This is a genomic window from Phenylobacterium sp. GW821-FHT12F10, assembly GCF_058806695.1.
In genome coordinates, this window is the sequence record NZ_JBXAPY010000004.1 from 1 (window position 1) to 56,181 (window position 56,181).

The 56,181-nt window shown below is 70.5% G+C and carries 50 protein-coding genes and 1 pseudogene (1 of these 51 only partly in view); 27 read left to right on the forward strand and 24 right to left on the reverse strand.

From position 1 onward, the window contains the following. The 7 genes from infB to pnp all read left to right on the forward strand — a co-directional run. Window positions 1-2,494, forward strand: a 2,494-nt coding sequence (gene infB, locus AC1RN5_RS19260; protein ID WP_493043015.1) for a translation initiation factor IF-2, incomplete at its 5' end; no start/stop codon positions are given. A 156-nt stretch (window positions 2,495-2,650) separates the two neighbouring features. Next, complete coding sequence (locus tag AC1RN5_RS19265) at window positions 2,651-3,157, forward strand: DUF2939 domain-containing protein (RefSeq protein WP_493043016.1); 507 nt, start codon at window positions 2,651-2,653, stop codon at window positions 3,155-3,157. Between the two features lie 34 nt (window positions 3,158-3,191). Beyond that, window positions 3,192-3,986, forward strand: coding sequence for a dienelactone hydrolase family protein (locus AC1RN5_RS19270; protein ID WP_493043018.1), 795 nt, complete (start codon window positions 3,192-3,194; stop codon window positions 3,984-3,986). Window positions 3,987-4,078: 92 nt separating this feature from the next. Further along, a complete protein-coding gene (rbfA, locus tag AC1RN5_RS19275; RefSeq protein WP_493043020.1) occupies window positions 4,079-4,495 on the forward strand; it encodes a 30S ribosome-binding factor RbfA in 417 nt (138 codons plus the stop codon). 8 nt (window positions 4,496-4,503) lie between these two features. Beyond that, on the forward strand, window positions 4,504-5,448 hold the full coding sequence (gene truB, locus AC1RN5_RS19280; protein WP_493043023.1) for a tRNA pseudouridine(55) synthase TruB: 945 nt from the start codon (window positions 4,504-4,506) through the stop codon (window positions 5,446-5,448). Window positions 5,449-5,451: 3 nt separating this feature from the next. Further along, window positions 5,452-5,721 (forward strand): 30S ribosomal protein S15, encoded by a 270-nt coding sequence (rpsO, locus tag AC1RN5_RS19285; RefSeq protein WP_421933577.1) that lies wholly within the window; start codon window positions 5,452-5,454, stop codon window positions 5,719-5,721. 248 nt (window positions 5,722-5,969) lie between these two features. Beyond that, a complete protein-coding gene (pnp, locus tag AC1RN5_RS19290) occupies window positions 5,970-8,102 on the forward strand; it encodes a polyribonucleotide nucleotidyltransferase (protein WP_493043026.1) in 2,133 nt (710 codons plus the stop codon). 292 nt (window positions 8,103-8,394) lie between these two features. Here pnp and dnaA read toward each other — a convergent pair whose 3' ends face one another. From dnaA to mutM, 6 genes are all read right to left on the reverse strand, one after another. Then, window positions 8,395-9,846 (reverse strand): chromosomal replication initiator protein DnaA, encoded by a 1,452-nt coding sequence (gene dnaA, locus AC1RN5_RS19295; RefSeq protein ID WP_493043028.1) that lies wholly within the window; start codon window positions 9,844-9,846, stop codon window positions 8,395-8,397. Window positions 9,847-10,256: 410 nt separating this feature from the next. Then, window positions 10,257-10,526: a 30S ribosomal protein S20 gene (gene rpsT, locus AC1RN5_RS19300; protein WP_293497186.1), complete on the reverse strand. Its 270-nt coding sequence runs from the start codon at window positions 10,524-10,526 to the stop codon at window positions 10,257-10,259. A gap of 104 nt (window positions 10,527-10,630) precedes the next feature. Further along, the gene (locus tag AC1RN5_RS19305; RefSeq protein ID WP_493043031.1) at window positions 10,631-11,215 is read right to left on the reverse strand and encodes a GDSL-type esterase/lipase family protein; all 585 of its coding nucleotides are present in this window, start codon (window positions 11,213-11,215) and stop codon (window positions 10,631-10,633) included. A gap of 148 nt (window positions 11,216-11,363) precedes the next feature. Then, a complete protein-coding gene (locus AC1RN5_RS19310; protein WP_493043032.1) occupies window positions 11,364-12,140 on the reverse strand; it encodes an enoyl-CoA hydratase in 777 nt (258 codons plus the stop codon). 31 nt (window positions 12,141-12,171) lie between these two features. Beyond that, window positions 12,172-13,032: a TraB/GumN family protein gene (locus AC1RN5_RS19315; RefSeq protein WP_493043034.1), complete on the reverse strand. Its 861-nt coding sequence runs from the start codon at window positions 13,030-13,032 to the stop codon at window positions 12,172-12,174. A 194-nt stretch (window positions 13,033-13,226) separates the two neighbouring features. Continuing rightward, window positions 13,227-14,090, reverse strand: a complete 864-nt coding sequence (mutM, locus tag AC1RN5_RS19320) for a bifunctional DNA-formamidopyrimidine glycosylase/DNA-(apurinic or apyrimidinic site) lyase (RefSeq protein ID WP_493043634.1) — start codon at window positions 14,088-14,090, stop codon at window positions 13,227-13,229. Window positions 14,091-14,172: 82 nt separating this feature from the next. On the opposite strand from mutM, the gene AC1RN5_RS19325 reads away from it, so the two are divergent. Both AC1RN5_RS19325 and ubiB read left to right on the forward strand, forming a co-directional pair. After that, window positions 14,173-14,931, forward strand: a complete 759-nt coding sequence (locus AC1RN5_RS19325) for a class I SAM-dependent methyltransferase (protein ID WP_421933570.1) — start codon at window positions 14,173-14,175, stop codon at window positions 14,929-14,931. 3 nt (window positions 14,932-14,934) lie between these two features. Beyond that, window positions 14,935-16,443, forward strand: coding sequence for a 2-polyprenylphenol 6-hydroxylase (gene ubiB, locus AC1RN5_RS19330; protein ID WP_493043036.1), 1,509 nt, complete (start codon window positions 14,935-14,937; stop codon window positions 16,441-16,443). Here ubiB and AC1RN5_RS19335 read toward each other — a convergent pair. Continuing rightward, window positions 16,436-16,939 carry a cupin domain-containing protein gene (locus AC1RN5_RS19335; RefSeq protein ID WP_493043038.1) on the reverse strand — a complete coding sequence of 168 codons (504 nt, stop codon included), beginning with the start codon at window positions 16,937-16,939 and terminating at the stop codon, window positions 16,436-16,438. The two genes, ubiB and AC1RN5_RS19335, sit on opposite strands and share 8 nt — an antisense overlap. After that, window positions 16,932-17,477, reverse strand: coding sequence for a hypothetical protein (locus AC1RN5_RS19340; protein WP_493043040.1), 546 nt, complete (start codon window positions 17,475-17,477; stop codon window positions 16,932-16,934). Before AC1RN5_RS19340 ends, AC1RN5_RS19335 begins: the two co-directional genes overlap by 8 nt. A 120-nt stretch (window positions 17,478-17,597) precedes the next feature. On the opposite strand from AC1RN5_RS19340, the gene coaBC reads away from it, so the two are divergent. Together coaBC and dut are read left to right on the forward strand one after the other, a co-directional pair. Then, complete coding sequence (gene coaBC / locus AC1RN5_RS19345; RefSeq protein ID WP_493043042.1) at window positions 17,598-18,791, forward strand: bifunctional phosphopantothenoylcysteine decarboxylase/phosphopantothenate--cysteine ligase CoaBC; 1,194 nt, start codon at window positions 17,598-17,600, stop codon at window positions 18,789-18,791. Next, the gene (gene dut, locus AC1RN5_RS19350; RefSeq protein ID WP_493043044.1) at window positions 18,788-19,237 is read left to right on the forward strand and encodes a dUTP diphosphatase; all 450 of its coding nucleotides are present in this window, start codon (window positions 18,788-18,790) and stop codon (window positions 19,235-19,237) included. The genes coaBC and dut overlap by 4 nt, the downstream gene beginning before the upstream one ends. A gap of 223 nt (window positions 19,238-19,460) precedes the next feature. Here dut and AC1RN5_RS19355 read toward each other — a convergent pair whose 3' ends face one another. From AC1RN5_RS19355 to AC1RN5_RS19365, 3 genes are all read right to left on the reverse strand, one after another. After that, window positions 19,461-20,906 (reverse strand): amidase family protein, encoded by a 1,446-nt coding sequence (locus AC1RN5_RS19355; RefSeq protein WP_493043046.1) that lies wholly within the window; start codon window positions 20,904-20,906, stop codon window positions 19,461-19,463. A gap of 56 nt (window positions 20,907-20,962) precedes the next feature. Next, window positions 20,963-21,736: a 4-hydroxy-tetrahydrodipicolinate reductase gene (gene dapB, locus AC1RN5_RS19360; protein WP_493043636.1), complete on the reverse strand. Its 774-nt coding sequence runs from the start codon at window positions 21,734-21,736 to the stop codon at window positions 20,963-20,965. Window positions 21,737-21,927: 191 nt separating this feature from the next. Continuing rightward, a complete protein-coding gene (locus AC1RN5_RS19365) occupies window positions 21,928-22,548 on the reverse strand; it encodes a glutathione binding-like protein (RefSeq protein ID WP_493043048.1) in 621 nt (206 codons plus the stop codon). A 197-nt stretch (window positions 22,549-22,745) separates the two neighbouring features. On the opposite strand from AC1RN5_RS19365, the gene AC1RN5_RS19370 reads away from it, so the two are divergent. The 4 genes from AC1RN5_RS19370 (at window position 22,746) to AC1RN5_RS19385 (ending at window position 28,016) form a co-directional block, all read left to right on the forward strand. After that, the gene (locus tag AC1RN5_RS19370) at window positions 22,746-23,369 is read left to right on the forward strand and encodes a TetR/AcrR family transcriptional regulator (RefSeq protein ID WP_493043050.1); all 624 of its coding nucleotides are present in this window, start codon (window positions 22,746-22,748) and stop codon (window positions 23,367-23,369) included. A gap of 194 nt (window positions 23,370-23,563) precedes the next feature. Beyond that, window positions 23,564-24,208, forward strand: coding sequence for a glutathione S-transferase family protein (locus tag AC1RN5_RS19375; RefSeq protein ID WP_493043052.1), 645 nt, complete (start codon window positions 23,564-23,566; stop codon window positions 24,206-24,208). Between the two features lie 119 nt (window positions 24,209-24,327). Next, on the forward strand, window positions 24,328-26,613 hold the full coding sequence (locus AC1RN5_RS19380) for an NADP-dependent malic enzyme (protein ID WP_421933560.1): 2,286 nt from the start codon (window positions 24,328-24,330) through the stop codon (window positions 26,611-26,613). Between the two features lie 95 nt (window positions 26,614-26,708). After that, a complete protein-coding gene (locus AC1RN5_RS19385) occupies window positions 26,709-28,016 on the forward strand; it encodes an Hsp70 family protein (protein ID WP_493043055.1) in 1,308 nt (435 codons plus the stop codon). Here AC1RN5_RS19385 and AC1RN5_RS19390 read toward each other — a convergent pair. Together AC1RN5_RS19390 and AC1RN5_RS19395 are read right to left on the reverse strand one after the other, a co-directional pair. Further along, window positions 28,013-32,863, reverse strand: a complete 4,851-nt coding sequence (locus tag AC1RN5_RS19390) for an NAD-glutamate dehydrogenase (RefSeq protein ID WP_493043057.1) — start codon at window positions 32,861-32,863, stop codon at window positions 28,013-28,015. The two genes, AC1RN5_RS19385 and AC1RN5_RS19390, sit on opposite strands and share 4 nt — an antisense overlap. A 203-nt stretch (window positions 32,864-33,066) precedes the next feature. Then, window positions 33,067-34,188, reverse strand: coding sequence for an AI-2E family transporter (locus tag AC1RN5_RS19395; RefSeq protein WP_493043058.1), 1,122 nt, complete (start codon window positions 34,186-34,188; stop codon window positions 33,067-33,069). Window positions 34,189-34,419: 231 nt separating this feature from the next. Between AC1RN5_RS19395 and AC1RN5_RS19400 the strand changes: the two genes are divergently transcribed. Then, a complete protein-coding gene (locus AC1RN5_RS19400) occupies window positions 34,420-35,913 on the forward strand; it encodes a helicase HerA-like domain-containing protein (protein WP_493043060.1) in 1,494 nt (497 codons plus the stop codon). Continuing rightward, window positions 35,910-37,103, forward strand: coding sequence for an alanine racemase (locus tag AC1RN5_RS19405; RefSeq protein ID WP_493043062.1), 1,194 nt, complete (start codon window positions 35,910-35,912; stop codon window positions 37,101-37,103). Before AC1RN5_RS19400 ends, AC1RN5_RS19405 begins: the two co-directional genes overlap by 4 nt. 3 nt (window positions 37,104-37,106) lie before the next feature. On the opposite strand, the gene AC1RN5_RS19410 is transcribed toward AC1RN5_RS19405, so the two are convergent. The 3 genes from AC1RN5_RS19410 to AC1RN5_RS19420 all read right to left on the reverse strand — a co-directional run bounded on the left by AC1RN5_RS19410 (window position 37,107) and on the right by AC1RN5_RS19420 (window position 41,554). Continuing rightward, complete coding sequence (locus tag AC1RN5_RS19410) at window positions 37,107-37,874, reverse strand: SDR family NAD(P)-dependent oxidoreductase (RefSeq protein ID WP_493043064.1); 768 nt, start codon at window positions 37,872-37,874, stop codon at window positions 37,107-37,109. A 61-nt stretch (window positions 37,875-37,935) separates the two neighbouring features. Further along, entirely contained in the window at window positions 37,936-40,620 is a 2,685-nt protein-coding gene (locus AC1RN5_RS19415; RefSeq protein ID WP_493043065.1) for a hybrid sensor histidine kinase/response regulator, read from the reverse strand. A gap of 151 nt (window positions 40,621-40,771) precedes the next feature. Then, complete coding sequence (locus AC1RN5_RS19420) at window positions 40,772-41,554, reverse strand: SDR family NAD(P)-dependent oxidoreductase (RefSeq protein ID WP_493043067.1); 783 nt, start codon at window positions 41,552-41,554, stop codon at window positions 40,772-40,774. Between the two features lie 60 nt (window positions 41,555-41,614). Here AC1RN5_RS19420 and AC1RN5_RS19425 point away from each other — a divergent pair, with 60 nt between their 5' ends. Next, window positions 41,615-42,034, forward strand: a complete 420-nt coding sequence (locus AC1RN5_RS19425; protein WP_421933550.1) for a YkvA family protein — start codon at window positions 41,615-41,617, stop codon at window positions 42,032-42,034. 90 nt (window positions 42,035-42,124) lie between these two features. After that, complete coding sequence (locus AC1RN5_RS19430; RefSeq protein WP_493043071.1) at window positions 42,125-42,319, forward strand: hypothetical protein; 195 nt, start codon at window positions 42,125-42,127, stop codon at window positions 42,317-42,319. Here AC1RN5_RS19430 and AC1RN5_RS19435 read toward each other — a convergent pair. From AC1RN5_RS19435 to AC1RN5_RS19450, 4 genes are all read right to left on the reverse strand, one after another. Next, window positions 42,316-43,182: a DMT family transporter gene (locus AC1RN5_RS19435; protein ID WP_493043638.1), complete on the reverse strand. Its 867-nt coding sequence runs from the start codon at window positions 43,180-43,182 to the stop codon at window positions 42,316-42,318. The genes AC1RN5_RS19430 and AC1RN5_RS19435 overlap by 4 nt on opposite strands. Window positions 43,183-43,231: 49 nt before the next feature. Then, entirely contained in the window at window positions 43,232-43,966 is a 735-nt protein-coding gene (locus AC1RN5_RS19440) for a 2OG-Fe(II) oxygenase (RefSeq protein ID WP_493043073.1), read from the reverse strand. Window positions 43,967-43,968: 2 nt separating this feature from the next. Then, window positions 43,969-44,829 (reverse strand): SDR family NAD(P)-dependent oxidoreductase, encoded by an 861-nt coding sequence (locus AC1RN5_RS19445; protein WP_493043075.1) that lies wholly within the window; start codon window positions 44,827-44,829, stop codon window positions 43,969-43,971. Between the two features lie 180 nt (window positions 44,830-45,009). Continuing rightward, the gene (locus AC1RN5_RS19450; RefSeq protein ID WP_493043076.1) at window positions 45,010-46,011 is read right to left on the reverse strand and encodes an NADPH:quinone oxidoreductase family protein; all 1,002 of its coding nucleotides are present in this window, start codon (window positions 46,009-46,011) and stop codon (window positions 45,010-45,012) included. Window positions 46,012-46,203: 192 nt separating this feature from the next. On the opposite strand from AC1RN5_RS19450, the gene AC1RN5_RS19455 reads away from it, so the two are divergent. The 4 genes from AC1RN5_RS19455 (at window position 46,204) to AC1RN5_RS19470 (ending at window position 49,337) form a co-directional block, all read left to right on the forward strand. After that, window positions 46,204-46,704 carry an Hsp20/alpha crystallin family protein gene (locus AC1RN5_RS19455; RefSeq protein ID WP_493043078.1) on the forward strand — a complete coding sequence of 167 codons (501 nt, stop codon included), beginning with the start codon at window positions 46,204-46,206 and terminating at the stop codon, window positions 46,702-46,704. A gap of 121 nt (window positions 46,705-46,825) precedes the next feature. Further along, entirely contained in the window at window positions 46,826-47,998 is a 1,173-nt protein-coding gene (gene rlmN, locus AC1RN5_RS19460) for a dual-specificity RNA methyltransferase RlmN (RefSeq protein ID WP_493043080.1), read from the forward strand. A gap of 69 nt (window positions 47,999-48,067) precedes the next feature. Beyond that, window positions 48,068-48,496, forward strand: a complete 429-nt coding sequence (locus AC1RN5_RS19465) for a DUF350 domain-containing protein (RefSeq protein ID WP_493043081.1) — start codon at window positions 48,068-48,070, stop codon at window positions 48,494-48,496. 7 nt (window positions 48,497-48,503) lie between these two features. Further along, window positions 48,504-49,337, forward strand: a complete 834-nt coding sequence (locus AC1RN5_RS19470) for a S1 family peptidase (RefSeq protein WP_421933542.1) — start codon at window positions 48,504-48,506, stop codon at window positions 49,335-49,337. Here AC1RN5_RS19470 and AC1RN5_RS19475 read toward each other — a convergent pair. The 3 genes from AC1RN5_RS19475 to AC1RN5_RS19485 are packed head-to-tail and all read right to left on the reverse strand — an operon-like array spanning window position 49,334 to window position 53,011. Then, window positions 49,334-51,046, reverse strand: a complete 1,713-nt coding sequence (locus AC1RN5_RS19475) for an AmpG family muropeptide MFS transporter (RefSeq protein WP_493043083.1) — start codon at window positions 51,044-51,046, stop codon at window positions 49,334-49,336. The genes AC1RN5_RS19470 and AC1RN5_RS19475 overlap by 4 nt on opposite strands. A gap of 40 nt (window positions 51,047-51,086) precedes the next feature. Then, the gene (locus AC1RN5_RS19480) at window positions 51,087-52,586 is read right to left on the reverse strand and encodes a response regulator (protein ID WP_493043086.1); all 1,500 of its coding nucleotides are present in this window, start codon (window positions 52,584-52,586) and stop codon (window positions 51,087-51,089) included. A gap of 35 nt (window positions 52,587-52,621) precedes the next feature. Continuing rightward, the gene (locus tag AC1RN5_RS19485) at window positions 52,622-53,011 is read right to left on the reverse strand and encodes a helix-turn-helix domain-containing protein (RefSeq protein WP_493043088.1); all 390 of its coding nucleotides are present in this window, start codon (window positions 53,009-53,011) and stop codon (window positions 52,622-52,624) included. Between the two features lie 114 nt (window positions 53,012-53,125). Here AC1RN5_RS19485 and AC1RN5_RS19490 point away from each other — a divergent pair. The 4 genes and pseudogenes from AC1RN5_RS19490 to AC1RN5_RS19505 form a co-directional block, all read left to right on the forward strand. Further along, window positions 53,126-53,296: pseudogene (locus tag AC1RN5_RS19490) on the forward strand (response regulator transcription factor); the annotation flags it as partial. A gap of 124 nt (window positions 53,297-53,420) precedes the next feature. Beyond that, entirely contained in the window at window positions 53,421-53,798 is a 378-nt protein-coding gene (locus tag AC1RN5_RS19495) for a hypothetical protein (RefSeq protein ID WP_493043090.1), read from the forward strand. A 172-nt stretch (window positions 53,799-53,970) separates the two neighbouring features. Further along, window positions 53,971-54,333: a hypothetical protein gene (locus AC1RN5_RS19500; RefSeq protein WP_493043091.1), complete on the forward strand. Its 363-nt coding sequence runs from the start codon at window positions 53,971-53,973 to the stop codon at window positions 54,331-54,333. A gap of 73 nt (window positions 54,334-54,406) precedes the next feature. Continuing rightward, the gene (locus tag AC1RN5_RS19505; protein WP_493043093.1) at window positions 54,407-54,841 is read left to right on the forward strand and encodes a hypothetical protein; all 435 of its coding nucleotides are present in this window, start codon (window positions 54,407-54,409) and stop codon (window positions 54,839-54,841) included. Here AC1RN5_RS19505 and AC1RN5_RS19510 read toward each other — a convergent pair. Beyond that, window positions 54,824-56,181, reverse strand: the 3' portion of a protein-coding gene (locus AC1RN5_RS19510; RefSeq protein ID WP_493043094.1) for a YifB family Mg chelatase-like AAA ATPase. Its footprint extends 178 nt past the window's final position; only the last 1,358 of its 1,536 coding nucleotides appear in the window; the start codon falls outside the window, past its right edge; its stop codon occupies window positions 54,824-54,826. The two genes, AC1RN5_RS19505 and AC1RN5_RS19510, sit on opposite strands and share 18 nt — an antisense overlap.

The window sequence follows — 56,181 nt, forward strand, 5'->3', positions numbered from 1 at the left end:
GCCGACGCCCGCCCCGGCCGCTCCGGCCCAGGCGCCCGTGGCCTCGGCCCCGGCGCCCGCCGCGCCGCGTCCCCCGGCCGCCGTTCAGCCGGGTCAGACCCGCACCTATGAGCCGTCCCGCGAACGCCGCGACGACCGGCCGTCCACCACCACCTATCGCCCCGAGCGGGCGCCGGGCCGGTTCGAGAACACCAATTTCGGCCAGCGCGCCCCGCGCCCCGGCCAGGATCGTCCCCAGGGCGACCGCCCCGCGGCGGCCGCCCGTCCCGGCGGCGACCGTCCCCAGGCCGATCGTGGCGCCCGTCCCGCGGCTCCGGCCGCCGGCGGCGACACCGTCCGGTATTCGGCGCTCGCGCCGCGTCCGGCCGCGCCCCGTGATGGCGCCCGCCCCGGCGGCGCCCGTCCCGGCGCCGGTCGTCCGACTCCGAACGCGCCGCCCGCCACGCCTGAGATCCAGCGCGCCACCCGTCAGGCCCCGCGGCCCGGCGGCGACGTCGTCGCCCGTCGCGACGACGACGAGGATACGCGCCGCAAGGCCGGGGCCGCTCCGACCAAGGCCATCTCCCGCGTCAAGGGCGCCCAGCAGCGCCGCGAGGGCCGCCTCACCATCCAGGCCGTGGCCGGGGATGACGAGAGCGCCGTCGAACGCATGCGTTCGCTGGCCTCGGTTCGCCGGGCCCGCGAGCGTGAACGCGAGAAGCGCAAGGGCGGCGGCCAGGAAGCCGCCCGCGCCGCGCGCGAAGTCATCATTCCCGACGTCATCACCGTGGCCGAGCTGGCCAACCGGATGGCGACCCGCGGCGTGGAGATCATCAAGTTCCTGATGCGTCAGGGCGTGATGCTGAAGATCAACGACGTCATCGACAACGACACCGCCGAGCTGGTGGCCACCGAATTCGGCCACACCGTCCGCCGCGTGTCGGAAGCCGACGTCGAAGAGGGCTTCATCGGCGACGAGGATCTCGACGATCACCTGGTGTCCCGTCCCCCCGTGGTGGCGGTCATGGGTCACGTCGACCACGGCAAGACCAGCCTGCTCGACGCCCTGCGCTCGGCCGATGTGGCCAAGGGCGAGCACGGCGGCATCACCCAGCATATCGGCGCCTATCAGGTGCGCCTGGAGAGCGGCCAGTCGGTCACCTTCCTGGACACCCCCGGTCACGCCGCCTTCTCGGCGATGCGGGCCCGCGGCGCCGACGTCACCGATATCGTCATCCTGGTGGTGGCCGCCGACGACGGCGTCATGCCCCAGACCATCGAGGCCATCCAGCACGCCCGGGCCTCGGGCGCGCCGATCATCGTGGCCATCAACAAGATCGATAAGCCCGGCGCCGATCCGCAACGGGTGATCAACGAGCTGCTGCAACACGAGATCGTCGTGGAAAGCCTGGGCGGCGACACCCAGGCCATCCAGGTCTCGGCCACCCAGAAGCTGGGCCTCGACGAATTGATCGAGGGGATCCTGCTGCAGGCCGAGGTCATGGACCTGAAGGCCAATCCCGACCGCACCGCCGACGGCACCGTCATCGAGGCCAAGCTGGACCGGGGCCGCGGCGCGGTCTCCACCGTCCTGGTCAAGCGCGGCACCCTGAAGCGCGGCGACATCGTGGTGGCCGGCTCCAACTTCGGCCGCGTGCGCGCCCTGTTCAACGAGCGCGACGAACAGCTCGACGAAGCCGGCCCCTCGGTGCCGGTGGAGATCCTCGGCCTGGACGGCACGCCCTCGCCGGGCGAGCCCTTCGCGGTGGTGGAGAACGAGGCCCGCGCCCGCGAGCTGACCGCCTACCGCACCCGCGTGAAGCGTGAAAAGGCCGGCTCGCCGGTCGCCGGCGGCGTCACCATGGCCGACTTCATGGCCAAGCTGCAGGACAAGAAGATCTCCGAGCTGCCGGTCATCATCAAGGCCGACGTCCAGGGCTCGGCGGAAGCCATCGTGGGCTCGCTGGACAAGCTCGGCACCGACGAGGTCCGCGCGCGGATCATCCTGTCGGGCGCCGGCGCCATCAGCGAGAGCGACGTCATGCTGGCCAAGGGGGCCAATTCGCCCATCCTCGGCTTCAATGTCCGCGCCTCCAGCCAGGCCCGCCAACTGGCCGAGCGGGAAGGCGTCGAGATCCGCTACTACGCGGTGATCTACGACCTGATCGACGACATCAAGGGCGTGCTCTCGGGCATGCTGGCGCCGGAACAGCGCGAAACCTTCATCGGTAACGCCGAGGTCCTCCAGGTCTTCGACATCACCAAGGTCGGGCGCGTCGCCGGTTGCCGGGTCACCGAGGGCACGGTCCGCAAGGGCGCCCGCGTCCGGATCATCCGCAACGACATCGTCGTCCTCGAACTCGGCACCCTGCAGACGCTCAAGCGCTTCAAGGACGAGGTCAACGAGGTCAACGCCGGTCAGGAATGCGGCATGTTCTTCCAGGGCTTCCAGGACATCAAAGAGGGCGACACCATCGAGTGCTTCACCCTCGAAGAGGTCAAGCGCAGCCTCTAGGCCGCGATATTGGCCAAGGCCTGAGTTCATGAGAGCCTTCCCGGAGACGGGGAGGCTCTTTTGATGTCCGCCGCCGCCGCGCGATGGCCCCTCGCCAAGGCCATCAAGACACCCCATTTTCCGGGCATTCGACGGCGGGCCTGAACGGAGTAGACCATGCGCATCTTTCTGGTGACCGCCCTGCTGCTCTCCCTCACCGCCTGTGCCTCGGCCCAGCGCCTGGACGCGGCGGGCGACGTCCACACCCTGCTGGTCTCCATCCGCGACGAGGACCAGGCGACCTTCGACGCCCATGTCGATCGCGACGCCCTGAAGCACGAGATCTCCGCCCGCCTGACCGCCGAGGCCAAGAGCCCCAAGGTGGACAAGAACTGGCAGGCCCTGGGGGCGATCCTGGCGCCGGCCATCGCCGACATCGCCGGCGACGCCCTGGTCCAGCCCCGGGTGTTCCACAAGGTCGCCGAGTCCTACGGCTACAAGCCCGGCCAGCCGATCCCCAACCGGATCGCCATCGCCGGCTCGCTGAAGGCCATGGACGACGGCCGGGTCTGCGCCACCCGGACCAAGGACGGCCCCTGCATCCTGGTCTTCACGCGGGAGGAGGGGGTCTGGAAGCTCTCGGGCTTCGAGGGCGATATTTCGACCCTGCGCATCAAGCTCTGATCGGGTTAGGCTCCCCGGAAAACGGGGGGACGCCATGGGCTACGAGGCCGCGCTCAGCGCCTACGACAAGTTCCAGTTCGACGACGGGCGCTGGACCCGCGACGTCTACCGGCGCGGCTCGGGGCCCGCCGTCATCGTCATCCATGAGATGCCGGGCCTCCACCCCCTGGTGGTGCGGTTCGCCGACGCGGTCGCCGCCGCCGGCATGACCGTCTACTGCCCCAACCTGTTCGGGGTGGCCGGCCGTCCGGCGACCCACCCCCTGGGCGCCGCCACCATGCTGGCCGGCATCTGCATCCGCCGCGAGTTCAATGTCTGGGCCACCGACAAGTCTAGCCCCATCGTCGACTGGCTCCGGGCCCTGGCCCGCCAAGCCCACGACGACTGCGGCGGTAAGGGGGTCGGGGCCGTGGGCATGTGCTTCACCGGCGGTTTCGCCCTGTCGATGATGACCGAGCCCAGCGTGGTGGCGCCGGTGGTCTCCCAGCCCTCCCTGCCCCTGGGGTCGAGCAATCCCAGGCGGGCGGCCGGGATCGGCGCCTCGCCCGCGGAGATCGCCTGCGCCCGCTCGCGGTTCGCCCAGGAGGGCTTGTCCATGATCGGCCTGCGCTTCTACGGCGACCCCTTCGTCCCCGACGCCCGCTTCGACACCTACAAGCGAGAGTTCGGCGACAGGTTCGAAGCCATCGAGATCGACCCCAAGGACGCCGCGCCTGGCCCCCTGAAGCACCCCCACTCGGTGCTGACCGTGAACCTCGCCGAGGATGGGCCCACCAAGGCCGCCGAACAGCGGGTGATCGCCTTCTTCAAGGAACGCACCGGCGCCTAGCGCTGGACTTGCCCGTCCGGGTTCACTAGAAGCCCGCGCTTGCCTGAGACCCGCGTCCGATCCGCGGGCGAGGCCTGCGAAGGTTCAGCGATATGAAACGTCAGTCCGCCGGGAAGCATTCCGGCCCCAGCCAGCGCCAGCTGCGCGCCGGCGAACTCACCCGCCACGCCCTCGTTGAGGTGATGCGCGACCACGAGATCCTCGATCCGGACCTCGCCGGCGTCTCGGTCACCGTCACCCAGGTGCGGCTGAGTCCGGACCTGCGCCACGCCGTCTGCTTCGTCGAGCCGCTCGGCGGCGGCAAGGCCTCGGTGGTGGTCGACGCCTTGAACCGCCACGCCAAGTTCCTGCGCGGCCTCCTCGGCCGGTCCATCGACATGAAGTTCACGCCGGACCTGAAGTTCATCCACGACGAGACCTTCAACCAGGCCAGCCGCATGAACGCGCTGTTCGAGGACCCCAAGGTCGCCCAGGACATCGCGTCCGCCCCCGATTCCGACGAGGACTGATCTCCCCCATGGCGCGACGCAAGAAGGGCGATCCGGTCTCCGGCTGGATCTGCCTCGACAAGCCCTATGACCTGACCTCCACCAGCGCGGTCGGTCGCGTGCGGCGGCTGTTCAACGCCCAGAAGGCGGGACACGCCGGCACCCTGGATCCCCTGGCCACCGGCATCCTGCCCATCGCGCTCGGCGAAGCCACCAAGACCGTCCCCTTCCTGATGGACGCCGACAAGACCTACCGCTTCGTCATCGAGTGGGGCCGCACCACCGCCAGCTTCGACCGCGAGGGCGCCACCACGGCCACCTCCGACGTGCGGCCCACGGTGGCCCAGGTGGAGGAGAAGCTGCCGGCCTTCGTCGGCGAGATCTCCCAGGTGCCGCCGATCTTCTCGGCCATCAAGGTGGACGGCGAGCGGGCCTATGACCTGGCCCGCGCCGGCCACGAGGTGGAGCTCAAGGCCCGCCCCGTCACCATCCATTCCGCCCGGGTCACCGACGCCCCCGACGCCGATCACGTCGAGATCGAGGTCACCTGCGGCAAGGGCACCTATGTGCGCGCCATCGTCCGCGATCTGGCGCAAATGCTCGGAGCCTGCGGCCATGTCAGCGCGCTCCGCCGCACCCGGGTCGGGCCCTTCTCGGAAGACCGGGCGATAACACTGGAATTGCTTGAGGATTTGGGGCATAAGCCCGGCCATCTGGAGGCCTTGCTTCCGGTCGAGACCGCCCTGGACGACATCCCGGAGCTGGCCGTGACCGCCGAAGACGCCTTCAGCCTTAAGCAGGGACGGCCCATCGTTCTCGTTCCCCGACAGGTTGAAGCCCTGAAAGCCCGGTTCACCCTGGGCTCTCGAACCGTTTCAGTCCTTTCGGAGGGTATGATGGTCGCCCTCTGCGAGATGCGCGCAGGCAAGCTCGAGCCCTCGCGAGTCTTTCATCTGACAAAGAGCGGAGACTGACCGATGTCGATTACGATTGAACGTAAAGCCGAGCTTATCAAAACCCATGGCCGCTCCGAGGCTGACACGGGTGGCGCCGAAGTGCAGGTCTCGATCCTCACCGAGCGGATCGCGAACCTGACCGAGCACTTCAAGATGCACAAGAAAGACAACCACTCGCGCCGGGGCCTTCTCAAGATGGTGTCCCAGCGCCGCCGCCTTCTCGACCACCTGAAGTCGACCGACGCCGGTCGTTATCAGGCCATCATCGAGAAGCTGGGTCTGCGCCGCTAGGACCTCAAGTCCGGCCCCCGCGAGAGCGGGGGCTTTGCGTATCAGGCTCTATTCCATTGCGCCGCTTCCTCCGCGACAGGCCGGGGGATCAAAAGCGGCGATGGGCCGCCCCTTTCGGTGGGCGCCCAATCACGCCGAGGGTTCCATAGTAATCCTCACCCCGCCTGTTTGACTGGAGAGGATTTCGGGAGCCCGACGCCCTGTCCGCCCCCGCCGGGAATACGCCCGCGGGATGAGAAAGAAGCAAAATGTTCGATATCAAACGCAAGACCATCGAGTGGGGCGGCAAGACGCTGACCCTGGAAACCGGCCGCATGGCCCGCCAGGCCGACGGCGCCGTTCTCGCCACCTACGGCGAGACCATGGTGCTGGCCACGGCGGTCTACGCCAAGAGCGCCAAGCCGGGTCAGGACTTCTTCCCCCTGACCGTGAACTACCAGGAGAAGTTCTACGCCGCGGGCAAGATCCCGGGCTCCTTCCCCCGCCGCGAGGGCGCGCCCTCGCAGAAGGAAACCCTCACCAGCCGCCTGATCGACCGTCCGATCCGCCCGCTGTTCGTGAAGGGCTTCAAGAATGAAGTCCAGGTGGTCTGCACCGTCCTGGCCCACGACCTGGAAAACGATCCCGACATCGTCGCCCTGGTGGCCGCCTCGGCCGCCCTGGTGATCTCCGGCGCCCCCTTCATGGGTCCGATCGGCGCGGCCCGCGTGGGTTACGTCAACGGCGAGTACATCCTGAACCCGACTCTCGACGAGATGAAGGAAAGCAAGATGGACCTCGTGGTCGCCTCGACCAACGAAGCCGTCATGATGGTGGAATCCGAGATCCAGGAGCTCAGCGAGGATGAGGTCCTCAAGGCCGTCATGTTCGCCCACGCCGGCATCCAGCCGGTGATCGAGGCGATCATCGAACTGGCCGAGCACTCCGCCAAGGAGCCCTTCGACTTCACCCCCGACGACACCGACGCCATCAAGGCCGAAGTGAAGAAGCTGATCGGCAAGGATCTGGCCTCGGCCTACAAGATCGTCGCCAAGGGCGAGCGCCAGGACGCGGTGGGCAAGGCCAAGGCCAAGGCCACCGAGAAGTTCGGCAAGTCCGACGCCAACCCGGCCGGTTACGCCCCCGACAAGCTCGCGGGCGTCTTCAAGGAGCTGGAAGCCGACGTCGTGCGTCGCAACATCCTCGACACCGGCATCCGCATCGACGGCCGCACCGTCGACAAGGTCCGCCAGATCGTCTCGGAAGTGGGCGTCCTGCCCCGCGCCCACGGTTCGGCCCTGTTCACCCGCGGCGAAACCCAGGCCCTGGTCGTGGCCACCCTGGGCACCGGCGACGACGAGCAGCTGATCGACGCCCTGGAAGGCAAGTACTACGAGAAGTTCATGCTGCACTATAACTTCCCCCCCTTCTCCGTGGGGGAAACCGGCCGCATGGGCGCTCCGGGTCGCCGCGAAGTCGGCCACGGCAAGCTCGCCTGGCGCGCCATCCGGCCGATGCTGCCGAGCCAGGAAGACTTCCCCTACACCATCCGCCTGGTCTCCGAGATCACCGAGTCCAACGGCTCGTCCTCGATGGCCTCGGTCTGCGGTTCCTCCCTGGCCCTGATGGATGCGGGCGTGCCCCTGAAGAAGCCGGTCTCCGGCATCGCCATGGGCCTGATCCTCGAAAAGGACGGCTTCGCGGTCCTGTCGGACATCCTGGGTGACGAAGACCACCTCGGCGACATGGACTTCAAGGTCGCCGGCACCGAGGACGGCATCACCTCCCTGCAGATGGACATCAAGATCGCCGGCATCACCGAGGCGATCATGAAGCAGGCCCTGGAGCAGGCGAAGGGTGGCCGCAAGCACATCCTCGGCGAGATGGCCAAGGCCATGGAAGCCCCGCGTCAGGAACTCGGCGAGTTCGCCCCGAAGATCGAGACCATGAAGGTCCCGGTCGACAAGATCCGCGAAGTGATCGGGTCGGGCGGCAAGGTCATCCGCGAGATCGTGGAAAAGACCGGCGCCAAGGTGGACATCGAGGACGACGGCACCATCAAGGTCTCGGCCTCCGACCAGTCCAAGATCGACGCCGCCAAGGAATGGATCAAGTCCATCGCCTCGGAGCCCGAGCTGAACGCCATCTACACCGGCAAGGTCGTGAAGATCGTCGACTTCGGCGCCTTCGTGAACTTCTTCGGCGCCAAGGACGGTCTGGTTCACGTGAGCCAGATCTCCAACGACCGCGTCGCCAAGGTGTCCGACGTCCTGACCGAGGGCCAGACCGTGAAGGTCAAGCTCCTGGGCTTCGACGATCGCGGCAAGACCCGCCTGTCCATGAAGGTCGTCGACCAGGAAACCGGCGAAGACCTCTCGGCCAAGCAGGGCGAAGACGCTTAAAGCGCCTTCACCTCCGAGACATCGAAGGGGCGGCCGCAGCGATGCGGCCGCCCTTTTTCGTTTCTGCAGATGCTCCCCCACTGGGGGAGCTGGCGCGAAGCGCCCGAGGGGACTTGGACTCTTGTTTGTGGGCGATGGCGGTCAACGACGTTGATCCCCCTCCGGCTCGGGGCTGCGCCCCGATCCACCTCCCCCACATCGGCGCTGCGCGCCTGGGGGAGGATCCCCAAAAGCGAAAGGCCCGCCGGGGGTGGCGGGCCTTCGTTTCAACCTCGGACTTGGAGACTAAAGCCTAGCTGCGCAGCTTGCGCAGCAGCTGGTCGAGATCGCGCGCCAGGACCGGGTCGTCGGCCTTCAGGGCTTCGATGCGGCGCACGGCGTGCAGGACGGTGGTGTGGTCGCGGCCGCCGAACCGACGCCCGATGTCGGGCAGGGAGCGGGTGGTGATCTGCTTGGCGATCCACATGGCCGCCTGGCGGGGCCGGGCGACGGCGCGAGCCCGGCGCTCGGAGATCATGTCGGCCTGCTTGAGGCCGTAGTGCTCGGCCACGGCCTTCTGGATCTGGTCCACCGTCACCCGCTTCTCGGTGCAGGACAGGTGGGGCCGCAGGATGGCCTGGGCCTCGTCCAGGGACAGGTTGGCGATCTCGCCGCCTACCCGGGCCACCAGGGTGTTGAGGGCCCCCTCCAGCTCGCGCACGCTGTCGGTGAAGCGGTCGGCGAGGAATTGCAGCACCTCGGACTTGGCCGAGGGGATGAAGCGGCCCTGGCCGGCCAGGGTGGCCAGCTTCCGCTCCAGGATGCCCAGCCGCAGGGTGCGGTCGGCGGGTTCGATGCCGCAGACCAGGCCCGCCTGCAGATGGCTGCGCAGGCGCGGCTCCATCTCCGACAGCTCGGCCGGCGATCGGTCGGCGGTCATCACCACCCGGCGGCCGTCCTCGATGAGGGCGATCAGGGTGTGGAACAGCTCCTCCTGGGTGGAGGTCTTGCCGGCCACGAACTGGACGTCGTCGATCAGCAGCAGGTCGGCGTTGCGCAGCTCTTCCTTGAAGGCCGCGGTCTGGCGGTCCTGGACCGCCTTGACGAAGGTGGAGGTGAAGCGCTCGGCGGTCAGATAGACCACCCGCTTGCCCGGCGCCGTCCGCATGGCCTCCCAGGCCATGGCGTTGAGCAGGTGGGTCTTCCCGAAGCCGTAGGGGCCGTGGAAGAGCACGGGATTGAAGTGGCCGTCGGCCCAGGAGGCCACCCGGCGGGCGACCGCGAAGGCGAACTCGTTGGCGGGGCCGGCGACGAAGGTCTCGAAGGAGAAGCGGTCCTGCAGCCCCTGCTGGCGCGCCGCCTTGGGCTGGGTGATGTCGACCTCGATCTCGATGACACCGGTGTCGGCGTCCCGGACGGCGACGGCGGCCGCCGGGGCGACGACAGCCACCATGGGCGCGGCCGGGCCGGCCTGATCGAATTCCATGCGGGACTTCAGGTCGAGGGCGCGGCCCATGGGATCGTTCTGCGCCCACAGCTCGCCGATCCGTCGCCAGGCGTGCCGGCGAATCCAGTCGCGCGCCACGCCGGTGGCGGCCACCAGACAGACTTCTCCCCCACGCTCGCGCAGGGCCGCCTGGCCCAGCCACGAGCCGAACGTGGCTTCACCCAGCTCGCGCTTCAGCGCCTGGCACGTCTTGGTCCAGACAGCGCCCGCCGGCGTTTCCGCCATGTCGCCCGCTATGCCCCCGGTCGTCATCGTCATCACCAACCATCACCTGCCCGTCCGGTCTAGGCCCCGCGCCTCACCGGATCTTTGTTCAACAAACACAAGTTCTTAGTCGCCGAGAAGATAGACTCCCCCCGCCGCTTTTTTCATCCGAGATAGGATGGAAGAACGCGCTTAAGACCTCGAACACTAGTCAGGGCGACCGGGGGGTCAACGCAGATTCTTCGCCCGTCCAGTCGATATTTTCGTTGACTCAAATCGACCCCTCGCGCGGCAAGGGAATCCCGAAATCGACCTTCCGTTAACTGAGAACATTCGTCGCAGGCTTGGCTTTGAAATGCTGCGGCGCACGAAAACACCCGCGGGTCTTTCAACCCGCGGGTGCGTCAAAATAGTCAGTTATTTCAGAAGGATAGCTGCCGAGCTAGAGGCTCGGCGCCGCAACCTTAGGCAGCGGCCATCTTCTTGAGCTGAGCCGCCAGGCGGGACACTTTGCGCGACCCGGTGTTCTTGTGAACAACACCCTTGGTGACCGCGCGCATCAGCTCCGACTGAGCCTCGACGAAGGCGGCCTTGGCCGCGGCGGCGTCGCCGGAGGTCAGGGCCTCTTCGAACTTGCGCAGATAGGTCCGCACGCGCGAGCGGCGGGCCTTGTTGACTTCGGTGCGGCGTTCGATCTTGCGAACGGCCTTCTTTGCGCCAGGCGTATTGGCCATGATTTAGCTCTCAAAACGGCTCGCGCCCGAACCTGCGCTCGGGCGGGTAAATTGGAGGCGCGGATATACGGGAAGGCGCCCTTCGGGTCAATGCGGCTCGGCAGCTATTCCGCGGCCTGGGTGAATCGGCGCCAGGCGGGATGGGCGCTCACCAGGTCGGCCATCTGCTGATAGCCCCCCGCCCCGGGGTGGGCGCCGTCCCAGGCGGCCGCCTGCGCCTGCCACAGGCCGCCGGCCGCCAGCGGCTGGAAGACGTCGATGAAGGGGACCTGCAGCCGGGCGCACAGGGCCAGCAGGGCGGCGTTGAGGCTCTCGACCCGGGCGCAGACCCCGGGGTCGGCCACCGGCGGCGGCCCGACCATCAGGACGGGCGCCAGGGCCCGCGCCTGTGTCAGCATGGCGCGCGCGTTCTTCAGGGTCTCGGCGGTCGCCACCCGGGGCGCGCCGTCCACCAGGTGGCAGTCATTGACGCCGAAGGAGAAGACGATCCGCATGGGCTCGTGATCCACCAGCCGCAGCCGGGCCTCGCCCTCCCAGCGTGCGGCCAGCGCGTCCGACGCCTCTCGCCGGATGCCCAGGTTATAGAGACTGATCTCCCGCCGGCCGGCGATGGCGCGCCCCACCCAGCCCAGATGGTCCGGATCGCCCGCGCCGGCGACGAAGCTTTCGCCGAAGGCGATCAGCCGCATTTCAAGCACCGCTCATCCCGGCGAAGGCCGGGACCCAGATTCATCCTGAGCGGTGGGTGATGATCTATCATCCGACATTGGCCTCATCTGAAGCGACGGCGGGCTTCACCTGGGTCCCGGCCTGCGCCGGGATGAGCGGCGGGTGGGTCTAGGACCCCTTGAACGCCGGCTTCCGCTTCTCGACGAAGGCGGCCATGCCCTCCTTCTGGTCCTGGAAGGCGAAGAGGGAGTGGAACAGCCGCCGCTCCAGGGCCACGCCGGTGGCGAGCGTCGTCTCGTAGGCCGCCTCCACCAGTTCCTTGTTCATCATCACCGCCAGGGGGGATTGGCCGGCGATCTTGGTGGCCGCGGCCATGGCCTCCTCGATCAGCTTGTCGGCGGCCACCACGCGGGACACCAGGCCCGAGCGCTCGGCCTCGGCGGCGTCCATCATCCGGGCGGTCAGGATCATGTCCATGGCCTTGGACTTGCCCACGAAGCGGGTCAGGCGCTGGGTGCCGCCGATGCCCGGGGCGACGCCGAGATTGATCTCCGGCTGGCCGAACTTGGCGGTCTCGGCGGCGATGATGAAGTCGCAGAGCATGGCCAGCTCGCAGCCGCCGCCCAGGGCGTAGCCGGCGACGGCGGCGATCACCGGCTTGCGGAACTGCTCCATCCGCCGGGCGAAGGCGCCGAAGAAGTCCTGGGTGAACATCTGGGCGTAGGTCTTGTCCGACATCTCCTTGATGTCGGCGCCGGCGGCGAAGGCCCGCTCCGACCCGGTCAGGACCAGGCAGCGCACCCCGTCGTCGGCCTCGGCGGCGTCCAGGGCGGCCGACAGCTCCGACAGCAGCTGGGTGTTCAGGGCGTTCAGCGCCTCGGGCCGGTTCAGCCGGATCAGGGTCACCGCGTCGGTGGTCTCGACGATCAGGGTCTCATAGGCCATGGCCGGCTCCTCTTGCGTGTAGAGAGCCCGATTACGGCCCCTCGACCGAATAGCCAAGCGCCCGCAGCCGGGCGGGCACCCCGTCGGCGGTGAGCAGGTGGCCCACCCCCACCACCACCACAGTGCGGCCATGGCCCTTCAGCCGGCCGTCCAGCACCCGGGTCCAGGCGGCGTTCCGCGCGCTCACCAGCCGCTCATAGAGGGCCGGGGAGGCGTGGCGCAGGGGGTCCAGGGCGTCCCGCTCCAGGGCGGCGGTGTCGGCGGCCATCCAGGCGGCCACCAGCCGATCATAGGCGTCGGGGTCCTTGTCCATCTGGTCCAGGCTCTCCTCCAGGGAGGCCACCTGGGCCGGGACCGGGGCCTCGTCGAACAGGGCGATCTGCTGGGCGGCGGTCTCGAAGGCCCGGCGCTGGGCGCTGGCGGGTGCGGTGGCGGCGAGCGCCTTCTCCACCCCGGAGTCGGTGTCGGCGCCGGCGGCGCGGAACTCCGCCCCGGCCAGGGCCGCCTCGGCGAACCAGGGCTCCAGGCGATCGAGGAAGCCCGGGGTCAGGCCGAACTTCTGGCTGGCCTTGGCGAGCGCCGTCGCCCCGGTCGGCGACAGCAGGCCGCTGAGGGACTTGTCGGGGGGCAGGACGCCCCTGGAGGCGGCCAGGCCGGCGATCTCGGCCTCGGTGGCCGGGCCCATGGGCAGTTCGAACCAGAGGTCGTCGGCCTTGGCGAGGGCGGCGTCCAGGGCGGGCGGCCGCCAGTCCAGGCCCGGCGGCAGGACATGGACCGAGCCGAAGATCACCACCTCGGAATCGGCGTCGCGCACGATCCAGACCGGCGGCTTGGCCAGGGCGGGACCGGCGATCAGGAACGCCGCCAGGGCGAGCGGGCCAAGCTTCAACATTGGAATGAATCTAGTGGGCTTGGCGGCGAAGTGAAATGGCATGCCGGGCAACCAACTCTCCGCTCGTCCCGGCGAAGGCCGGGATCCAGGTGAAACCCACTCCGATCTCAGAACCGGCCGAAGTGCGGACCGTGGATCGACTTCAGACCTTCGAGACGACTCTGGGTCCCGGCCCTCGCCGGGAGGAGCGGGGACTATTTCTGGCAAACCGGGCAGAAGAAGGTCGAGCGCCCCGCCTGGACCTCGCGGGCGATGACGCCCGTGCAGCTCTCATTGAGGCAGGGCTGGCCCTCGCGGCCATAGGCGCGGAAGCGGTGCTGGAAATAGCCCAGCGCCCCATCGGCGCTGGCGTAGTCGCGCAGGGTCGAGCCGCCGGCCGCGATGGCCTCCTCCAGCACCTCGCGGATGATGGTCACCAGGCCGGGCAGCTTCCTGGCGGCGATCGATCCGGCGGGCTTGAAGGGGGATATCCGCGCCCGGTTCAGCGCTTCACACACATATATATTGCCCAGGCCCGCCACCACGCGCTGGTCCAGCAGCAGGGTCTTGGGGCCCTGCTTGCGGCCCGCGAAGGCGGCCTGCAGGCCCTGAGCGTTGAACGCCTCGGAGAGGGGCTCCGGGCCAAGCCCGGCGAACCAGGGGTGCTCCGACAGCGTCGCCGTCTCGATCAGCGCCATGTAGCCGAAGCGGCGGGGGTCGTAGTAGGTGACCCGGCCTCCGCCCTGCGTCTCGAACACCACGTGGGCGTGCTTGGGGTCGGGGTCCTGGGCATAGACGAACTCGCCGGGCCGCACCGTCCCCTCGGGCCGGGCGATCTCGAAGCGGCCGCTCATGCCGAGGTGCATCACCAGGGTCTCGCCGCGGTCCAGCACCCCCATCAGGTATTTGGCGCGGCGCTCCAGGCGCTGGATCGTCGCCCCGGTCAGGCGCTGGACGAAGCCCTCGGGGAAGGGGAAGCGCAGGTCGGCGCGTCGGGCCTCCACGCGGGAGAGCCTCTGGCCCTCCAGCACGGGCGCCAGGCCGCGGCGGACGGTCTCGACCTCGGGAAGTTCGGGCATGGCCTGGAGTGGCATGGGTCGCGCCCCGGCTCAAGCCGGCGAGGCTGGCGCGGCCGGCCCTCGCGGTCTAAGACCGCTCATCATGACAGGACCCGCCGCCACCTTCGGATTCCGCGACGTGGACCCCGCCGAGAAGCCGAGCCTCGTGCGCGGCGTCTTCGACCGGGTCGCCAGCCGCTACGACCTGATGAACGACCTGATGAGCGCGGGCGTGCACCGGCTCTGGAAGGACGCCGTCGCCGCGCGGCTGAACCCGCAGCCCGGCGAGGTCATCATCGACTGCGCCGGCGGCACCGGCGACATGGCCCGCCGCTTCGCCAAGATGGCCCGGGCCGCCCAGCTGCGCCGGGGCGGGGACGACGCGGCCATCCACATCATCGACTACAACGCCGAGATGATCGCCGCCGGGCGCGAGCGGGGCGGGGAGCCGGAGATCACCTGGACCGTCGGCGACGCCCAGCGCCTGCCGCTGCCCGACGCCAGCGCCAACGCCTATGTCATCTCCTTCGGCATCCGCAACGTCACCGACATCTCCCAGGCCCTGCGCGAGGCCCGCCGGGTGCTCAAGCCCGGCGGCCGGTTCCTGTGCCTGGAGTTCTCGCAGCCGGCCACCGAGGCCCTGCGCAAGGCCTATGACGCTTATTCCTTCAAGGTGATCCCGGCCATCGGCGAACTGGTGGCCAAGGACCGCGCCTCCTATCAGTACCTGGTGGAGAGCATCCGACGCTTCCCCGACCAGAGGACCTTCGTCGACCTGATCACCAAGGCCGGCTTCGGCAAGGCCGGCTACACCAACTTCACCGGGGGCGTCGCGGCCCTGCACCACGGTTGGGCTGTCTGATCGGTGGGGACCTTGTCGGCCTATGGTCGGTTGGTGGGGGCGGGCCTGCTGCTGGCGCGCAATGACGCCCTGCTGCCCCGTGAGCTGGACGGCCTCTACCCGCCGGGCCTGAAATTCCTCGCCAATCTGTCGCGCATGGCGGCCGGACCGACCGCCCGCGTCGGTCGCCCCGGCGAACGCCTGGCCCGCTCGCTGGAGCAGTTGGGGCCGGTGGCCATCAAGCTGGGCCAGCTCCTCTCCACCCGGGCCGACATCTTCGGCGAGACCTTCGCCCTGGATCTCGCCCGCCTGAAGGACAAGCTCGATCCCTTCCCCACCGACCAGGCCCGCCGCGAGGTGGAGCTGACCCTGGGCCGCACGGTGGAGAGCCTGTTCGGCGCCTTCGGCCCGCCGGTCGCCGCCGCCTCCCTGGCCCAGGCCCACGAGGCGACCCTGCTGGATGGCCGCCGGGTGGCGGTGAAGGTCCTGCGCCCCGGGGTCGCCCTGCGGGTGGCCCAGGACGCCGAGGCCATGGCGCTCGCCGGCGCCCTGGTGGAGCGCTGGAGCTTCGCGGCCCGCCGGCTGGCGCCCCGCGCCCTGGCCGCCACCGTGATCCGCGCCACCGAGCTGGAGCTGGACCTGCGCCTGGAGGCCGCCGGCGCCGACGAACTGGCCCAGGTCATGGCCCGCGATGGCTACATGTCGACGCCGAGGATCGTCTGGGAGGGCGTCGGCAAGAAGGTGCTGACCCAGGAATGGGCGGCGGGAACCCCGCTCTCCGATCCCGCGGCGCTGGATCTGCCCGGCCTCGACCGCCAGGCCCTGGCCGACAATCTGATCCGCGCCTTCCTGGCCCAGGCCCTCGACCACGGCGTCTTCCACGCCGACCTGCACGAGGGGAACCTGTTCGTCGCCGCGCCGGACCGGGTGGTGGCCGTGGACTTCGGGATCATCGGCCGCCTGGGGGCGCCGGAGCGGCGCTACCTGGCCGAGATCCTCTGGGGCTTCCTGGAGAAGGACTATGATCGGGTCGCCCAGGTCCATTTCGAGGCGGGCTATGTGCCCGCCGGCCACAGCCCCGCGGCCTTCGCCCAGGCCCTGCGGGCGGTGGGCGAGCAGGTGTTCGGCCGGCCGGCCAACGAGATCTCCATGAGCCGGGTGCTGATCCAGCTCTTCGAGATCACCGCCCTGTTCGACATGCGCCTGCGCCCGGAGCTGGTGCTGCTGCAGAAGACCATGATGACGGTGGAGGGGGTGGCTCGGCGCATCTGTCCCGATCACGACATCTGGGCCGCCGCCGATCCGGTGGTGCGCCGCTGGATGCTGCGGGAGCTGTCGCCGGCCGCCAAGGCCAGGCGCTTCGCCGAGGAGGGCCTGAGCGCCCTGCGCAATCTGGGCCGCCTGCTGGAGACCCCGCCCGCGCCCGCCGTGACGGTCGTGGAGACCGAGGAGGCCCACCCCGCCCGCTGGTTCGCCATCGGGGCCCTGGTGGCCACCCTGGTCTTCTGGCTGGCGAGCCGGCTGCCTAGCTAGGCTTCGTCCGAGCGCCCCATTCTTCGGCGGTGAGTTCCTCGACCCCATCGTCTCCGAACAGGCTGATCCGGCCCGGACGGAAGACGGCGGTCTTGCCGATGCTGGGCATCTCGGCCACCTCCACCCGGGCCCGCTCGCCGGCGGTGAGATAGAGCAGGTCGCCGGTCCCGGTGTTGCGGAAGGCGTGCACGACCCCGTCGGTGGGGAAGCCCACGAAGTCGCCGACCCCCACCGCGTGGGCCACCCCGTCCAGCACCACCTGGCCCGAGCCCTCGAGGACGAAGATGAATTCCTCCTCCACGGCGTGGCTGTGGGCGATGAAACTCTCCTTGCCGGGCGGCAGGCGGACCAGGTTGGTGAGCACCCGCCTCATGCCGGTCTGGTCCCCGAGCCGCGCCATCTTCATCTCGGAGTCCGGATTGAAGGGGTGGCGGCCGGAGGGCAGGGCGGCCCAGTCCAGGTCACGGGTGCGGACGATGTGCTTGGGGTCAGCCATCGTCACTGTCCCTGTCCTTGCGGGCCGCCGTCTGGCGCTTGGCCTCGCGGGCCTTCTGCTCGTCCCAGTAGGCGGCGCCCTCGTCGGGCTTGAACATGGTGCGCGGCGCGCCCTCCTTGTTGGCCACGGCGAAGACATTGCCCTTGGGATCGTAGAACAGGGTGTCGCCGTTGGACCGCTTCAGGGTCTGGGTGCCGGCCGGCGGGTGGTCGACGAAGGCGTGGGCCTTCTTGACAAAGGCGTCCAGGTCCTTGGCGCCGAAGTCCTCGCCGTTGCGCTCGAAGCTCTTGGCGGCGTTTTCCTGGGCGCTGCCCTTGCGGCTGGAGGACCACATGGGCTTGCCGTCCACCTGGGGCACGGCCTCGTCGCGGCGCTCAGCGCTGGCGGTTTGCGAAACATGTTCCCCGCCGCCGGAGGCCGAAGCGGCCGACGAACCGCTAGAATCGGAGGACTTGCTCGCCACCGCCGAGGGGCGCTCGCAGGCGGCCAGCAATATCAGCGCGGCGCCCGCGCTCAACCACACCTTGAACCCAGCCATCGTGTTCTCTCCCTGCACGGCCAAGTGAAGCTGGAACAAATTAAGAACAGATCGGCGGGTTTGTCCAGCGCGCGCGTTTGGCCTATGACCGGGGACCAACACCCAAGGGGGCGCGAAGCCTTGTCGGAAAAGCGGATTCTCCTGATCGTGGGCGGCGGGATCGCGGCCTATAAGAGCCTCGAACTGGTGCGGCTGCTGCGCAAGGCCGGCGTCGCGGTGCGCCCGATCCTGACGGCCGCCGGCGCCCAGTTCGTCACCCCGCTCAGCCTCTCGGCCCTGGCCGAGGACCGCGTCTATTCCGAGCTCTTCTCCCTGAACGACGAGGCGGAGATGGGCCATATCCAGCTCTCGCGCTCCGCCGACCTGGTGGTGGTGGCGCCGGCGACCGCCGACCTGATGGCCAAGGCGGCGGGCGGTCTGGCGAACGACCTGGCCTCCACCACCCTGCTGGCCACCGACAAGCCGGTGCTGATGGCCCCGGCCATGAACGTGCGGATGTGGAACCACCCGGCCACCCAGAGGAACCTGGCGACCCTGCGGGCCGACGGGGTGAGCTTCGTGGGGCCCGACGAGGGCGCCATGGCCTGCGGCGAGTTCGGCCCCGGACGCCTGGCGGAACCCGCAGAAATTTTCACCGCCATCATGTCCGCCCTGCAGGGCCCCCCGGCCAAGCCGCTGGCGGGAAAACGCGCCATCGTCACCGCCGGCCCCACCGCCGAACCCATCGACCCGGTCCGCGTGCTCACCAACCGCTCCAGCGGCAAGCAGGGCTTCGCCATCGCCGCGGCGCTGGCCGAGCTGGGCGCCCAGGTGACCCTGGTGGCCGGGCCGGTGGCGCTGGCCACCCCGCCCGGCGTCACCCGGGTGGACGTGGAGACGGCGCGCGAGATGCTGGCCGCCTGCGAGGCCGCCCTGCCCGCCGAGATCGCCGTCTGCGTGGCCGCGGTCTCCGACTGGCGGCCGGAGGCGGCGGCCGACGTGAAGATGAAGAAGGGCGCCGCCGGCCCGCCGACCCTGACGCTGGTGGAGAACCCCGACATCCTGGCGACGCTGGCCAACGGCTTCCGCCGCCCCAAGCTGGTGGTGGGCTTCGCCGCCGAGACCCACGACGTGGAGACCTACGCCCAGGCCAAGCTGGCCAAGAAGGGCTGCGACTGGATCGTGGCCAACGACGTCAGCATCGAGGGCACCATGGGGGGCGACGACAACGCCGTGGCTATCGTCACCGCCCAGGGAATCGAGCGATGGGAGCGAACCGCCAAGTCCCAGGTCGCCCGCAAGCTGGCGGCCCGCATGGCCGAGGAGCTGTCGTGAACCTGCCCATCAAGCGCCTGCCGCATAATTCGGACCTGCCCCTGCCGGCCTACGAGACCGCCGACTCCGCCGGCATGGACCTGCGCGCGGCCGTGCCGCAGGACGAGCCGCTGGTGATCCGTCCCGGCGACCGCCACGCGGTGCCCACCGGCCTTTCGATGGCGATCCCCCGGGGCTTCGAGGGCCAGGTGCGGCCCCGCTCGGGCCTGGCGCTGAAGTCGGGGATCACCTGCCTGAACACGCCCGGCACGGTGGATTCCGACTATCGCGGCGAGGTGAAGGTCATCCTGATCAACCTGGGCGCAGAAGATTTCACCGTTCGTCGCGGTGACCGCATCGCCCAGATGGTGATCGCCCCGGTGACCCAGGCGGTGGTGGCCGAGGTTGCGGATCTGGACGAGACGGCCCGCGGGGTCGGCGGGTTCGGGTCGACGGGCGCGACCTGAGGGTCCCGCGAGAGACGGTCGCGCGTTTCCACGTCCTCTGAACGTCATCCTCGGGCTTGTCCCGAGGATCCATAGACACCGTGGAGCAGCGGGCCCTCGGCGGCGAGGTTCGCGCCCTGTTCGGAAATGCGGAGATCATGGATCCTCGGGACAAGCCCGAGGATGACGGCCGGATGGAAGGTGGGCGCTTCTAGCGCTAGCGAGCCCCCACCCCGTCAGCCCCCTAGAACTCCAGCGCCGGGCTCACGAAGCCGGTGATATTTTCATCGATGGCCTGGGCGACGGCCAGGGTCTTGGCGTCGCCGCCGTGGGGGCCGATGAGCTGGACGCCCACCGGCAGGCCCGACATGGCGTGGCCGGCGGGGACGGTGGTCACCGGCAGGTGGCAGGCGGTCGCCAGCGCGATCCAGTTCAGCATGGAGCCGTAGGGCAGGGTCTCGCCGTTGGAGCAGGTGATCTTGCGGCCGGCGAAGGGCCGGTGGTTGTGCTGGAAGGCCACCGTGGCGCTCACGGGCGCCAGGATCACGTCGAAGCGGGAGAAGACGTCCTTGAGGCTGTCGCGCAGGCGGCAGCGGACCTCGTCGGCCTCCAGCCACTCGGCGTGGGTGGCGGTATAGGCCCGCACCTGGGCGATGGCCGACCGCTCGTCGGCCCCTAGCGTCACCGCCAGCTTGGAGACGCCGCGCATGGCGGCCATCTGCCGGCGCTGGGCCTCGGGCAGGTCGGTCGCCACGATGGAGCCCAGCAGCACCTGGTAGGCGCCCATCAGCTGGTCGACGGGGACGGGGCTGGAGATCGGCTCCACCTGGGCCCCGGCGGCGATGAGCTGGGCGGCGAAGGCTTCGATCACCGTGCGCACCTCGGCGTCGAGGGAAAAACCGTCGGCCTCCAGCCATAGGCCGATGCGGGTCTTCGCCAGGTCGGCGGGCGGGGCCTTGGCCGCCACCGGCCCCCCGGCGATCAGGGAGAGCAGCAGCTTCAGATCCCGCGCCGAGCGCGCCAGGGGGCCGATGACATTGAGGTCCCGCTCGGCATGGGCGCCAGGCTGGGGCGGAACATGGCCGATCTGCGAGACCAGGCCCCAGGTGGGCTTGTGGGAGAAGACGCCGCAGAAGCTGGCCGGAACCCGCAGGGAGCCGCCGATGTCCGAGCCGATCTCCAGGGCGGTGATCCCGACGGCCAGCGCCGCCGCCGCCCCGCCGGAGGAGCCGCCGCTGGTGCGCTCGGGGTCCCAGGGGTTGTTGGTGGTCCCGAACAGGTCGTTGAAGCTCTGCCAGTCCCCGGCCATCACCGGGACATTGGTCTTGCCCCAGATCACCGCCCCGGCCCGCCGGGCGCCGGCCACGGCGGGGGCGTCCTCGCAGATCCGGTGGCGGAAGGCGTCCAGGCCGGAGGATGCGGGCATGCCGGCCACGTCCAGGGTGTCCTTGATGGTCATGGGCAGGCCGGCGAGGGGCCCGAGCTGACCGTCCTTGAGGCGGATGTCGTCGATGGCCCGGGCGCGTTCCAGGGCGTAGGCCAGGTCGGCGTTGACCACGGCGTTGATCCGCTTGTGCAGCTTCTCCTGGCGGCCGAGGGCCAGCTTCAGCAGCTCCTCGGCGGAGATGCGCTTGCTGGCCAGGGCGGCGAGCTGGCTGGTGGCGTCCAGGTCTAGGATGTCTCCGGCCATGACAAGTCCCCAAAAGATGACGGATGCGGAGAAAAAATCTCCGTTTTGCAGCGCGCCTAAGCCTTGAAGCCTAGGACGTCCTGCATGTCGTAGGCTCCGGCGGGCTTGCCCACCACCCAGCGGGCGGCCTCCACGGCGCCGCGGGCGAACAGGCCCCGGTCGCGGGCCGAGTGGCTGAGGGTGAGGATCTCGTCCTCCGCGGCGAAGGTCACCGAGTGCTCGCCGATGATGTCGCCGCCGCGCATGACGGAGAAGCCGATGTCGCCCTCGGCGCGGGGACCGTTGATGCCGTCGCGGCCACGCTGGGCGACGTCGGAGAGTTCGACCCCGCGGCCCTCGGCGGCGGCCTCCCCGAGCATCAGGGCGGTGCCGGAGGGGGAGTCGATCTTGCGGCGGTGGTGGGCCTCGAAGATCTCGATGTCGTAGTCCCGGGCCGGCAGCGCGCGGGCGGCCTGGGCCACCAGGCCCATCAGCATGTTGACGCCGAGGGAGAAGTTGCGGGCCCGCACGATGGGGATGGTCGCCGCGCAGGCGTCGATGGCGGCGCCCTCGCGCTCGGAGATACCGGTGGCGCCGATCACCAGGGCCGGCCCGCCGCGGGCCGCACAGGCCTGGGCCAGGGACACCGAGGCCGCGGGCGTGGTGAAGTCGATCACCACGTCGCAGGCGGCGAGCGCGGCCTCCTGGGTCACCAGGCCCTCGCCCACGGCGCCAGGCCGGTCGAAGCGGGCGGCGAGCACGAGGTCGTCGCGGGCGGCGATCGCGGCGGTGACCGCCTGGCCCATGCGGCCGAGCGCGCCGGCGACGGCGATGCGGATGGGAGCGGTCAGCGGGGTCTCTCCAGAATGCGCCTGTGGGGCACATGCTTGTCCCGCGAGCGCGGCGGTTGGGTCAAGGGAGAGCGCCAACCCCCGCCGTCATCCCGGACGGCAGGCCGATCCGGGACCGAGGGGCGGAGCACGCGGCCCCTGGGTCCCGGCGCTGCGCTGCGCTGCGGCCGGGATGATGTTGGTCGGAGGCCCTAAGCCGCCTGGAACAGCCCCATCTCCTCCTGCATCGCGCGCGCCACCTGGGGACGGGCGGTGACACGGGCGTAGTAGGCGGCGACGGCCGGCCAGGCCTTGAGATCGATCCCCACGAACTGCGCCCAGTTCAGGACCGCGGTGAGATAGGCGTCGGCGACGCTGAAGCGGTCCAGCAGGTGGTCGCGGCCCGCCAGGTGCGCGTCGAGATAGGCCAGGCGGGCCGGGGCGGCCTCACGGGCATAGGCCTTGGCGCCCTCGTTGGCGGTGGGGCTCAGCAGCGGGGTGAAGACGGTCTTGTGCAGCTCCGAGCCGATGAAGCTCAGCCATTGGGCCAGGCGCGACCGCTCCAGGCCCGAGACGGGGGCGAGGCCGGCCTGCGGGTACTGGTCGGCGATGAAGGGCAGGATGGCGGCGTTCTCGGTGAGGATTTCGCCGGTGTCGGTGCGCAGGGCCGGCACCATGCCCCTGGGATTGATGGCCAGGTAGTCGTCGCCCTCGGCGGTGCGCCTGGCCTTGGTGTCCACCCGCTTCAGGGCGACCTGGTCCTCGGCGCCGGCTTCATAGACGGTGATGCGGGAGGCCAGCGAGCAGGCCAGCGGGGAGAAGTAGAGTTCCATGACGTCCTCCGGTCGGTTGATTTACGTACCGTCCGATACAAAATAAAAGGCGTCAAGAGTTTCGTGCGAAACGGTACAGAATAGCGCTCGCGTGGGCGGCGAAATCCTCAACCGGCGGCGGGTCGAAATACCCCCTGGCGCCGCGCATTAAAGTCCTTAACGGTATTAAATTAATCGCCTCAGGGATTTGATTCGAAGTGGTACAGAACCAGCCTCGACCCCGCGGCCGTCCGCGCAGCTACGACCCCGCCACGGCCCTCGACCAGGCGCGCGCCGCCTTCTGGAACACCGGCTACGCGGCCACATCCCTGGACGACCTTTCGGTCGCCACCGGCCTGAACCGGCCCAGCCTCTATGGGGCGTTCGGCGACAAGAAAGCCCTGTATCTCAAGGCCTTGGAGAAATCGCGCGCCGAGACCACGGCGGCGCTGGCCACCGCCATGGCCCCCGACGAGCACCTGCGCGCGGCCCTGACCCGGGTCTATGACGCCGCCGCCGGCATCTATATGCGCGGCGACCACGGCCCCCGGGGGTGCTTCCTGATCGGCACGGCAGTGACCGAGGCGGTGGACGATCCCGAGATCCGCGCGGTGCTGGCCGCCGCGCTCGCCGAGATCGACGCGGCCTTCGAGGCCCGCATCCGACGGGCCATGGAAGTGGGCAACCTGCCGCTCTCCACCGACGCGGCGGGCATGGCCAAGGTGGCCACGGCGGTGATGAACGCCATGGCCGTCCGCGCCCGGGCCGGCGGCGACCTGGCCACCCTGCGGGCCATGGGGGCGGCGGTGACGGACCTGATCTGCGGGCGGGCGGGGCGGTAGGCGCCTGGCTTGTTTCACCTGCGGGAGGAGAACGCGGGCCATCCCAGGCCCACAGATGCTCTCCCCAGAGGGGGGAGCATCTTATGTTCAGGGCAAGCCGCGCTCCCTGATGACGGCGGGGTGCGGCGTCCCTATGAGTCCCCCCGCAGGCGCGCCTGTTTCGAGACGCGCGCCCGACCACGTCAGGAAACGCCATGAAGCTCTATTCCAACGATCTCTCGCCCTTCGCCTCGCGTCCGCGGATGGCGATCTACGCCAAGGACCTGCCGGTCCACATCCTGCCGCCGCCAGGCGACCTGAAGAGCGCGGAATATCTGGCGATCAATCCCATGGGCAAGATCCCGGCCCTGGTGCTGGACGACGGCACGGTGATCCCCGAGAGCGACACCATCGTCGAATATCTGGCCGACGCCTTCCCGGCCTCCGGCCTGCGGCCCACCAAGCCCGACGAGATCGCCCGCGGCCGGCTGATCGCCCGGGTCGCCGAGCTCTATGTGATGGCCAGCGGCTCCAACCTGTTTGGCCAGATGAACCCCGCCACCCGCGACGCCGCGGTGGTGGAGGAGGGGTTCGCCAAGCTCGACAGCGGCCTGGCCCACCTGAACCTGTTCATGACAGAGGACGCCTATGCGGTGGGCGACAGCGTCACCACCGCCGACTGCGCGCTGGTCCCCATGCTGATGTTCGTCGGCGTGTTCGGCATGGTGTTCGGCAAGGGCGATCCCATGGCCCGGCACACCAAGGTGGCCGCCTATTGGGGGCGCATCCAGAAGGACCCGGCGGCCGCCAAGGTTCTGGGTGAGATGCAGGCCGCGCTGAAGGCCCGCATGGCCGGCTGACCGCCGCCGCCCCGCCCGCGGCGAAGCTTCGCCGCGGCAGGTTGTTTCAGGGCGCCGGCCTCTGTAGGTTGGCGCCCTTCATTCAAAAGCCCCCAGCGCCGTAAGGACACGCTCCCCCTATGAGCGACGAAAAACGCACCTTCACCGATGAGGAAGCCCTGAGCTTCCACCGGGACCCGACCCCCGGGAAGATCGCCATCGTGCCCACCAAGCCGATGGCGACCCAGCGCGACCTCAGCCTGGCCTATTCGCCGGGCGTGGCGGTGCCGGTCCTGGCCATCGCCGAGAACCCGGAGCTGGCCTACGACTACACCTCGAAGGGCAACCTGGTGGCGGTGATCTCCAACGGGACGGCGATCCTGGGCCTGGGCAATCTGGGGGCGCTGGCCGCCAAGCCGGTGATGGAGGGCAAGAGCGTCCTCTTCAAGCGCTTCGCCGACGTCGATTCCATCGACATCGAGGTCTCGGCCACCGATCCGGATGAGATCATCACGGTGGTCAAGAACATCGGGGTGACCTTCGGCGGCATCAATCTCGAGGACATCAAGAGCCCCGAGTGCTTCCGCATCGAGACCGAGCTGCAGGAGCTGCTGGACATCCCGGTGTTCCACGACGACCAGCACGGCACGGCCATCATCTCGTGCGCGGGCCTGATCAACGCCTGCCACATCACCGGCCGCGAGCTGAAGGACGTCAAGGTGGTGCTCTGCGGGGCCGGGGCGGCGGGGATCGCCAGCCTGGACCTGATGAAGGCCATGGGGGTGCGCAGCGAGAACTGCATCGCCGTCGACAACACCGGGGTGATCTACCGCGGCCGCACCGCGGGCATGAACCAGTGGAAGTCGGCCCACGCCGTCGACACCGACGCCCGGACCCTGGCCGAGGCCCTGGTGGGCGCCGACGTCTTCCTGGGCCTGTCGGCCAAGGGGGTCCTGACCCAGGACATGATCATGAAGATGGCGCCCAATCCGCTGATCTTCGCCATGGCCAATCCCGATCCGGAGATCCTGCCCGAGGAGGTCCACGCGGTGCGGCCCGACGCCATCGTCGGCACGGGGCGCAGCGACTATCCCAACCAGGTCAACAACGTCCTGGGCTTCCCCTACATCTTCCGCGGCGCCTTGGACGTGCGCGCGCGGCGGGTGAACCTGGAGATGAAGATCGCCTGCGCCAACGCGCTCGCCCAGCTCGCCCGCGAGGACGTGCCCGACGAGGTGGCCGCGGCCTATCACGGCCAGCAGCTGAAGTTCGGCCCGCAGTACATCATCCCCTCGCCCTTCGATCCCCGGCTGATCTGGTACATCCCGCCCTTCGTCGCCCAGGCGGCGATGGATTCCGGGGTGGCCCGCAAGCCGATCGAGGACATGGACGCCTACCGGGCCTCCCTGGCCCAGCGCCTGGATCCCACCGCGGCCTTCCTGCAGAAGCTGCAGGGCACCGTGCAGGCCTCGCCCAAGAAGAAGATCGTCTTCGCCGAGGGCGAGGAGCCCAGCGTGATCCGCGCCGCCTACGCCTTCCAGAGCGCGGGCCTCGGCCAGGCGGTGCTGGTGGGCCGCGAGGAGCTGGTGCTGGAGAACATGGCCGTGGCCGGCCTCGATCCCAAGGACACCGGCCTGGAGATCATCAACGCCCGGCTGTCGCACCGGAATCCGGAATATGTCGACTATCTCTACAGCCGGCTGGCCCGCCAGGGCTTCCTGAAGCGCGATGTCCAGCGGCTGATCAACCAGGACCGCAACTCCTTCGCCGCCTCCATGGTGGCGCTCGGCCACGCCGACGGCATGGTCACCGGGGTCACCCGCTCCTACGACCAGGTGCTGGAGGAGGTGCTGCAGGTCATCGACCCGTCCCCCAACGGCCGGGTGATGGGCATGAGCGTGGTGCTGGCCAAGGGCCACACCCTGTTCATCGCCGACACCAATGTCACCGAGATGCCGGAGGCCGACGAACTGGTGGAGATCGCCCTGCAGGCGGCCCGCACCGTCAGCGTGCTGGGCTACACCCCGCGGGTGGCCTTCATGTCCTATTCCACCTTCGGCAATCCCATGGGCCAGCGCAGCGAGAAGGTGCGCGAGGCCGTGGCCATGCTCGACGAGATGGAGGTCGACTTCGAGTACGAGGGCGAGATGCCGCCGGAGCTGGCGCTGGATCCGGAGAAGCGGGTCAACTACCCGTTCATGCGGCTGACCGGCCCGGCCAATGTGCTGATCATGCCGGCCATCCACTCCGCCGCCATCTCCACCCAGCTGGTCCAGGCCGTGGGCGGGGCGACGGTGATCGGGCCCCTGCTGCTGGGCCTGTCGCGCTCGGTGCAGATCTGCCCGCTCTCGGCCTCGGTCAGCCGCATCCTGCAGATGGCCACGGTGGCGGCCTACGAGCAGGACCTGGCGGAGGCTCAGACCTGATGCGTCAGGCCGGCCTCACGATCTAAGCGGGTCGCGCGCCTTGGGTGGGGCGGCGATCCGTCGTCCCCCCACCTTGAGATTTCGGAGCGCGCGCCATGGCCGGGACGATCGGCATCGATTTCGGCACCACCAACACGGTGGTGGCCCTGGCCGGCGACGGCGGCCCCGCGACCCTGGTCAACTTCCCGGCGCCGGAGGGGGAGCTGTTCGCCTTTCGCTCGGCCCTCAGCTTCCACGCCCCGGCCGAACGGCCCAACGAGCGGACGGTGGAGGCCGGGCCCTGGGCCATCGAGGCCTATGTCGAGGACCCGCTGGAGACCCGCTTCATCCAGTCCTTCAAGAGCTTCGCGGCCTCGGAAAGCTTCACCGAGACCCAGATCCTGGGGAAGCGCTACCAGTTCGAGGATCTGCTCTCGGCCTTCCTGCTGAAGCTGCGCGACCATGCGGGACAGGGCCTGGCCGACCTGCCCGAGCGGGTGATCGTCGGGCGGCCGGTGACCTTCGCCGGCGGCGCGCCCAATCCGGAACTGGCCCTGCGCCGCTACGAGACGGCCTTCGCGCGGCTGGGGTTCAAGGAGATCCTCTACGCCTATGAGCCGGTGGGGGCGGCCTTCTTCTTCGCCCGCGAGCTGAAGGCCGACGCCACGGTGCTGGTGGGGGACTTCGGCGGCGGCACCAGCGACTTTTCCATCATCCGCTTCTCCCGCGAGGGCGGCGAGATCGCCTCGACGCCGCTCGGGCGGTCGGGGGTCGGGGTGGCCGGGGACGCCTTCGACTACCGGATCATCGACCACCTGGTCTCCCCGGAGCTGGGCAAGGGGACGAGCTACACCTCCTTCGGCAAGACCCTGCCGATCCCCAACCGCTACTATTCCACCTTCGCCCGCTGGGACCAGCTGGCCCTGATGCGGGCCAGCCGCGACATGCGCGAGATCCGCAAGCTGGTGCGCGAGGCCGTCGAGCCCGACAAGATCGCCCGGCTGGTGGAGACCCTGGACGAGAACTACGGCTACCTGCTGTATCGCTCGGTGAGCCGGCTGAAGGAGGCCCTGTCGCGGGAGACCGCGGCTGAGTTCAGCTTCGCCGCCGGCAGCATCGAGATCCGCCGCCATGTCGAGCGGGCGGAGTTCGAGGGCTGGATCGCGCCGGAGCTGGCCCTGATCGAGACCGCCGTCGACGAGGCCCTGGCCGAGTCCGGCCTGGCGCCGGGCCAGATCGACCGGGTGTTCCTCACCGGCGGCTCCTCCCTGGTGCCGGCGGTGCGGGCCATCTTCCACCGCCGCTTCGACCCATCGCGGATCGAGAGCGGCAGCGAGCTGGAGTCCATCGCCTCGGGCCTGGCCCTGATGGGCCGCGAGCGCGACCTGGACCGCTGGTGCCGAAGGGCGCAGCTTTCCGCCTAGCGCTTCTTCTCCACCGTGGCGCTGGCGGCCAGTTCGCGCAGGGCGGCGTTGGCGATGGTGAGCTTGGCGAAGGTCCAGCCGCCGCCGGCCGCCTCGATCTCGTCCACCGCCTTGCGGGCCGCCTGGGCCGCGTCATGGCGCAGGGCGGCCCAGGAGGCCACGGCCTTCTGGGCGGTCTCGGCGCTCTCGCCGGCCTGGGCGCTGGCGGCGAAGGCCATGATCGAGCGGGTCAGCACCGCCTGCTCGGCCAGCAGGTCCTCCAGCAGCCGCCGCACCGCGGTGCGCTCGAAGGCGTCCCCGGCGGTGAAGCCCCCCGCCGCCGCCCGCAGGCGGTCGAAGGCGAAGACCTCGCCGGTCTGGTGGTAGAGCCGGGCCACGCTCGGCAGGGTCCAGGAGGAGGCCTCGGCCAGGTCCACCAGATCCACCGCGGTGGTGAGGGGTTGCAGGTTGGCCACCTGGGTCGCCAGCGCCTCGGGCGCGCCGGCCTCCACCAGCTTGGCGATCTGGGCCGCGGTGCGATCCTGCTCGACGGCCGAGAGCACGCCGGGCCCCAGCTTGCGCAGGGTGGCGGTGCCGGGGCCGTAGCGCTGGATCAGGTCGGCCACGCCGGAGCCCTCGCGCCCGGCCCGGCGGGCCAGCCAGAAGGTCTCGCCGCGCAGGGTGTAGGCCAGGCGGCGGAACAGGGCCATCTGGCCGGCCGCCGGGGTCTGGCCCGGGATCTTGGGATCGAGGCCGGCGACGGCGTCCCAAAGGGCCGGCAGGTCCAGCACCGCCTTGGCCGCCTCATAGCCGGTGACGAAGGCGCGGGTGTCGCAGGAGGCCGCCGCCATCAGGCGTGAGGGGAAGCTCGGCCCGCAGCGGTTGACCACGTCGTTGGCCACCACGGTGGCGATGATCTCCCGGCGCAGGCGGTGGCGGCGCAGGGCGTCGTCGTACCGGCGCAGGGCCTTGGGGAAATAGCCCTCCAGCACCGCCTCGAAGTGCGGGTCGTCGGGCGCCGCCGAGGCGACGATGTCGTGGGACAGCTCCAGCTTGCCATAGGCCAGCAGCACCGCCTCTTCCGGCCGGGTCATGCCGCGCCCGGCCTCGGCGCGGGCCGCGATGACGCCTGGATCCGGCAGGCCCTCCACCGCGCGGTCCAACCGCCCGGCCTGCTCCAGCCGGGTCATGAACTGGGCGTGGGGCTCCAGCTCGCCGACGGCGTCCAGGTCCATCAGGGAGAGGGCCAGGGTCTGGTCGTAGTTGTGCGACAGGACGTGGGCGGCCACGTCGGAGGTCATCGACTTCAGCAGCTTGTCGCGCTTCGGCCGGGTGAGCACGCCGGTCCGCTCCAGGATGCCGGTGGCGATCTTGATATTGACCTCGTGGTCGGAGGAATCGACGCCGGCCGAGTTGTCGATGGCGTCGGTGTTGATCTTGCCGCCCTTCAGGGCGAACTCGATGCGGCCGGCCTGGGTGAGGCCCAGGTTCGCGCCCTCGCCCACCACCTTGACCCGCAGGTCGGCGCCGTTGACCCGCAGGGCGTCGTTGGTCTTGTCCCCCACGTCCAGGTGGCCCTCGGTCCGGGCCTTCACATAGGTGCCGATGCCGCCGAGATAGAGCAGCTCCGCCGGCGCCTTGAGGATGGCCGACAGCAGCTCGGCCGGGGTGGCCGACTCCGCGGTGATCTCCAGCATGGCCCGCACCTCGCGGGAGAGCGGGATGGACTTCAGGTTGCGCGGGAAGACCCCGCCGCCCTTGGAGATCAGCTTGCGGTCGTAGTCCTCCCAGGAGGAGCGGGGCAGGGCGAACATGCGCTCGCGCTCCGCATAGCTCCTGGCCGGGTCCGGATCAGGGTCGAGGAAGATGTGGCGGTGGTCGAAGGCCGCCAGCAGCCGGGTCTGGCGCGAGAGCAGCATGCCGTTGCCGAACACGTCGCCGGACATGTCGCCGACCCCGACCACGGTGAAGGGCTCGCTCTGGATGTCCTTGCCCAGCTCGCGGAAGTGGCGCTTCACCGCCTCCCAGGCGCCCCGCGCCGTGATGCCCATGACCTTGTGGTCGTAGCCGGCCGAGCCGCCGGAGGCGAAGGCGTCCCCCAGCCAGAAGCCGTAGGACTCGGCGACCCCGTTGGCGATGTCGGAGAAGGTGGCGGTGCCCTTGTCGGCGGCCACCACCAGATAGGGGTCGTCGGCGTCGTGGACCACGACGTTCTCGGGGTGAATGACCTTGCCGTCCGGGGTCAGGTTGTCGGTGATGTCCAGCAACCCTTGCAGGAAGGTGGTGTAGGCGCGGATGCCCTCGGCCCGCACGGCCTCGGCCGAGCCGCCCTTGGGGAGCTGCTTGGGATAGAAGCCGCCCTTGGAGCCCACCGGCACGATGACCGCGTTCTTGGTGTTCTGGGCCTTGGCCAGGGCCAGGACCTCGGTGCGGAAGTCGTCGCGCCGGTCGCTCCAGCGCAGGCCGCCCCGGGCCACGGGGCCGAAGCGCAGGTGAACGCCCTCCACATGGGTCGCCCAGACGAAGATCTCGCGGAAGGGCTTGGGCAGGGGCAGGTCGGCCAGCTCGCCCGAGGCCACCTTGAAGCTGATATAGGGCTTGGAATGGCCGTCGGGGCCGGGCTGGTAATAGTTGGTCCGCTTGATGGCCCCCACCAGCAGGGCCAGGCGCCGCAGCACCCGATCGTCGTCCAGGCTCTCGACGAGCTGCAGGGCCTCGACGATCTCGGCCATCACCGCGTCGGCCTGCACCTGGCGGGCGGCGAGGTCGGCGTTGATGGCCGGATGGAACTTGGTGCGGAACAGATCCAGGATCAGGCGCGCCACCCCGGGATGGTTGGAGAGCGCGGCCTCCTGCACCCTCTGGCTGGGGTCCAGGCCCGACTGCTGGCGGTGGCGGGCGAGCGCCCGGATCAGGGCCGCGTCGCGCCAGGTGATGGAGAGCTCCAGCACCAGGCGGTTGAAGCCGTCATTCTCGGTCCGGCCGCTCCAGATGGCGACGAAGGCGTATTCGAAGGCCAGCTTCACCTCGGCGAACACCAGGTGCTCGCCGCGCGGGTCCTCCAGCTCGAAGTCGTGGACCCAGACCGGGGCCGCGCCGACGCGGGTGACCGGGAAGCCGGTCTCCACCATGGCCTTCAGGCCCATGTTCTCCAGGATCGGCAGGACGTCGGCCAGGGGCGCCGGGGCGCCGGGGCGATAGAGCTTGAAGCGGAACTGGGTCTTGCCGTCGGTGGGGCGGCGATAGGCGCGCACCCGGACCGGCTCGTCGGCCTCCAGGCTGTCGATCACCGCCAGGTCGGCCAGGGCCTCGGCGGCGTCGTAGTTGTCCCGATAGCCGGCCGGGAAGGCGTGGGCGTAGCGGGTCAGGAGGTCGGCGACCTCGTCGGTGGGCCGGCCGCTGGCGCGGACGGCGGCGTCGAAGCGATCCTCCCAGGTGCGGCTGGCCTGGGTCACCTGGGCCTCGATGGCCCTCAGGTCGGGATCGAGGTGCTGGCCCGGGGTGAAGCCGATGATGAAGTGGACCCGTGCCAGGGGGGCGTCGGAGAAATAGGGGTAGTAGGCCGAGACCCGGCCGCCATAGGCCTTGGCCAGCAGGTCCCCGGCCGTGGTCCGCAGGTCGGAATCGTAGCGCTCGCGCGGCACGAACAGCAGGACCGAGGCGAAGCGGTCATAGGGATCGCGGCGCTCGAACAGGCGAACCCGGGGCCGGTCATAGAGGTGCAGGACCGCCAGGCAGGTGGCCAGCAGGTCGTCCTCGCTGGCCTGGAACAGCTCGTCGCGGGGGTGGTTCTCGACGATGTTTCGCAGGCGTTTTTCGTTGTGGCTGCCGGGCGTGGCGCCCGCCCGCTCCAGCAGGTTGGCCACCTTGGCCCGCAGCAGGGGCACGTCGCGGGCCGGCTCGTCATAGGCCTCGGAGGTGAACAGGCCCACGAAGCGGATCTCGCCGCAGGGCTTGCCGTCGGCGCCGTAGCGCTTGATGCCCACATAATCCATGTAGCCGCGGCGGTGGACCCGCGAGCGGACGTTTGACTTGGCCACCACCACCGGCGGATCGGCCAGGCGCGAGCGGATCTGGGCGGTGAGGACGGCGGGTTCCGACGAGCGGCGCAGGACGGTGCGCTCGGGATCGCGCAGCACGCCCAGGCCATCCTGCGGCTGGTAGAGGGGTTCCTCCGGCGCGTAGTCGCCGTTCTTCAGGCGCGGGTACTCGTAGACCCGGGCGCCGAGATAGACGAAGTGCTCGTCGCGCAGCCAGGACAGGAAGGCCACGTCCTCGTCGCGGACCTCGCTTCTGGGGGCCTCCCCCAGCTCCTCGATGGCCCGGCGCATCAGGGCCAGCATGGCGGGGAAGTCGTCCACCGCGGCGCGGACGTCGGCCAGGGCGGCCTTCAGACCGGCCATCAGGGCGGCCTCGCGGTCCTCGCCCACGGTCTCCAGCACCACCTGGATCATGGATTCCCGGCGCGGGGTCCCGGCGTCCGAGCGCAGGCCCTTGCGGTCGCGGGCCACGCCGACCACCGGGTGGAACATGGCGCGGACCGACAGGCCCTGCTCGGCCAGCTCGCCCATGACGCTGTCCACCAGGAAGGGGGCGTCGTCCTGCACGATCTCCAGGCGGTCGAGGCCGGCCTGGCCGTGGACCAGGCGCAGGGCCGGGCCCTTGCCCCGCCGGGTCTCGGCGAAGGCCCAGAAGTCGGCGAGCGCCGTGGCCAGGTCGGGGGCGGGCAGTTCGGGAAGCTCGTCGGGGGCGGCGTCGGCGGCGGCCTGCTCGATGAAGGCGCGGCTGGCCTCGCCGTCGGGAACCAGGGCCAGGAAGGCCTTGATCAGAGGGGCGGCGGACTTGGCGGGCTTGGGGCGGCGGGTCATGCGCCGGCTCCGGGCGCGAGAACGCCGCCGGAGGAGAGTGTCCGGCGGCGCCTGGTTCCGCCTAGGGGGGGTGGCGAAACACTCGGTCCTCGCGACGCCCGGGGGCTGAGAAAGCGGGCGTCGGGGTGTCGGGACTCGCCCGAGCCACACTCAGATAGGTATTGAACGGCCAAGTTGAAGACCCCGGGGTTGGGCCCTCGGCGTCACGCTTGCGTGACGCGGCGAGGACGTTTCGATTTCGGCGTTTCGTCGGGCGCGAGGCCGGCCTTCCGGTCCCGCAGCTTTTCGGGCTCCCCGTCGGCGGACAACAGGACAGCGACCCAGCGGGTTCCGTCGAACTGGGCCAGGATGACCATGGCCATCACCGTCAGCGGGGTGGAGAGGAACATGCCGGCCACCCCCCAGATCGCCCCCCAGAAGGCCAGGCTGAGCAGCACCACCAGGGGATCGATATTGAGGCTTTGCCCCTGCATGCGCGGCAGCACCACGTTGCCCACCACGAACTGGATGGACTGCAGCACCGCCAGCAGGACGATGGCCGGCCAGACCGGCTCGAACTGGATGAGCGCGAAGATCGGCGGCGCCAGGATGCCGATCGCCCCCCCGATGATCGGGATGTAGGAGGCGATGAAGATCAGGAAGGCCCAGAACACCGCGTTGTCGAGGCCGAGGACCGCCATCACCAGCCACGAGCCCACCGCGATCATCAGGCCGGTGACCGTCTGGACCCAGAGGTACTGCTCCACCCCGTCGCGGATGCGCTGGAAGGCCTCCAGGGCCTCGTGGCGCTTGGCGCGGTTGTTGGACAGCCCCACCATCTTGCGCTCGAAGGCGTGCCGCGAGGCGATGATGAAGCCCAGATAGATCAGGATGAAGATGGCGTTGGAGGCGAAGCCCTGGATGCCGCGGGCCGCGTCGCCGATGTACTTGCTGGGATCGAGCCGGCTCAGCAGCTGCTCGATGGTGGGCGCCACGTCGAGCCCGGCCACATTGGCCACCTGGGCGATCAGCTTGTTGAGCTTGGGCACATAGGTGACCAGCTGGGTGGCGAAGGTGGCGCCGTTGTCGGCGATCACGAACAGGGCCGTGCCGAACAGCAGGATGGAGACGATGATGGCCACCGGCATGGCGGCCCTGGAGGGCAGCCAGCGGAACCGGCGCTTCAGCACCCGGGCGAACCCGTCGATGACGATGGCCAGGAACATGGCCATGGCCGGCGGCGTCAGGATGTCGGCGAGCCAATAGATGGTCGCGCCGCTGGCGATCACGGCCAGGATGACGAGGCAGATGCGGGAGACGTTGGTGGTCGGTTCGGCGGTGGGCATGAAGCCGACTGTCCTCGGGGTCGCAGGCGTCGTCAATGAAGGTGACCTCTAGCCTGATTTTCCGGGGACGATGGTGCGTTCTTCGCGGCGTTTCCGCCGGTTCCGGCAAGGCTGAGCCCAATCCCGCCGGGTTTGGGAAACGTTTCTGCCGGTGACAATTGTTTACGCTTGCCCGTGGCGACGCAGACGCGCGGGCGATAGCTTGGCGCCCGGACTTTCAAGGAGCGTTCCATGGCCGACGACGGCGTGCTGATCGGGTTCTCCGGTCACCTCGAGACCCTGCGGCTCGACCGCGCCAGCCGCCATGGCCTGGTGGCCGGGGCGACGGGGACCGGCAAGACCGTGACCCTCCAGGTCCTGGCGCAGGGATTGTCGGACGCCGGCGTTCCCGTCTTCGCCGCCGACGTGAAGGGCGACCTCTGCGGGGTGGCCGCCCCCGGGACCCCCAACGAGAAGATGCAGGCCCGGGCCAAGGTGATGGACCTGGAGCTGCACCCGGCCGGGGCGCCGGTGGTGTTCTGGGACCTGTTCGGCGAGCAGGGCCATCCGATCCGCGCCACGGTCTCGGAGATGGGGCCGCTTCTGATCTCCCGCATGCTGGAGCTCAACGACGTGCAGGAGGGCGTCCTGTCGGTGGTGTTCCGCGCCGCCGACGCCGAGGGCCTGCTGCTGCTGGACCTGAAGGACCTGCAGGCCGCGCTCACCTACACCTCCGAGCACGCCAAGGAGCTGGGCGCCAAGTACGGCAATGTCTCGGCCGCCACCGTCGCCACCATCCAGCGCAAGCTGCTGACCCTGGAGGACCAGGGCGGCGCCCACCTGTTCGGCGAGCCGGCCCTGCAGCTTTCCGACCTGATGCGCACCGACGGGGCGGGGCGCGGCTATGTGAACATCCTGGCGGCCGACAAGCTGATCGCCAGCCCCCGGCTCTACGCCACCTTCCTGCTGTGGCTGATGAGCGAGCTGTTCGAGGAGCTTCCCGAGGTGGGGGATCCCGACAAGCCCAAGCTGGCCTTCTTCTTCGACGAGGCCCACCTGCTGTTCCGCGACGCCCCCAAGCCCCTGCTGGAGAAGGTCGAGCAGGTGGTGCGGCTGATCCGCTCCAAGGGGGTGGGGGTCTATTTCGTCACCCAGAACCCGGCCGACATTCCCGAGACGGTGCTGGGCCAGCTGGGCAACCGCATCCAGCACGCCCTGCGGGCCTACACCCCGGTCGAGCAGCGGGGGCTGAAGGCCGCCGCCGACAGCTTCCGCACCAATCCGGCCTTCGACACCGCCGAGGCGATCCAGGCGCTGGGGGTCGGCGAGGCCCTGGTCTCGGTGCTGGACGAGAAGGGGGCGCCCACCATGGTGCAGAAGACCCTGATCCGTCCGCCCAACTCCCGCCTGGGGCCCCTGACGCCCGCCGAGCGGACGGCGGTGATGGCCGAGAGTCCGGTGCGCGGGCTCTACGACCGGACCGAGGACCGGGAGTCGGCCTACGAAAAGCTGGCGGCCCGCACCGCCGCCGCCGTCGAGGCGGCCGCCGCCCCGCCGGTCCCGCCACGTCGCGCCGAGCCGGCCCCGTCGCCCTGGGGGGAGGAGCCCGCCCGCCGCCCGGCGGCGCGCGCCTCCAACCGCCAGTCCATGGGCGAGACCTTCGCCAAGCAACTCCTGCGCACGGTGGCCAGCACGGCCGGCCGCGAGATCATGCGCAGCCTGATGGGGACGGTGCGCCGCCGATGAGCTCCGAACGCCCCCTCGAAGCCATCGCCGCCGAGCTCGGCGCCCTGGCCGATCGCCCCTCCACCGCGCTCTCCCTGGCCCTGATCGGCCAGCCGGGGTCGCGCTGGCAGGTCCCCACCCCGGCCGCCGTGATCGACCTCGACGCCTTCGACCGCAACCTCGCGCGCATGGCCGCCCGGGCCAAGGCGGCGGGCCTGGCCCTGCGGCCCCACGCCAAGTCCCACAAGTGCGCGGCCCTGGCCCGTCGCCAGATCGCCGCCGGCGCCGTGGGGGTCTGCTGCGCCAAGCTGGCCGAGGCCGAGGCCCTGTCGGCGGCCGGAATCCGCGGCATCCTGATCACCTCGTCCCTCGCCGGCGAGCCCTCGGCGGCGCGGGCCGCCAAGCTGGCGGGGATCGACCCGGACTTCGCCATCACCGTCGACCATCCGGACGGCGCGGCCGAGATCGGCCAGGCGGCGCGGGCCGCCGGCGTCACCGTCCGCGTGGTGCTGGACGTGGACCTGGGCATGGGCCGCACGGGTGTCGCCGGCGTCGAGCAGGCCGTGGCGGTGGGGGCGGCGATCGCGGCCCAGGCGTCCCTGAAGCTGATCGGGGTGCAGGGCTATGGCGGCCACTGGCAGCACATGACCGGCGCCAATGAACGCGCCGCCGCCGTGGCCGACGGGATCGGCAGGCTGTCGGACGTGGCCTCCGCCCTGCGGGCCCAGGGCCATGAGATCGGGCTGGTCACCGGCGGCGGCACCGGCACCTTCTGCGCCGACGCGGCCCAGGGGGTGCTGAACGAGATCCAGGCCGGGTCCTACGCCTTCATGGACCGGGAGTACCGCGAGGCCCTGGGGGCCGACGAGGACGGCGCCTTCGAGACCAGCCTGACGGTCCAGGCCCGGGTGATCAGCGCCAACGCCGCGCGCTGGGTGACGGTGGATGCGGGGCTGAAGGCCTTCGCCACCGACGGCCCGGCGCCCGAGCCCCTGGGGGAGGCCTGGGCGGGGTCCAGCTACCATTTCTTCGGCGACGAGCACGGCATGGTGACGCGGCCCAAGCACCGCAGCGTCGAGCGCGGCGAGCGGGTGGAGTTCACCGCCCCCCACTGCGACCCCACCATCGACCGCTACGACCTGCTGCACCTGGTGCGGGGCGACGTCCTCGTCGACCTAGTGCGGGTCGAGGGGCGCGGCGCCTCGCAGTAGGGTTCAGCGGGCGGTGTAGCCGCCGTCGATCACCAGCTCCGAGCCGGTGACGAACTTGGCCTCGTCGGAGGCCAGATAGACCGCGCCCCAGGCGATGTCGTCGGGCTCGCCGATGTGGCCCAGGGGGTGCAGGGCGGCGGTGGCCTTGCGGCCCTCCTCCAGGTCGCCGGCGGCGCTGAGGTGGTGCTCCACCATCGGGGTCCAGATGAAGCCGGGATGGATGGAGTTCACCCGGATCCTGTCGGGGGCGTAGATCAGGGCGTCGGTCTTGCTCATCAGCCGCACGGCGCCCTTGGAGGCGTGGTAGGGCGGCACGTCGGGCCCGCCCACCAGTCCGTAGATCGAGGACAGGTTGATGATCGACCCGCCGCCCGCCGCCTTCAGGTGGGGGATGGCGTGCTTGGTGCAGAAGAAGACGCCCTTGACGTTGATGGCCTGGACGAAGTCCCACTCGGCCTCGGTGATCTCGTGGGTGGGCTTGTTGGCGCCCGAGACCCCGGCGTTGTTCACCAGGATGTCCAGGCGTCCGAAGTGGGCGGCGACCTCGTCGATCACCCGGCGGACCTCGGCCTCCTTGGCGACGTCGCAGCGCCAGAAGCGGGCGGGGAAGCCGCGGGCGGCGAGCTCGGCGGCGAGCGCCGTCCCCTCGGTCTCCAGCATGTCGAGCACCGCCACGGCGGCGCCCTCCTCGGCCATGCGGATGGCGGTGGCGCGCCCCAGGCCGAGCGCGGCCCCGGTGATCGCGGCGACCTTGCCTTTGAGCCTATCCATGAATCGTCCTCCTGAGAGGCGGCAGATTGCGCCCACCGGGACCCGCCGGCCTTGACCGGAGTCAATCGCCGCGGCTCACCCGCGCCAGGGCCTCGCGCACCGCGGCGCTGAGCTGTTCGGCGCGGAAGGGCTTGCGCACCACGGGCCAGGCGATCTCCGAGGCGCCGTCGAACTCGTCGCCGGCATAGCCGGTGGTGAGCACGATGGGCAGGTCGGGGTCGCGGGCCCGGGCGAGCTTGGCCAGGTCCACCCCGCTCATGCCGCCGGGCATGATGATGTCGGAGATCAGCAGATCGAAGGCCTCCCCCGACCGCAGGCGGGCCAGGGCCGAGGGGCCGTCGGGCTCGGCGGTCACCTGGCAGCCCAACTCGATCAGCAGGCCCTCGGTCACCGCCCGGACGGCGGCGTCGTCCTCCACCAGCAGGATCACCCGGCCCCGCGCCCAGCTGTCGTCGCCGGGCTCGGGGGGCGCCTCGACGGTGGGGATGGCGTCCACCGCCGGGACATAGAGGGTGACGGTGGTTCCGGCCCCCAGGCGGCTGTCGAGGGTGGCCGCGCCGCCGCACTGGGTGATGAAGCCGTAGACCTGGGCCAGGCCCAGACCCGTGCCCTTGCCCACCTCCTTGGTGGTGAAGAAGGGCTCGAAGGCCCGGGTGAGGACCTCGGGGCTCATGCCGCCGCCGGTGTCGGCGACGCTGACCGCCACATGGTCCCCGGCCTGGGCGCCGGGAACCTCGCCGTCGGCCAGGGTCACCCGGCGGGTGAGGATCTCGATGCCCCCGGCCCCGTCCACGGCGTCGGCCGCGTTGACCACCAGGTTCAGCAGGGCGGCCTCGAACTGGGCGGGGTCCAGGCGGGTGGCGCCCACCCCCGGCTCGCAGCGCACGGTCAGGTCGATGGCCTCGCCGACGGCGCGGCGGACCAGGGGCTCCACCTGCTCGATCAGGGCGCCGACGTCCACCACCTCCAGCTTCAGCTCCTGGCGGCGGGAGAAGGCCAGCAGCTGGCGGGTGAGACGCTCGCCGCGGCGCCCGGCCGCCAGGGCGGCCTCCGACAGGCGCTTGACCCGGGCGGTGTCGGCCGGGTTCTTCAGGATCATGTCCAGCCCGCCGATCACCACGGTCAGCAGGTTGTTGAAGTCGTGGGCCACCCCGCCGGTGAGCCGGCCGACGGTCTCCAGGCGGTGGGCCTGGGCCAGCGCCGCCTCGGCCCGGGCGCGTTCCTCCAGGCTGGCCTCCAGCTCGCGGGTGCGCTCGGCGACCCGCTCCTCCAGGTCGCGGCGGGCCTCGACGATCTCGGTGATGTCGGAGGCCGAGCCGAACCAGCGGCGGATGGAGCCGTCCTCCTCGCGGATCGCCGAGGCGCGGCCGTTGAACCAGCGCCAGACCCCGTCGTGCCGGCGGATGCGGTGCTCGACGTCGAAGGGCAGGCCGCCACGCACCGCCTGGGCCCAGGCGGCCGCCAGGTCGTCGCGGTCCTCGGGATGGATGGCCTGCAGCCAGCCGTCCCCCATGTGATCGGCGGCCGGGGCGCCGGTGAAGTCCACCCACTGGGGGCTGAGATAGTCGAAGGCGCCGTCGGGTCGGCTGGACCACAGCAGCTGGGGCAGGGAGTCCACCAGGGCCCGGACCCGGGCCTCGCCGCCGCGCAGGGCGCTCTCGGCGGCCTTGCGGTCGGTGATGTCGGAGCAGGAGCCGATATAGCCCAGGAAGGCGCCCTCGCGGTCGAAGCGGGGGGCGGCGGCCTCGTCGAGCCAGCGATAGACGCCGTCGTGGCGCCGGACCCGGTATTCCAGCCGCGCCGGCGAGCGGCGGGTGAAGTTCTCCTGGTAGATCTCCAGCACCCGGTCGCGGTCCTCGGGATGGACACCCTCCAGCCAGCCGCGGTCCAGCTCCTCGGCGAGGGTGCGGCCGGTGAAGGCCAGCCAGGAGGCGTTGAACCAGATCGCGCCCTGCTCGACCCCGCTCATCCAGATCAGCACGGGCGCGGCGTTGGCGATGTGCTCGAACTCGTCGCGGCTGCGGCGCGCCTCCGCCTCGGCCTTGCGCGCCGCCTGGTCGGCGAGGCGCTGGTCGGTGACGTCGTGGAAGCTGACCGCCAGGCTGTCGCCCAGGCGCATGGCGCTGGAGCGCATCCAGCGCTCGGCGCCGCCGATCACCCGGCGAACCTCGATGTCGTCGGGCCGGTCGGCGGCGAGCGCCGCGCCCAGGCGCTCGACCATGGCCGTCCCGGTGGCGTCCGGAAACACCTCCAGCACCCGGCGGCCCGTCAGCCCGCCCGCCCCCGCCGGGGCCATCCGCTCGGCGGCGGGATTGGCGTAGGTCCAGAGGAAGTCCACCACCTCGCCGTCCCGGCGCACCGGCGCCAGGATCACGAACCCGTCCAGGGCCTGTTCCTGGAAGATGCGGAAGCGCGCCTCCACCGCGGCGCCGCGCTGGATGGCCAGGCGCAGGGCCTTGGCGATGACGGCGGTGAGGGCGGCGGCGAAGACGAAGAGCAGGAGCTCGACGTGCTGCTCGCCCCAGGTCTCCCCGAGGGCGGCCTGCGGCAGCCACAGGGCCCAGACCAGGCCGGCGCTGAGCGCGGTGGCCAGCAGGCCGCCCCGCAAGCCCGCCACCAGGGTGGCGAACAGCACGGCGGGAAAGAAGGTCGAATAGTTGGGCGGGTGGACCATGAACAGGCCCGCCGCCCCCCGCGCCAGGGCCGCGACGGCCACCGCCGCCAGGGCTGCGGCATAGCCGAACACGGGGCGTTCGATCGCGACCGCGAAACGCTGCGCCCACCGTCCGATCATGACGCGACAAGCCCCCCACTCAGGGTTCCGGTCACACCGAACCCCTAATCGGAGGGAACGTAAAGCTGGGCCTTAGGTTCCCTCCGGACTCAGGTGGGGTCGATCAGCGCGGAGCCATGCGGATGGCGCCGTCGAGGCGCACGTCCTCGCCGTTGAAGTAGCCGTTGGTGATCATGGTGAGCGCCAGCTGGGCGTATTCCTCGGCGTTCCCCAGGCGCTTGGGGAAGGGCACGGAGGCGGCCAGCCCCTGCTTCACCGGCTCAGGCGCGAACTGCATGAGCGGGGTGTTGAAGATGCCGGGCAGGATGGTGTTGACCCGGATGCCGTCGCCGGCCAGGTCGCGGGCGATGGGCAGGGTCATGCCGACCACGCCGCCCTTGGAGGCCGAATAGGCCGCCTGGCCCATCTGGCCGTCCTCGGCCGCCACGGAGGCGGTGTTGACGATGGCGCCGCGCTCGCCGTCCTCCAGGGGCTCCAGGTCCAGCATGCCCTTGGCCGACTTGGCGATGCAGCGGAAGGTGCCAACCAGGTTGATCTGGATGATCAGGTTGAAGGCGTCGAGGGGGAAGTGCTTGGTCTCGCCGGTGGCCTTGTCGCGGCCGGCGGTCTTGATGGCGTTGCCGGTGCCGGCGCAGTTGACCAGGATGCGCTCCTGGCCGTGGGCGGCGCGGGCCTTTTCGAAGCCGGCGTCGACCTCTTCCTCAGAGGTCACGTTGACCTTGCAGAAGACGCCGCCGATTTCTTTTGCGACCGCTTCGCCCTTGGCTTCGTTCATGTCGAAGATGGCCACCTTGACGCCGTGGCTCGCCAGTTGGCGGGCCGTGGCTTCGCCGAGGCCCGAGGCGCCGCCGGTGACAACCGCGGCGATAGAGGAATTGAGTTTCATGGACGCGTCGCTCCCGGTTTCGATTAGACTAGGTCTTGTTTCCCCCGAGGCTTTAGCCCGATGAGCGGCAAGTCAAAAGCGTCACGCCACGTCAATGGCGACGGTTTCGATCCCAAGAGCGCCCTGAATCCCGACCACGCCCTGGTTCCGGCGGTGCAGCGGGTGAACGAACAGCGCGTGGCCCAGGGCTTCTGGCCAAAGTTCCGCAAGGTGGCCGCCAAGATCCCCTTCGCCGGCGACGCGCTGTCGGTCTGGTACTGCGCCCGCGATCCCGAAACGCCGCGGGCGGCCAAGGGGCTGATGATGGCGGCCCTGGCCTATTTCGTCCTGCCCACCGACGCCATCCCCGACATCCTGGGGGTGATCGGCTTCACCGACGACGCCGCCGTGTTCGCCGCCCTGATGGCCGTGGTGGGCAAGAACCTGAAGCCCAAGCACCGCGAGGCGGCCAAGGGGTTCCTGGACCGGATGGGCGGCTAGGCGGCGCGTCGTTCGCCCGCCACGAGAAATTTGACCTCCGTCAAGGCGCGCGGCCGACCCCCAAGCCGCAATGCGCGCCCGGGGGATTTCATGCTCAAGACCTACACAATCTATCTCCGCGACGGGCGGGAGCCGCCGCGTTTCGAACCGGCCCTTTGCCGCAACGATGTCGAGGCCCTGAGGCGGGCGCGCGAGCTGCTGGCGCTGCATCCCGAGTGCCAGGCGGTGGAGGTGTTCTTCGGCGACACCCGCCTGTTCCACGTCGAGGGGGAACCGAAGGCCTAGAGCGGCTCCAGCAGCGCCGCCGCCGCCCTGGCCTGGTTGGCCACGTGCTCGCGCCAGGTGATGAACAGGGTGGAGACCACCACCACCCCGGCGCCCACCACGGTCCACAGTCCCGGGACCTCGTGGAAGAGGGCGAAGCCCACCATCACGGTGAAGACCAGGCGGATATAGTCGATGGGGGCCATGGCGCCGGCGTCGCCGATGGACATGCCCTTGATGTAGCAGCCCTGGGTGATGGTCCCCAGCACCCCCATCAGGGCCAGCAGCAGCAGGTCGAAGGGTTCGGGCCAGCGCCAGGCCAGGAAGGCGCCGGGCAGGGCCAGCACCAGGCCCAGGCTCGCCGACCAGACCAGCAGCACCATGGGGGCGTGGTCGCGGGTCATCACCTTCATGCCGGTGATGGTGAGCGCGAACAGGAAGGACGAGGCCAGCATGGCCAGGGCCGGCAGGCCGATGGCGAAGGACCCGCCGACGCCCGGCCGCAGCATGATCAGCACGCCCAGGAACCCCACCACGGCGGCGCCGATGCGCAGGGGCCCCACCGGCTCGCGCACCACGAAGAAGGCCAGCGGGACCAGCCAGAGGGTGCGGGTGAAGGAGAGCGCGTTGGCGTCGGCCAGGGGCATCTTCTGGAAGGCGTAGAAGGAGAGGATCATCCCCACCGTGCCCGCCGCCGAGCGGAAGATCAGGATGCCGGGCCGGGTGGTGGCGAAGGCCGCGCCCCGATGCTTGAGGATCACCGGCAGCATGATCAGGAAGCCGAAGAACTGCCGGTAGAAGGTCTGCAGCGAGGCCGCGTAGTCGTCCCCCAGATACTTGATCAGGGTGGTCATGGCGGTGAAGCCCAGGGCCGAGGCCACCATCCACAGGGCGCCGTGCAGGTTGGGGGACAGGCCGGGCTTCGGCGCCGCCTCAGCGCTCACGGATCCACCCGGTGACGGAGAGCCGCTCGGCGCCCGCGAAGCTGGCCACCTGGGTGACCGCGTGCTGCTGGGGCACGCGGAAGATGTTCAGGGCGTTGAAGGTGGGGGTGTAGGCCTCGCTGACGTGGCCGTCGGCGTCGTGGAAGGCCAGCAGGCCGCCCCAGTCGGGCCGCCAGGCGGGCGTGAAGTTCAGCACGAAGGCGTAGAGCCGCTTCTTGCCGGCCACGTCGTCGTCGTGGGCGGTGAGGAAGTCGCCAGGCCGGTAGCGGGTGGCCTGGGCGTCGGCATAGGCGCAGCGCGGGTCGCCGGTCAGGGTGCGGATGAAGGCCAGGAAGGGCTCGCTGTTGATCAGGTCGTAAAGGCCCTCCAGGGGCGCCAGGGCCCCGCCGGTCCTCTGGCCCGCCTCCATCAGGTCCGACAGCCGCCAGGCGTCGAACTGGTACTGGAAGCCGGTCCGCCCGCCCTCCAGGATCGCCGCCTCCAGCTCCGCCCGGCGCTCGGGCGTCATGGCGGCCAGGGTCTCCAGCGCGATGTCGTAGCTCTTGCCCGCCGCTGTCAGCGACCGGTGGTAGGGGGCGGCTGTCAGGGCCGCATGGATGGCCAGGGCGTCCTTGGGCCGGAAGACACCGGGCAGGTGCAGGCGCCCGAAGCGGGCGAAGGCCGCGTGCAGCCGGGCGGGATCGAGGCCCGTCGCCAGCTGCGGAAGGGCGGCCTTGCCCGCCATGGTCAGGAGGTCGCGCCCGGGGCGGGCATCATCTCGCCGAACAGGGCGGCGAAGGGCGAGCCGGCCTCGGGGTCCCAGGAATGGCGGCCGCCGACGGTGATGCCGCCGTCCACCACGATGTGGGCGCCCGACACGAAGGCCGCGTCATCGGAGGCCAGATAGAGGGCGGCCCTGGCGATGTCGTCGGGCATGCCGGCCTTGGGCACCGGCTGGGCCTTGGCGGCGTTCTCGGCGACGCGGGCGGCCATCTGGTCGGCCACCTCGCGGGGCAGGCCGAGCGAGGCGCCGAAGATCGAGGTGGCGATCAGGCCCGGGCAGATGGCGTTGACCCGGATCTTCTGCGGCGAGAGCTGGGCGGCGGCCGCACGGCTCATATGGATGACGCTGGCCTTGGCGCTGGAATAGGCGATGGGGCCCCAGCCGGCCTGCAGGCCGGCGATGGAGGCGGTGTTGATGATCGAGCCGCCGCCGCGCTCCAGCATCAGGGGCAGGGCGTGCTTCATGCCGAGCGCGGGCCCGCGCACCAGGACGTCGAAGATCCAGCTCCAGCCGTCGGCGGTGATCTCGGCGATGGAGGTCATCCGGTCGGAGATGCCGGCGTTGTTGAACAGGATGTCGAGTCCGCCGAAGGCGCTCTTGGCCAGCTTCATGGCCGCCTCGATCTCGGCCTCGTTGGTGACGTCGCAGTGGGCGTAGACCACCTTGCCGGGGAACCGCTTCTCCAGCATGGCGCCCTTTTCGTCCTGGATGTCGGCGGCGACGACGCAGGCGCCCTCGGCCACGAACAGCTCCACCGTGCCCAGGCCGATGCCCGACGCGGCCCCGGTGATCACCGCGACCTTACCCTGAAGACGTCCCGCCATTTCGCTTCCCCGTTTCTTGTAACTGATCGGCGATCACTAGAACCGGACGCTCTCCCCAACAAGTGTCATCCCGGTTTCCGCGAAGCGGAAGACCGGGACCCAGACGCGCGGGACGTGCCGGAGAGATCGGTGAGTATGGGTCCCGGACAAGCGCTGCGCGCTTTCCGGGATGACACCAATTTAGTCGACCGTCACCACGACCTTGCCCATGGCCTTGCGGCTGCCCAGGTGGGCGATGGCGTCGGCGCCCTTGGAGAGCGGGAAGCGCTCGGAGACGTGGGGCTTCACCTTGCCCTCGGCATAGAGCTTCAGCAGCTCGTCGATGGACTGGGCGAACAGCGCCGGGTTCTTGGTGGTCCAGGTGCCCCAGAAGACGCCGACGATGTCGCAGCCCTTCAGCAGGGCCAGGTTCAGCGGGATCTTCGGGATGTCGCCGGCGGCGAAGCCGATCACCAGATAGCGGCCCTCCCAGGCGATGGAGCGCAGGGCCGGCTCGGCGTAGTCGCCGCCGACGGCGTCATAGATGACGTCGAAGCCGTGCTCGCCGCCGGCCTCCTTGAAGAGGGCGCCCAGCGCCTTCTGGCCGTCGCGGTCGAAGGGGCCGCGGCCATAGACGACGCCGGCGTCGGCGCCATGGGCGATGGCCAGGTCGCACTTCTCCTGGCTGGAGCAGGCGGCCACGACCCGGGCCCCCATGGCCTTGCCCAGTTCGACGGCCGAGAGGCCGACGCCGCCGGCGGCGCCCAGGACCAGCATGGTGTCGCCGGCCTTCAGGTGACCGCGGTCCTTCAGGGCGTGATAGCTGGTGCCGTAGGTGAGGATGAAGGCCGCCGCGATGTCGTGGGGCATGGAGTCGGGGATGTGCCACAGGCGGTTGGCCGGCAGCAGGACCTCCTCGGCCAGGCCGCCCCAGCCGGTGTTGGCCAGGATGCGGTCGCCGACCTTCACATTGGTGACGCCCTCGCCGACGGCCTTGACCACCCCCGACAGCTCGCCGCCCGGCGAGAACGGGCGGGGGGGCTTCATCTGGTACTTGTCCTCGATCATCAGCACGTCGGGGAAGTTGATCCCCACGGCCTTGGTGCTGATCACCGCCATGCCGGGACGGACCTCCGGGGCCGGAACGTCCTCGTAGCTGAGGGTCTCAGGACCGCCGGTCGTCTTGCTCAGAAGGGCCTTCATCTTCGTCTCCCCGGACATCGTTTTTCGAAAGTCGGCGGACGCTAGCGCAGGGTCCGCGCGTGCGGAAGGGCGGCCCGAACATTTGTTTGAGTCCCGCGGGCCCGAGGGCGCCGGTCCCCTTGATCCCGGCCGGGCGCGAACCCAGATTTTCTCCCGCGGGGCGAGGCCCCGCCCAAAGGAAGGAGGTTAGAAATGAGTATGCGAGACTTGGTCCCCTGGGGCCGCGGCGATCGGGAACGGGCCCTGGCGCCCGCCAGCGAGCCGGCGTCCCCGTTTCTGGCCTTGCACCGCCAGATGAACCGCCTGTTCGACGACGTCTTCCGTGACTTCGACATGGCGCCGGCCTGGGGCCGCATGGCCTCGCCCCAGGTGGAGGTCGAGGAGCGCGAGGGGGAATACCGCGTCACCGCCGAGCTGCCCGGCCTGGACGAACGCGACGTGGAGGTCACCGTCGAGGACGGCGCCCTGTGCCTGCGCGGGGAGAAGCGCGCCGAGACCGAGGACCGGGCGCGCGCCTTCAGCGAGCGTTGGTACGGCCGTTTCGAGCGGCGCATCGCCCTGCCGGACGTCGATGAGGCCACGGCCCAGGCCAGCTTCCGCAACGGAGTGCTGACCGTGACCCTGGCGAAGACCCCGGCCGCGGCCGCGCGGGTCAGGAATATCCCGATCAACGGCGGCGGCGCCACCCACTAGGGCCCGGCGCCCTCGCGCGGAGCGTCTCCACGGCGCTCCGCGCACCCGCGCGTTTCCGCCCATTTGGCGCGGAGGCCGGTCGGCCCTATATTGCAGGCCTTCCAGCCAGCGAGTTTTCCCCTTGGGCGTCACCCTCGATCTTTCGCGCGCCACCGTTCCGGCGCCGCCGTCCAAGCCGAACCTCTGCGGCCTGACTCGCAAGGGGCTGGTGGAGACGCTGATCGCCGCCGACGTGGTCCCGGCCCCCAAGGCCAAGATGCGCGCCAACCAGATGTGGCGCTGGATCCACCACTATGGGGTCACCGACTTCGAGGCGATGACCGACATCGCCAAGGAGACCCGCGCCGTTCTCGCCGAAGCCTTCAGCCTGTCGCGCCCGGAGATCGTCGAGCGCCAGGTCTCCAAGGACGGCACCCGCAAGTGGCTGATCCGCATGGCCCCGGGCATCGAGGTGGAGACGGTCTATATCCCCGACGTCGGCCGGGCGGGCGCGCTCTGCGTCTCGTCCCAGGTGGGCTGCACGCTGAACTGCACCTTCTGCCACACCGGCACCCAGGCCCTGGTGCGCAACCTCACCGCCGCCGAGATTGTGGCCCAGGTGCAGGTGGCCCGCGACGACCTGGAGGAATGGCCCAGCCCCAAGGAGGACCGCCGGCTCTCCAACATCGTCTTCATGGGCATGGGCGAGCCGCTCTACAATCTCGACAACGTCGCCGACGCCATCGACATCATCTCCGACGGCGAGGGCATCGCCATCTCGCGGCGGCGGATCACGGTCTCCACCTCCGGCGTGGTTCCGGAGCTCGAGGCCCTGGGGAACCGCACCCAGGCCATGCTGGCCATCTCCCTCCACGCCACCAACGACCCTCTGCGCGACGTCCTGGTGCCGCTGAACAAGAAGTACCCCATCGCCCAGCTGATCGAGGGCATCCGCGCCTATCCGGGCCTGTCCAACGCCCGCCGGGTGACCTTCGAATACGTCATGCTCAAGGGGGTCAATGACAGCCCCGCCGAGGCCCTGGCCCTGGTGAAGCTGCTCAAGGGCCTGCCGGCCAAGATCAACCTGATCCCGTTCAATCCGTGGCCGGGGACCGACTATGTCTGCTCCGACTGGGGCGCGATCGAGAAGTTCGCCGCCATCCTCAACCGCGCCGGCTACGCCTCGCCGATCCGCACCCCGCGCGGGCGCGACATCCTGGCGGCCTGCGGCCAGCTGAAGAGCGAGAGCGAGAAGGTCCGCGCCAGCGCCCGGCGCAAGGCCGCGCCCGAGGCCGCGGACTCGCCCGCCGCCTGAAGGATTTTCGCGCCCTACCCCGGTCCGTGCTAACCAAGCGCCACCTTCGTCCTTCGCCCAAGGATCCCGATGCCGCCCGCGCTTCAGTCCCCTGAGATCCAGGCCTTCGCCACCGGCTTTCCCATCACCCTGCTGCACGCGGGCCTGACGGTCCTGATCCTGTTCCTGGGCAGCGCCCTCTATGTCCTGCTGACCCCGCATCGTGAGATCGCCCTGATCCGCGAGGGCAATTCCGCCGCCGCCCTGTCCCTGGCGGGCGTGATGATCGGCCTGTCCATTCCGCTGGCGGTCTCGCTGACGGCGTCCACCTCGCTGATCGAGATCGGCATCTGGGGGGCGTCGACGGTGGTGGTGCAGCTGCTGATCTTCCGCATCGTCGACATGATCCTGCGGGGCCTGCCCCAGCGCATCGAGGAGGGCGAGCTCTCGGCCGCCGCCCTGCTGGTGGGCGCCAAGCTCGCCACCGCCCTGATCCTGGCTGCGGCCGTGGCCGGCTGAGGCGCCCGTGCACTTCCCCAAGCTGCCCGACTGGTTGGTCTATTCGGCGGTGGTCCTGGCCCTGCTGATCGCCGCCATCGGCCGGCAGGAGCGGGCCGACGCCCCGCCGCCGCCGCCGCCCGTGCCGGGCGAGGAGGGCATGCCGCTGGGACCCGCCTCGCCGTTCGATCCGTCGGTGGTGGTGGACGTGCCCTCCAAGGCCGAGCCTGGGCTGGGCACCGCCTTTTCCGTGGCCGACCGCGGGGTCTGGGTCACCGCCCGCCACGTGGTGGACGGCTGCACCCAGGCCGCCATCGTGGTGGCCGAGGGCCGGGGCGTCGCCGCCCGGGTCCGCATCGACCAACGCGGCGAGGCCGCCATCCTCACCACCGAGGGGGGTTCGGCCCCCCTGCCGCTGGGCCTGGACGAGAAGCTGCACCGGGGCGACCGCGCCTATCATCCGGGCTTCCCCCAGGGTCAGTCCGGCGAGGCCACCTCCCGCCTGCTGGGGCGCGAGAACCTGGTGGTGCGCGGCCGCGGCGCCCGCACCGAGCCGGTGCTGGTCTGGGCCGAGACCGGCCGCACCGACGGTCTGAAGGGCACCCTGGCGGGCCTCTCCGGCGCGCCGGCCCTGGACCGCGCCGGCCGGGTGATCGGGGTGACCGTGGCCGAGGCCCCGCGCCGGGGCCGCATCTACACCACCGCCCCGGAGACCCTGGCGTCGACCCTGTCGGAGGCCCATGAGCGCCCGGCCAGCTTCGCGGTGGGCGAGAGCGTCACCACCGACAACTATGGCCGCGTCGCCGACAGCCTGCGCCGCGACCTGAGGGTGGCCCAGGTGATCTGCCTGTCGACGACCTAGGCGGCTGCGGGCTCTTCCGGCGCCTCCACGATCTTCGGCGTGCGGGCGGCGACCATGAAGACCAGGACGATCCCCACCACCCCCAGCAGGGCCGAATAGACGAAGAAGACCACATAGCCCGAGCCGAGGGCCGCCGGGGTGACGCCGGATTTCTCCACCGCGCTGGCGAAGGTGGCGGGCGGCAGGCCGGTGAACAGCGACTTCAGCCCCGCGAAGACCCCGCCCTGGTCGGCGGCCTTGGCGGCGCCCTCCACGACCTTGCCCGACTGGGAGGCCACCAGCTTGCCCAGCAGGGCGTAGAAGGATGAGAACATGGCGTACTGGGTGGCGGTGAAGCCCTCGCCGGTCAGGCTGGACATGTAGGCGATCAGGCAGGTGCCTGCGAAGCCCGAGGCGATGTTGTCGACGCCGATGGCGACGCTGAGCGCCCAGAGCTGCGGCCCCTGCAGGGCCAGCCAGGCGAAGACCAGGTTGGAGATGGGGCCGGCGAAGGCGCCGATCACCATCGAGCGCATGAGGCCCAGCCGCGCCACCGAGAAGCCTCCGAGCCCCACCCCGATCACCGACATCACCACGCCCAGCACCTTGCGGACCTCGGCGATCTGCAGCTTGTCGAAGCCCAGGTCGATATAGAACGGGTTCATGATGTTGAGCACGAAGTCGCTCAGCCGGTAGACGCAGATCAGGGCCAGGATCAGGCCGGCCAGCTGACCATAGCGGCGGAAGAAGTCGATGAAGGGCGCCCCCAGCGCCGTGGACAGGTAGCGGCCGGGCCGGGTCGGCAGGCCGGGGATGGGCAGGGCGGCCACCACGATCAGGGCCACCCCGGTGAGGATGCCCCCCACCTGGGCGAAGACCCCGAAGGGCTTGGCCTCCCAGGCCGCCTTGATGGCGTCCCCCAGCTCCGGCCGGCCGAGGCTGGCGGTCACCGATTGCAGCACCGTGGCGTTGCCGGCCAGGCCCGAGCCGAACACCAGGGCGCCCACCACCACGATGGCCAGGCGCAGGGCCCACTCGATCCCGTCGCGGGCGGGGACCGAGGGGACGCCGGCGAAGTCGATCTCGCGCATCTCGTGCTTGGCTTCGCGGGGGGCGCCCAGCACCCCCAGGACGCCGACGACCATCAGGGCCGCCATCAGGGCGTAGGACAGGCTCCAGCCCACCACGTCGGACATGGCCAGCGGCACGACGCCGGCCACGATCATGGCGATGCGGTAGCCCCACTGGTAGGCCGCGGCCATGGCGCCCTGCTTCTCGGTGGTGGCCGCCTCGATGCGCCAGGCGTCGATGACGATGTCCTGGGTGGCGGAGGTGAAGCCGACGAAGACCGCGAAGGCGGCCATCAGGCCGAGACTGGTCTTGGGATCGACCCCGGAGATCAGCCACAGGCCCAGCATGATCAGGGCCTGGCAGACCAGCATCCAGGAGCGGCGGTGGCCCAGCCATTTGGTGAGGACCGGCACCGCGGCCCGGTCGATCAGCGGCGCCCAGAGCAGCTTGAGGGAATAGGCCAGGGTCGCCAGGCTGAAGAAGGCGATCACCTCCAGCGACAGGCCCGCATCGCGCAGCCAGGCCGACAGGGTGTCGAAGATCAGCAGGTTGGGCAGGCCCGAGGCGAAGCCCAGCGCCAGCATCACCAGGGCCCGGCGCTCGCCATAGACGGCGATGGCGCTCCAGACGCTGCGTTTCGGCGCGGCTTCGATGGTCATGCGGCTTCCCCCGGGCAGGCGTCCGGGGCAAGCCCCGACTCTAGCCGACCTTGGCGCGGTCCGCGGTCTCCGTCCAGCCGCCGCGGCTCAGCCTGGCCAGGACCCCGCGCAGGGCGTCGGGGGCCAGCGGCTTGACCAGGAAGTCGTTCATCCCGGCGTCCAGGCAGGCGTGGCGGTCGTCCTCGAAGGCGTTGGCGGTGAGCGCCACCACCGGGGTGTCGACCCCTGAGGCCCGCAGGGCGCGGGTGGCGTCCAGGCCCGACATGCCGGGCATGCGCATGTCCATCAGGATCAGGTCGTAGCGGCCCACCTTCAGGGCCGCCATGGCCTCCTCGCCGCCGCCGGCGTGGTCGACCTTGCAGCCCTCGCGGGCCAGCAGGGTGCGGGCCAGCAGGGCGTTGATGGCGTTGTCCTCCACCAGCAGCACCCGGGCGCCGGGCGCCATGGCGGGCGCGATGCGTTCGTCCTCCGGGGCCTCGGCGCGATGGGGGCCTTCCCCCAGCACCGCCAGCACCCGCTCGGCCACCGAGGCCCGCCGCAGAGGCTTGATCAGATAGCCGGCGAAGCCCTGGGCCCGATAGCTCTCGATCCGCGCCCGCTGGTCGGGGGGCAGCAGGATGATGGCCGGCCGGGCGTCCGGCGGGCAGCTGGGGGCCAGCGCGTGGTCCACCAGCAGCACCTCGGCCATCCGGTCCTGCCCGTTGACCGGCACGCCGCCGGCCGCCTCGATCTGCCGGCGGGCCGATTCCGCCACCACCGGATTGGGAGACATGACCCCCACCACATGGCCGGCCAGGGTGGCCTCGGAGATTCCGCCGAGTCGGGGGAAGGCCGCCTCGAACCAGAACAGGGCCCCGCCGCCGGGAGCGTCCTCGACGCCGACCTCGCCGTCCATGGAGGCCGCCAGCTTGCGGGCGATGGCCAGGCCCAGCCCCGCCCCGCCCAGCTGGACCCCGTCATAGGAGGGGTCGGCCTGGGCGAAGGCCTCGAAGATCGTCTCGCGGGCCGCCTGGGTGACGCCGGGCCCGGTGTCGGCGACGCTGAAGCGCAGCCGGCCGCCCGCGCCCTCGGCCACGGTCAGCAGGACGCCGCCGGTCTCGGTGAACTTGACGGCGTTGCCGGCGAAGTTGAGCAGGATCTGGCGCAGCCGGCCCTCGTCGGCCAGGGCCTGGCCGATGCCCGGGGGCGCGGCCCAGGCGATCTCCAGCCCCTTTTCCTGGGCCCGTGGCGAGAGCAGCTCGCTCACCGAGCGGAGCAGGCCCTCCACGTCCATGGTGGCGGGGTGCAGCTCGATCTTGTCGGCGCCCAGCTTGGCGAAGTCCAGGACGTCGTTGACCAGGCTCAGCAGGTGCTCGCCGGACTCGCGCAGGGCGGCGACATAGGCCTTCTGCTCGGCGGTCAGGCCGGTGCCCTCCAGCAGGCGGGCCATGCCCAGCACGCCGTTCAGGGGCGTGCGGAACTCGTGGCTCAGGGAGGCGAGCTGCTCGGCGCTGACGCGGGCGTCGGGGGCGGGCGGGGCGGTCGGGATCGTTCGGGCCATGGGAGGAGCCTAGGCGCCGGCGGCTTAACGGTCGGTCAAGCGCCCACGTGTTCGGCCATCTCGCGGGTCAGGGTGATCAGGGCGTGGCGGGTCGAGCCCCGGCGGATGGCGGCGAAGGCCTCCAGCAGCTCCTGGGCGCCGGGGGCCGCCAGCAGGGCCAGCACCGCCTCGGCGTCGCCGCCGGCCGGACTCTCCTCCCCCACCAGCCAGCCCACCGTGGTCTCCAGGGCGGCGGCCACGGCCACCAGGGTGGAGCCCGAGACCCGGTTGGCCCCGCGCTCGTACTTCTGGACCTGCTGGAAGGTCACGCCGATCCGGTCGGCCAGGGCGCCCTGGCTGATCCCGAGCGACTTGCGTCGCAGGCGGATGCGGGCGCCGATCGCGAGGTCCGTGGGGTTGGGTCCGGTGGCGTCGTCGAGGGGCATGGCCGCTCCCGCAAATGCCTGAAGAAAAAGCGAAAGTCCGTAGCTGCGCCGTTACGGCTGGACGAAAGTCCGCGCGAGTCGTTAGCTTGCCTGGCTTGGGGCTGAGCGCAAGACATGACCGGGAATCCCATCGAGCTTTTGACGCCGCGAGAGCGTGAGTGCCTGCGCCTGGTGGACCGTCACCTGAGCTCCAAGCAGATCGCCCGCGAGCTGGGGATGTCGAAGACCTCGGTGGATACCTATTGCGACCGCGCGCGCCGCAAACTCGGGGTCGACGACCGCTACGCCGCCGCCCGCCGCCTGGCCGACCATGACCGGGATGTCCTGATCGCGTCAGGACAGGACCCGATCAGGACAGACAATCGCCCCTTCCCGCCGCCTTCTGAGGGCGACGAGGGAGACCGCGATGATGACCGACTGGATGCGAGCCCTGCTGGAGGTGGATCCCGATCAGCGGGACTGGGAGGACCTGGAGCAGCGGGCGGCGCTCAACCGCGCGCTGCGGCTGGCCCGGGAGGTGGCGGCCTTCGAAGCCCGCTGGCCCGAGACGGAGGCGCAGGAGGCTCCGGCTCCGGCCTTCACCTGGACCCAGCTGGAACGTCAGCTCGCCGACCTGGCGGGCTGTCAGGTGAAGGCGGAGATGGCCCGGGACCTGGTCTCGGCCACCCGCAAGATGTCGCGGTTCAAGCCGCCGGAAATGGTCCTGCGCGAAATCCTCTGCATGACCTGGGCGCTCTTGGACGAGGGCTTTCAGCCCCCTCAGGAGGGATCGGCCGAAATGCCCTAAGTCCCGCCGTCAGACTGGGGCTGATCGGTCTCATCGCCATCATCACCGCCCTCGCCTTCGGGGGGATGCTGGCCGGCCTGCACGCCCTGCAAGACCTCGCCTAACTAGACCTCAAGCCGACAATTCTCAGCAGCAACGCGCCGGGGGCTCTCCGGCGCGCAGGAGATCGCTCATGCTCAAGCAACGCCGCCTCATGGCCGACCAGGTCGCCGCCAGCCTCTTCGAAGCCGAAGCCGCCATCGACGCGGCGCTGGCCAAGGCCGCCGCCCTGGCCGGGATCATGCCGGGCCTGCGCGGTGAAGCCGGTATTTCGGCCCTGATCGGCCAGGGCGCCGTGGAACGGGCCGGCGAAGCCTTCGCCGCCCTGGCCACCGCGCGCCGCGCCATCTGCGAGACCCATATGGAGCTCAGCATCGCCCAGAAGCAGATGGGCCTGGGCGCGGTGATGTACGGCGACTCCCTGCCCAAGCCGCAGATGACCGCCGACGACGCGCCGAACCTGCGCGCCGTGGCCAGGGCCGGGCGCGCCGCCTAAAGGCCGCTACTCACCACCGGCGGCTTCTGACAGGATCGAGCCCCTGACTAGGGATTGCAGGGGCTCGATTCTCTTGGTCTTCGCCACGCTCGCCCAACAGACCTGGACGATCCTGATGTTCCTGGTCTCCGGCTTCGCCCTGTGGCGGGGCCGCGGGCCGGAGCGGGTCATCGCCCTGGCCAACCTGGCGGCCTGGATCCTCACCCCCCTGACCTACCGAACGGTCCTGCTCGATCCCCAGTGGGGGGTGTTCATCGTCGATGCGATGTTCTTCGGCGTGCTGGTCTGGTTCGCGGTCACCACCGACCGCAATTGGCTGTTGTTCGCCGCGGCCTTCCAGCTGCTGGCGGTGGTCACCCACATCGCCATCGCCGTCGATCCCGGTGTCCGCACCCTGGCCTATTTCCGCGCCCTGGTGATCTGGAGCTATTTGGTGCTGGGGGCGCTGGCGATCGGCGCCTGGACCGCTCACCGCGAGCGGCGGGCGGGTCTAGCCGACGGGACTTAGGCCGCCGGCGCCCACCCGGCGGTAGATCAGCGCCTCCGCCACATGCACCCGCTTGATCGCGCCGCCCCCCTCAAGGTCGGCGATGGTGCGGGCCAGGCGCAGGGTGCGGGTCCAGCCCCGCGCCGTCAGGCCATTGGCCTCGGCGGCCTTGGCCAGCAGGGCGCGGGCCGGCGGATCGAGGTCGGCGATGGTCTCCAGCCACTCCCCCTCGGCCCTGGCGTTGATCGGCTCGGCCCGCTCGTGGCCGGACCGGGCGGCCCGCTCGGCGGCCAGGTCCCGGGCCCGCGCCACCCGGGCGGCGGCCTCCGCCGTGCCCTCCGACGGCGCGGGGAGGGCCAGGTCGGCGGCGCTCACCGGCGGGACCTCGATCTGCAGGTCGATGCGGTCGAGGAAGGGCCCCGACACCTTCATCTGATAGTCGGTCTGGCAGCGCGGGGCGCGGCCGCAGGCGCCGCGACCCGGCCCGCCGTGGCCGCACTTGCACGGGTTCTGCGCCGCCACCAGCTGGAACCGGGCCGGATAGCGCACATGGGCGTTGGCCCGGGCGACGATCACCTCGCCGGTCTCCAAGGGCTGGCGCAGGCTGTCCAGGGCCTGGGCGGAGAACTCCGGCAGCTCGTCGAGGAACAGCACCCCGTTGTGGGCCAGGGACACCTCGCCGGGCTTGATGCGGATCCCGCCGCCGGTGAGGGCCGCCATGGTGGCCGAGTGGTGAGGGCTGCGGAACGGCCGTGCCCGGGTCAGCTCGCCCCTGGCGATCAGGCCCGCCACCGAATGGATCATCGAGGTTTCCAGCAGCTCGGCGGGGGTGAGCGGCGGCAGCAGGCCCGGCAGGCGCGCGGCCATCATCGACTTGCCCGAGCCCGGCGGGCCGGTGAAGGCCAGGTTGTGGCCGCCGGCCGCGGCGATCTCCAGGGCGCGCTTGGCGTTCTCCTGACCCTTGACCTCCCTCAGGTCCGGAACCCGCTCGCCGTCGATCATGGCGCCCGGCCTGGGCGGCGCCAGCATCTGGGTTCCGCGGAAGTGGTTGACCAGGGAGATCAGCGAGGGGGCGGCCAGCACCGGCGTCTCCCCGGCCCAGGCGGCCTCGGCGCCGCAGGCCTCCGGACAGATCAGGCCCAGGCCCATGGCGCCGGCGGCCACCGAGGCCGGCAGGGCGCCGGCCACCTGGACGATCCGTCCGTCGAGAGAGAGCTCCCCCATGGCCGCCCAGTCGGTCAGCCGGTCGGGCGGGACGACCCCCATGGCGGCCATGACCGCGAGCGCGATGGGCAGGTCGTAGTGACTGCCCTCCTTGGGCAGGTCGGCCGGCGCCAGGTTGACGATGATCCGCCGGCCCG

Bases quoted from the DNA above. Each gene is read 5' to 3' on its own strand.
- AC1RN5_RS19265 (WP_493043016.1), top strand. From the start codon at position 2,651: ATGCGCATCTTTCTGGTGACCGCCCTGCTGCTCTCCCTCACCGCCTGT.
- AC1RN5_RS19270 (WP_493043018.1), top strand. From the start codon at position 3,192: ATGGGCTACGAGGCCGCGCTCAGCGCCTACGACAAGTTCCAGTTCGAC.
- rbfA (WP_493043020.1), top strand. From the start codon at position 4,079: ATGAAACGTCAGTCCGCCGGGAAGCATTCCGGCCCCAGCCAGCGCCAG.
- truB (WP_493043023.1), top strand. From the start codon at position 4,504: ATGGCGCGACGCAAGAAGGGCGATCCGGTCTCCGGCTGGATCTGCCTC.
- rpsO (WP_421933577.1), top strand. From the start codon at position 5,452: ATGTCGATTACGATTGAACGTAAAGCCGAGCTTATCAAAACCCATGGC.
- pnp (WP_493043026.1), top strand. From the start codon at position 5,970: ATGTTCGATATCAAACGCAAGACCATCGAGTGGGGCGGCAAGACGCTG.
- dnaA (WP_493043028.1), bottom strand. From the start codon at position 9,846: ATGACGATGACGACCGGGGGCATAGCGGGCGACATGGCGGAAACGCCG.
- rpsT (WP_293497186.1), bottom strand. From the start codon at position 10,526: ATGGCCAATACGCCTGGCGCAAAGAAGGCCGTTCGCAAGATCGAACGC.
- AC1RN5_RS19305 (WP_493043031.1), bottom strand. From the start codon at position 11,215: ATGCGGCTGATCGCCTTCGGCGAAAGCTTCGTCGCCGGCGCGGGCGAT.
- AC1RN5_RS19310 (WP_493043032.1), bottom strand. From the start codon at position 12,140: ATGGCCTATGAGACCCTGATCGTCGAGACCACCGACGCGGTGACCCTG.
- AC1RN5_RS19315 (WP_493043034.1), bottom strand. From the start codon at position 13,032: ATGTTGAAGCTTGGCCCGCTCGCCCTGGCGGCGTTCCTGATCGCCGGT.
- mutM (WP_493043634.1), bottom strand. From the start codon at position 14,090: ATGCCCGAACTTCCCGAGGTCGAGACCGTCCGCCGCGGCCTGGCGCCC.
- AC1RN5_RS19325 (WP_421933570.1), top strand. From the start codon at position 14,173: ATGACAGGACCCGCCGCCACCTTCGGATTCCGCGACGTGGACCCCGCC.
- AC1RN5_RS19335 (WP_493043038.1), bottom strand. From the start codon at position 16,939: ATGGCTGACCCCAAGCACATCGTCCGCACCCGTGACCTGGACTGGGCC.
- AC1RN5_RS19340 (WP_493043040.1), bottom strand. From the start codon at position 17,477: ATGGCTGGGTTCAAGGTGTGGTTGAGCGCGGGCGCCGCGCTGATATTG.
- AC1RN5_RS19355 (WP_493043046.1), bottom strand. From the start codon at position 20,906: ATGGCCGGAGACATCCTAGACCTGGACGCCACCAGCCAGCTCGCCGCC.
- AC1RN5_RS19365 (WP_493043048.1), bottom strand. From the start codon at position 22,548: ATGGAACTCTACTTCTCCCCGCTGGCCTGCTCGCTGGCCTCCCGCATC.
- AC1RN5_RS19375 (WP_493043052.1), top strand. From the start codon at position 23,564: ATGAAGCTCTATTCCAACGATCTCTCGCCCTTCGCCTCGCGTCCGCGG.
- AC1RN5_RS19380 (WP_421933560.1), top strand. From the start codon at position 24,328: ATGAGCGACGAAAAACGCACCTTCACCGATGAGGAAGCCCTGAGCTTC.
- AC1RN5_RS19385 (WP_493043055.1), top strand. From the start codon at position 26,709: ATGGCCGGGACGATCGGCATCGATTTCGGCACCACCAACACGGTGGTG.
- AC1RN5_RS19390 (WP_493043057.1), bottom strand. From the start codon at position 32,863: ATGACCCGCCGCCCCAAGCCCGCCAAGTCCGCCGCCCCTCTGATCAAG.
- AC1RN5_RS19395 (WP_493043058.1), bottom strand. From the start codon at position 34,188: ATGCCCACCGCCGAACCGACCACCAACGTCTCCCGCATCTGCCTCGTC.
- AC1RN5_RS19400 (WP_493043060.1), top strand. From the start codon at position 34,420: ATGGCCGACGACGGCGTGCTGATCGGGTTCTCCGGTCACCTCGAGACC.
- AC1RN5_RS19405 (WP_493043062.1), top strand. From the start codon at position 35,910: ATGAGCTCCGAACGCCCCCTCGAAGCCATCGCCGCCGAGCTCGGCGCC.
- AC1RN5_RS19410 (WP_493043064.1), bottom strand. From the start codon at position 37,874: ATGGATAGGCTCAAAGGCAAGGTCGCCGCGATCACCGGGGCCGCGCTC.
- AC1RN5_RS19420 (WP_493043067.1), bottom strand. From the start codon at position 41,554: ATGAAACTCAATTCCTCTATCGCCGCGGTTGTCACCGGCGGCGCCTCG.
- AC1RN5_RS19425 (WP_421933550.1), top strand. From the start codon at position 41,615: ATGAGCGGCAAGTCAAAAGCGTCACGCCACGTCAATGGCGACGGTTTC.
- AC1RN5_RS19430 (WP_493043071.1), top strand. From the start codon at position 42,125: ATGCTCAAGACCTACACAATCTATCTCCGCGACGGGCGGGAGCCGCCG.
- AC1RN5_RS19435 (WP_493043638.1), bottom strand. From the start codon at position 43,182: ATGGTGGCCTCGGCCCTGGGCTTCACCGCCATGACCACCCTGATCAAG.
- AC1RN5_RS19440 (WP_493043073.1), bottom strand. From the start codon at position 43,966: ATGGCGGGCAAGGCCGCCCTTCCGCAGCTGGCGACGGGCCTCGATCCC.
- AC1RN5_RS19445 (WP_493043075.1), bottom strand. From the start codon at position 44,829: ATGGCGGGACGTCTTCAGGGTAAGGTCGCGGTGATCACCGGGGCCGCG.
- AC1RN5_RS19450 (WP_493043076.1), bottom strand. From the start codon at position 46,011: ATGAAGGCCCTTCTGAGCAAGACGACCGGCGGTCCTGAGACCCTCAGC.
- AC1RN5_RS19455 (WP_493043078.1), top strand. From the start codon at position 46,204: ATGAGTATGCGAGACTTGGTCCCCTGGGGCCGCGGCGATCGGGAACGG.
- AC1RN5_RS19465 (WP_493043081.1), top strand. From the start codon at position 48,068: ATGCCGCCCGCGCTTCAGTCCCCTGAGATCCAGGCCTTCGCCACCGGC.
- AC1RN5_RS19475 (WP_493043083.1), bottom strand. From the start codon at position 51,046: ATGACCATCGAAGCCGCGCCGAAACGCAGCGTCTGGAGCGCCATCGCC.
- AC1RN5_RS19480 (WP_493043086.1), bottom strand. From the start codon at position 52,586: ATGGCCCGAACGATCCCGACCGCCCCGCCCGCCCCCGACGCCCGCGTC.
- AC1RN5_RS19485 (WP_493043088.1), bottom strand. From the start codon at position 53,011: ATGCCCCTCGACGACGCCACCGGACCCAACCCCACGGACCTCGCGATC.
- AC1RN5_RS19495 (WP_493043090.1), top strand. From the start codon at position 53,421: ATGACCGACTGGATGCGAGCCCTGCTGGAGGTGGATCCCGATCAGCGG.
- AC1RN5_RS19500 (WP_493043091.1), top strand. From the start codon at position 53,971: ATGCTCAAGCAACGCCGCCTCATGGCCGACCAGGTCGCCGCCAGCCTC.